Source organism: Mycobacterium sp. NGS16 (genome assembly GCF_059813225.1).
Window position 1 is genome coordinate 113,989 of the sequence record NZ_JCALEE010000003.1, and the last position, 53,641, is coordinate 167,629.

General features: G+C 69.0%; 59 protein-coding genes and 1 tRNA gene (2 of these 60 running past the window's edge). 27 read left to right on the forward strand and 33 right to left on the reverse strand.

The window, feature by feature from the left end:
* A protein-coding gene (locus tag AC5Y4Q_RS10235) for a DUF7937 domain-containing protein (protein WP_125226017.1) crosses the window boundary here: on the reverse strand, positions 1-1,277 show its 5' portion. The gene continues 196 nt to the left of window position 1, outside the view; 1,277 of the gene's 1,473 nt are visible here — the first part of the coding sequence; it begins with the start codon at positions 1,275-1,277; the stop codon falls past the left edge of the window.
* 120 nt (positions 1,278-1,397) lie between these two features.
* On the opposite strand from AC5Y4Q_RS10235, the gene AC5Y4Q_RS10240 reads away from it, so the two are divergent.
* Positions 1,398-3,140: a DUF7159 family protein gene (locus tag AC5Y4Q_RS10240; RefSeq protein ID WP_499958858.1), complete on the forward strand. Its 1,743-nt coding sequence runs from the start codon at positions 1,398-1,400 to the stop codon at positions 3,138-3,140.
* Here the strand turns inward: AC5Y4Q_RS10240 and menE are convergent.
* The 10 genes from menE to AC5Y4Q_RS10290 form a co-directional block, all read right to left on the reverse strand.
* Complete coding sequence (gene menE, locus AC5Y4Q_RS10245; protein WP_221740348.1) at positions 3,134-4,213, reverse strand: o-succinylbenzoate--CoA ligase; 1,080 nt, start codon at positions 4,211-4,213, stop codon at positions 3,134-3,136. The two genes, AC5Y4Q_RS10240 and menE, sit on opposite strands and share 7 nt — an antisense overlap.
* Before the next feature lie 59 nt (positions 4,214-4,272).
* Positions 4,273-4,575, reverse strand: a complete 303-nt coding sequence (locus tag AC5Y4Q_RS10250; RefSeq protein ID WP_064921675.1) for a DUF3349 domain-containing protein — start codon at positions 4,573-4,575, stop codon at positions 4,273-4,275.
* A gap of 46 nt (positions 4,576-4,621) precedes the next feature.
* Entirely contained in the window at positions 4,622-4,921 is a 300-nt protein-coding gene (locus tag AC5Y4Q_RS10255; RefSeq protein ID WP_125225410.1) for a hypothetical protein, read from the reverse strand.
* The gene (locus tag AC5Y4Q_RS10260) at positions 4,918-6,126 is read right to left on the reverse strand and encodes an inorganic phosphate transporter (RefSeq protein WP_125225411.1); all 1,209 of its coding nucleotides are present in this window, start codon (positions 6,124-6,126) and stop codon (positions 4,918-4,920) included. Before AC5Y4Q_RS10260 ends, AC5Y4Q_RS10255 begins: the two co-directional genes overlap by 4 nt.
* Positions 6,127-6,169: 43 nt before the next feature.
* Entirely contained in the window at positions 6,170-6,463 is a 294-nt protein-coding gene (locus AC5Y4Q_RS10265) for a hypothetical protein (protein ID WP_499958860.1), read from the reverse strand.
* Positions 6,460-7,743, reverse strand: a complete 1,284-nt coding sequence (locus AC5Y4Q_RS10270; RefSeq protein ID WP_499958862.1) for an inorganic phosphate transporter — start codon at positions 7,741-7,743, stop codon at positions 6,460-6,462. The genes AC5Y4Q_RS10265 and AC5Y4Q_RS10270 overlap by 4 nt, the downstream gene beginning before the upstream one ends.
* Positions 7,744-7,849: 106 nt before the next feature.
* The gene (locus AC5Y4Q_RS10275) at positions 7,850-8,254 is read right to left on the reverse strand and encodes a VOC family protein (RefSeq protein ID WP_125225413.1); all 405 of its coding nucleotides are present in this window, start codon (positions 8,252-8,254) and stop codon (positions 7,850-7,852) included.
* Complete coding sequence (locus tag AC5Y4Q_RS10280; protein ID WP_125225414.1) at positions 8,254-9,138, reverse strand: SDR family oxidoreductase; 885 nt, start codon at positions 9,136-9,138, stop codon at positions 8,254-8,256. The genes AC5Y4Q_RS10275 and AC5Y4Q_RS10280 overlap by 1 nt, the downstream gene beginning before the upstream one ends.
* Positions 9,139-9,181: 43 nt before the next feature.
* The gene (locus AC5Y4Q_RS10285; protein WP_064921682.1) at positions 9,182-10,084 is read right to left on the reverse strand and encodes a 1,4-dihydroxy-2-naphthoyl-CoA synthase; all 903 of its coding nucleotides are present in this window, start codon (positions 10,082-10,084) and stop codon (positions 9,182-9,184) included.
* A 27-nt stretch (positions 10,085-10,111) separates the two neighbouring features.
* Entirely contained in the window at positions 10,112-11,050 is a 939-nt protein-coding gene (locus AC5Y4Q_RS10290) for an aldo/keto reductase (RefSeq protein WP_064921683.1), read from the reverse strand.
* 91 nt (positions 11,051-11,141) lie between these two features.
* Here AC5Y4Q_RS10290 and AC5Y4Q_RS10295 point away from each other — a divergent pair, with 91 nt between their 5' ends.
* From AC5Y4Q_RS10295 to AC5Y4Q_RS10320, 6 genes are all read left to right on the forward strand, one after another.
* Positions 11,142-11,696, forward strand: a complete 555-nt coding sequence (locus AC5Y4Q_RS10295) for a TetR/AcrR family transcriptional regulator (RefSeq protein ID WP_064921684.1) — start codon at positions 11,142-11,144, stop codon at positions 11,694-11,696.
* A gap of 23 nt (positions 11,697-11,719) precedes the next feature.
* Complete coding sequence (locus tag AC5Y4Q_RS10300) at positions 11,720-12,556, forward strand: amidohydrolase family protein (RefSeq protein ID WP_064921685.1); 837 nt, start codon at positions 11,720-11,722, stop codon at positions 12,554-12,556.
* A gap of 275 nt (positions 12,557-12,831) precedes the next feature.
* Positions 12,832-12,990 carry a hypothetical protein gene (locus AC5Y4Q_RS10305; RefSeq protein ID WP_165604376.1) on the forward strand — a complete coding sequence of 53 codons (159 nt, stop codon included), beginning with the start codon at positions 12,832-12,834 and terminating at the stop codon, positions 12,988-12,990.
* Between the two features lie 3 nt (positions 12,991-12,993).
* Entirely contained in the window at positions 12,994-14,394 is a 1,401-nt protein-coding gene (locus AC5Y4Q_RS10310) for a hypothetical protein (protein WP_064921687.1), read from the forward strand.
* The gene (locus tag AC5Y4Q_RS10315) at positions 14,307-14,537 is read left to right on the forward strand and encodes a TNT domain-containing protein (protein WP_419179739.1); all 231 of its coding nucleotides are present in this window, start codon (positions 14,307-14,309) and stop codon (positions 14,535-14,537) included. The genes AC5Y4Q_RS10310 and AC5Y4Q_RS10315 overlap by 88 nt, the downstream gene beginning before the upstream one ends.
* A gap of 39 nt (positions 14,538-14,576) precedes the next feature.
* Positions 14,577-14,996, forward strand: a complete 420-nt coding sequence (locus AC5Y4Q_RS10320; protein ID WP_234786549.1) for an Imm63 family immunity protein — start codon at positions 14,577-14,579, stop codon at positions 14,994-14,996.
* A gap of 26 nt (positions 14,997-15,022) precedes the next feature.
* On the opposite strand, the gene AC5Y4Q_RS10325 is transcribed toward AC5Y4Q_RS10320, so the two are convergent.
* Positions 15,023-15,352, reverse strand: coding sequence for an SseB family protein (locus AC5Y4Q_RS10325; protein WP_064921688.1), 330 nt, complete (start codon positions 15,350-15,352; stop codon positions 15,023-15,025).
* A 109-nt stretch (positions 15,353-15,461) separates the two neighbouring features.
* Here AC5Y4Q_RS10325 and AC5Y4Q_RS10330 point away from each other — a divergent pair, with 109 nt between their 5' ends.
* Entirely contained in the window at positions 15,462-16,415 is a 954-nt protein-coding gene (locus AC5Y4Q_RS10330; RefSeq protein ID WP_064921689.1) for an o-succinylbenzoate synthase, read from the forward strand.
* A 90-nt stretch (positions 16,416-16,505) separates the two neighbouring features.
* Here AC5Y4Q_RS10330 and AC5Y4Q_RS10335 read toward each other — a convergent pair whose 3' ends face one another.
* Positions 16,506-17,195, reverse strand: a complete 690-nt coding sequence (locus tag AC5Y4Q_RS10335) for a sensor domain-containing protein (RefSeq protein ID WP_234786548.1) — start codon at positions 17,193-17,195, stop codon at positions 16,506-16,508.
* A gap of 70 nt (positions 17,196-17,265) precedes the next feature.
* On the opposite strand from AC5Y4Q_RS10335, the gene AC5Y4Q_RS10340 reads away from it, so the two are divergent.
* Genes AC5Y4Q_RS10340 through AC5Y4Q_RS10350 form a run of 3 tightly spaced genes read left to right on the forward strand, consistent with a single transcriptional unit; the run spans position 17,266 to position 20,262 of the window.
* Positions 17,266-18,096, forward strand: coding sequence for an alpha/beta fold hydrolase (locus AC5Y4Q_RS10340; RefSeq protein ID WP_064921690.1), 831 nt, complete (start codon positions 17,266-17,268; stop codon positions 18,094-18,096).
* A gap of 10 nt (positions 18,097-18,106) precedes the next feature.
* On the forward strand, positions 18,107-19,759 hold the full coding sequence (gene menD, locus AC5Y4Q_RS10345; RefSeq protein WP_064921691.1) for a 2-succinyl-5-enolpyruvyl-6-hydroxy-3-cyclohexene-1-carboxylic-acid synthase: 1,653 nt from the start codon (positions 18,107-18,109) through the stop codon (positions 19,757-19,759).
* Entirely contained in the window at positions 19,756-20,262 is a 507-nt protein-coding gene (locus AC5Y4Q_RS10350; RefSeq protein ID WP_065019436.1) for a DUF3592 domain-containing protein, read from the forward strand. The genes menD and AC5Y4Q_RS10350 overlap by 4 nt, the downstream gene beginning before the upstream one ends.
* Here AC5Y4Q_RS10350 and AC5Y4Q_RS10355 read toward each other — a convergent pair.
* The gene (locus AC5Y4Q_RS10355) at positions 20,259-20,900 is read right to left on the reverse strand and encodes a DsbA family protein (RefSeq protein WP_064921693.1); all 642 of its coding nucleotides are present in this window, start codon (positions 20,898-20,900) and stop codon (positions 20,259-20,261) included. The genes AC5Y4Q_RS10350 and AC5Y4Q_RS10355 overlap by 4 nt on opposite strands.
* A gap of 37 nt (positions 20,901-20,937) precedes the next feature.
* On the opposite strand from AC5Y4Q_RS10355, the gene AC5Y4Q_RS10360 reads away from it, so the two are divergent.
* Entirely contained in the window at positions 20,938-21,630 is a 693-nt protein-coding gene (locus tag AC5Y4Q_RS10360; RefSeq protein WP_064921694.1) for a demethylmenaquinone methyltransferase, read from the forward strand.
* Here AC5Y4Q_RS10360 and AC5Y4Q_RS10365 read toward each other — a convergent pair.
* From AC5Y4Q_RS10365 to menJ, 4 genes are all read right to left on the reverse strand, one after another.
* Positions 21,601-21,969: a DoxX family protein gene (locus tag AC5Y4Q_RS10365; protein WP_064921695.1), complete on the reverse strand. Its 369-nt coding sequence runs from the start codon at positions 21,967-21,969 to the stop codon at positions 21,601-21,603. The genes AC5Y4Q_RS10360 and AC5Y4Q_RS10365 overlap by 30 nt on opposite strands.
* Before the next feature lie 7 nt (positions 21,970-21,976).
* Positions 21,977-22,423, reverse strand: coding sequence for a nitroreductase family deazaflavin-dependent oxidoreductase (locus tag AC5Y4Q_RS10370; RefSeq protein ID WP_064921696.1), 447 nt, complete (start codon positions 22,421-22,423; stop codon positions 21,977-21,979).
* 5 nt (positions 22,424-22,428) lie between these two features.
* On the reverse strand, positions 22,429-23,103 hold the full coding sequence (locus AC5Y4Q_RS10375) for a class I SAM-dependent methyltransferase (RefSeq protein ID WP_064921697.1): 675 nt from the start codon (positions 23,101-23,103) through the stop codon (positions 22,429-22,431).
* A gap of 121 nt (positions 23,104-23,224) precedes the next feature.
* Complete coding sequence (menJ, locus tag AC5Y4Q_RS10380; protein ID WP_125225434.1) at positions 23,225-24,439, reverse strand: menaquinone reductase MenJ; 1,215 nt, start codon at positions 24,437-24,439, stop codon at positions 23,225-23,227.
* A gap of 39 nt (positions 24,440-24,478) precedes the next feature.
* On the opposite strand from menJ, the gene grcC1 reads away from it, so the two are divergent.
* The 3 genes from grcC1 (at position 24,479) to AC5Y4Q_RS10395 (ending at position 26,887) form a co-directional block, all read left to right on the forward strand.
* Positions 24,479-25,495, forward strand: coding sequence for a nonaprenyl/(2E,6E)-farnesyl/geranylgeranyl diphosphat synthase (gene grcC1, locus AC5Y4Q_RS10385; RefSeq protein WP_185746664.1), 1,017 nt, complete (start codon positions 24,479-24,481; stop codon positions 25,493-25,495).
* A gap of 81 nt (positions 25,496-25,576) precedes the next feature.
* Positions 25,577-26,425 (forward strand): zinc metalloprotease HtpX, encoded by an 849-nt coding sequence (gene htpX / locus AC5Y4Q_RS10390; RefSeq protein WP_064921698.1) that lies wholly within the window; start codon positions 25,577-25,579, stop codon positions 26,423-26,425.
* Positions 26,426-26,548: 123 nt separating this feature from the next.
* Complete coding sequence (locus tag AC5Y4Q_RS10395; protein WP_125225416.1) at positions 26,549-26,887, forward strand: type II toxin-antitoxin system HicB family antitoxin; 339 nt, start codon at positions 26,549-26,551, stop codon at positions 26,885-26,887.
* A 99-nt stretch (positions 26,888-26,986) separates the two neighbouring features.
* Here AC5Y4Q_RS10395 and AC5Y4Q_RS10400 read toward each other — a convergent pair whose 3' ends face one another.
* The 3 genes from AC5Y4Q_RS10400 to AC5Y4Q_RS10410 are packed head-to-tail and all read right to left on the reverse strand — an operon-like array spanning position 26,987 to position 30,045.
* Positions 26,987-28,012, reverse strand: coding sequence for an NAD(P)H-dependent glycerol-3-phosphate dehydrogenase (locus tag AC5Y4Q_RS10400; RefSeq protein WP_064921700.1), 1,026 nt, complete (start codon positions 28,010-28,012; stop codon positions 26,987-26,989).
* Positions 28,013-28,031: 19 nt separating this feature from the next.
* On the reverse strand, positions 28,032-29,516 hold the full coding sequence (locus AC5Y4Q_RS10405; RefSeq protein WP_125225436.1) for a flavin-containing monooxygenase: 1,485 nt from the start codon (positions 29,514-29,516) through the stop codon (positions 28,032-28,034).
* Between the two features lie 37 nt (positions 29,517-29,553).
* On the reverse strand, positions 29,554-30,045 hold the full coding sequence (locus AC5Y4Q_RS10410; RefSeq protein ID WP_064921701.1) for a YajQ family cyclic di-GMP-binding protein: 492 nt from the start codon (positions 30,043-30,045) through the stop codon (positions 29,554-29,556).
* Between the two features lie 87 nt (positions 30,046-30,132).
* Here AC5Y4Q_RS10410 and AC5Y4Q_RS10415 point away from each other — a divergent pair.
* A tRNA-Tyr gene (locus AC5Y4Q_RS10415) sits at positions 30,133-30,215 on the forward strand.
* Positions 30,216-30,253: 38 nt separating this feature from the next.
* On the opposite strand, the gene AC5Y4Q_RS10420 is transcribed toward AC5Y4Q_RS10415, so the two are convergent.
* A complete protein-coding gene (locus tag AC5Y4Q_RS10420) occupies positions 30,254-30,685 on the reverse strand; it encodes a pyridoxamine 5'-phosphate oxidase family protein (protein WP_064921702.1) in 432 nt (143 codons plus the stop codon).
* 144 nt (positions 30,686-30,829) lie between these two features.
* Between AC5Y4Q_RS10420 and AC5Y4Q_RS10425 the strand changes: the two genes are divergently transcribed.
* The 4 genes from AC5Y4Q_RS10425 to AC5Y4Q_RS10440 are packed head-to-tail and all read left to right on the forward strand — an operon-like array spanning position 30,830 to position 34,283.
* Positions 30,830-31,618 carry a class I SAM-dependent methyltransferase gene (locus tag AC5Y4Q_RS10425; protein ID WP_125225417.1) on the forward strand — a complete coding sequence of 263 codons (789 nt, stop codon included), beginning with the start codon at positions 30,830-30,832 and terminating at the stop codon, positions 31,616-31,618.
* 21 nt (positions 31,619-31,639) lie between these two features.
* Complete coding sequence (locus AC5Y4Q_RS10430; protein WP_499958873.1) at positions 31,640-32,116, forward strand: DUF309 domain-containing protein; 477 nt, start codon at positions 31,640-31,642, stop codon at positions 32,114-32,116.
* Entirely contained in the window at positions 32,113-33,207 is a 1,095-nt protein-coding gene (gene galT / locus AC5Y4Q_RS10435; RefSeq protein ID WP_499958875.1) for a galactose-1-phosphate uridylyltransferase, read from the forward strand. Before AC5Y4Q_RS10430 ends, galT begins: the two co-directional genes overlap by 4 nt.
* The gene (locus AC5Y4Q_RS10440; RefSeq protein WP_499958877.1) at positions 33,204-34,283 is read left to right on the forward strand and encodes a galactokinase; all 1,080 of its coding nucleotides are present in this window, start codon (positions 33,204-33,206) and stop codon (positions 34,281-34,283) included. The genes galT and AC5Y4Q_RS10440 overlap by 4 nt, the downstream gene beginning before the upstream one ends.
* Here the strand turns inward: AC5Y4Q_RS10440 and AC5Y4Q_RS10445 are convergent.
* From AC5Y4Q_RS10445 to AC5Y4Q_RS10455, 3 genes are all read right to left on the reverse strand, one after another.
* Positions 34,280-36,646: a lysylphosphatidylglycerol synthase transmembrane domain-containing protein gene (locus AC5Y4Q_RS10445; protein WP_125225420.1), complete on the reverse strand. Its 2,367-nt coding sequence runs from the start codon at positions 36,644-36,646 to the stop codon at positions 34,280-34,282. The two genes, AC5Y4Q_RS10440 and AC5Y4Q_RS10445, sit on opposite strands and share 4 nt — an antisense overlap.
* Positions 36,647-36,928: 282 nt before the next feature.
* The gene (locus AC5Y4Q_RS10450) at positions 36,929-37,804 is read right to left on the reverse strand and encodes an oxidoreductase (RefSeq protein WP_499958879.1); all 876 of its coding nucleotides are present in this window, start codon (positions 37,802-37,804) and stop codon (positions 36,929-36,931) included.
* Positions 37,805-37,825: 21 nt separating this feature from the next.
* Positions 37,826-38,503 carry an ankyrin repeat domain-containing protein gene (locus AC5Y4Q_RS10455; protein WP_499958881.1) on the reverse strand — a complete coding sequence of 226 codons (678 nt, stop codon included), beginning with the start codon at positions 38,501-38,503 and terminating at the stop codon, positions 37,826-37,828.
* 106 nt (positions 38,504-38,609) lie between these two features.
* Here AC5Y4Q_RS10455 and AC5Y4Q_RS10460 point away from each other — a divergent pair, with 106 nt between their 5' ends.
* The 3 genes from AC5Y4Q_RS10460 to AC5Y4Q_RS10470 all read left to right on the forward strand — a co-directional run bounded on the left by AC5Y4Q_RS10460 (position 38,610) and on the right by AC5Y4Q_RS10470 (position 41,285).
* Positions 38,610-39,632: an ADP-ribosylglycohydrolase family protein gene (locus AC5Y4Q_RS10460; protein ID WP_499958883.1), complete on the forward strand. Its 1,023-nt coding sequence runs from the start codon at positions 38,610-38,612 to the stop codon at positions 39,630-39,632.
* Positions 39,633-40,113: 481 nt separating this feature from the next.
* The gene (locus AC5Y4Q_RS10465) at positions 40,114-40,407 is read left to right on the forward strand and encodes a hypothetical protein (RefSeq protein WP_499958885.1); all 294 of its coding nucleotides are present in this window, start codon (positions 40,114-40,116) and stop codon (positions 40,405-40,407) included.
* 104 nt (positions 40,408-40,511) lie between these two features.
* A complete protein-coding gene (locus AC5Y4Q_RS10470; RefSeq protein ID WP_125225425.1) occupies positions 40,512-41,285 on the forward strand; it encodes a hypothetical protein in 774 nt (257 codons plus the stop codon).
* Here AC5Y4Q_RS10470 and AC5Y4Q_RS10475 read toward each other — a convergent pair.
* The 3 genes from AC5Y4Q_RS10475 to AC5Y4Q_RS10485 are packed head-to-tail and all read right to left on the reverse strand — an operon-like array spanning position 41,260 to position 43,153.
* Positions 41,260-41,568, reverse strand: coding sequence for a hypothetical protein (locus AC5Y4Q_RS10475; protein ID WP_064921711.1), 309 nt, complete (start codon positions 41,566-41,568; stop codon positions 41,260-41,262). The genes AC5Y4Q_RS10470 and AC5Y4Q_RS10475 overlap by 26 nt on opposite strands.
* Complete coding sequence (locus AC5Y4Q_RS10480) at positions 41,565-41,906, reverse strand: hypothetical protein (protein ID WP_064921712.1); 342 nt, start codon at positions 41,904-41,906, stop codon at positions 41,565-41,567. Before AC5Y4Q_RS10480 ends, AC5Y4Q_RS10475 begins: the two co-directional genes overlap by 4 nt.
* Positions 41,903-43,153: a DUF4226 domain-containing protein gene (locus AC5Y4Q_RS10485; protein ID WP_125225426.1), complete on the reverse strand. Its 1,251-nt coding sequence runs from the start codon at positions 43,151-43,153 to the stop codon at positions 41,903-41,905. The genes AC5Y4Q_RS10480 and AC5Y4Q_RS10485 overlap by 4 nt, the downstream gene beginning before the upstream one ends.
* Before the next feature lie 189 nt (positions 43,154-43,342).
* On the opposite strand from AC5Y4Q_RS10485, the gene AC5Y4Q_RS10490 reads away from it, so the two are divergent.
* A complete protein-coding gene (locus AC5Y4Q_RS10490) occupies positions 43,343-44,776 on the forward strand; it encodes a protein adenylyltransferase SelO (protein ID WP_125225427.1) in 1,434 nt (477 codons plus the stop codon).
* Between the two features lie 6 nt (positions 44,777-44,782).
* On the opposite strand, the gene AC5Y4Q_RS10495 is transcribed toward AC5Y4Q_RS10490, so the two are convergent.
* Positions 44,783-45,631, reverse strand: a complete 849-nt coding sequence (locus tag AC5Y4Q_RS10495; RefSeq protein WP_125225428.1) for a class I SAM-dependent methyltransferase — start codon at positions 45,629-45,631, stop codon at positions 44,783-44,785.
* A 35-nt stretch (positions 45,632-45,666) separates the two neighbouring features.
* The gene (locus AC5Y4Q_RS10500) at positions 45,667-47,940 is read right to left on the reverse strand and encodes an MMPL family transporter (RefSeq protein WP_125225429.1); all 2,274 of its coding nucleotides are present in this window, start codon (positions 47,938-47,940) and stop codon (positions 45,667-45,669) included.
* 240 nt (positions 47,941-48,180) lie between these two features.
* On the opposite strand from AC5Y4Q_RS10500, the gene AC5Y4Q_RS10505 reads away from it, so the two are divergent.
* From AC5Y4Q_RS10505 to AC5Y4Q_RS10515, 3 genes are read left to right on the forward strand one after another with little or no spacing between them, the layout of a single operon-like run.
* The gene (locus AC5Y4Q_RS10505) at positions 48,181-49,221 is read left to right on the forward strand and encodes a type III polyketide synthase (RefSeq protein ID WP_125225437.1); all 1,041 of its coding nucleotides are present in this window, start codon (positions 48,181-48,183) and stop codon (positions 49,219-49,221) included.
* Positions 49,222-49,223: 2 nt separating this feature from the next.
* Positions 49,224-49,724 (forward strand): isoprenylcysteine carboxyl methyltransferase family protein, encoded by a 501-nt coding sequence (locus AC5Y4Q_RS10510; RefSeq protein ID WP_125225430.1) that lies wholly within the window; start codon positions 49,224-49,226, stop codon positions 49,722-49,724.
* Positions 49,721-50,737, forward strand: a complete 1,017-nt coding sequence (locus AC5Y4Q_RS10515) for an NAD(P)/FAD-dependent oxidoreductase (protein ID WP_125225431.1) — start codon at positions 49,721-49,723, stop codon at positions 50,735-50,737. Before AC5Y4Q_RS10510 ends, AC5Y4Q_RS10515 begins: the two co-directional genes overlap by 4 nt.
* Before the next feature lie 236 nt (positions 50,738-50,973).
* On the opposite strand, the gene AC5Y4Q_RS10520 is transcribed toward AC5Y4Q_RS10515, so the two are convergent.
* The 3 genes from AC5Y4Q_RS10520 to AC5Y4Q_RS10530 form a co-directional block, all read right to left on the reverse strand.
* The gene (locus AC5Y4Q_RS10520; RefSeq protein ID WP_125225432.1) at positions 50,974-51,663 is read right to left on the reverse strand and encodes an anti-sigma factor family protein; all 690 of its coding nucleotides are present in this window, start codon (positions 51,661-51,663) and stop codon (positions 50,974-50,976) included.
* Positions 51,660-52,151, reverse strand: a complete 492-nt coding sequence (locus AC5Y4Q_RS10525) for a sigma-70 family RNA polymerase sigma factor (RefSeq protein ID WP_064921720.1) — start codon at positions 52,149-52,151, stop codon at positions 51,660-51,662. The genes AC5Y4Q_RS10520 and AC5Y4Q_RS10525 overlap by 4 nt, the downstream gene beginning before the upstream one ends.
* A 115-nt stretch (positions 52,152-52,266) precedes the next feature.
* Positions 52,267-53,641 carry the 3' portion of a carotenoid oxygenase family protein gene (locus AC5Y4Q_RS10530; RefSeq protein WP_185746665.1) on the reverse strand. 233 nt of this gene lie beyond the right edge of the window, so only the last 1,375 of its 1,608 coding nucleotides appear in the window; the start codon falls outside the window, past its right edge; it ends in the stop codon at positions 52,267-52,269.

Below are 53,641 nucleotides of genomic sequence, written 5' to 3' on the forward strand. Positions count from 1 at the left end.
ACCAGGGCGCACAGCGCCAGCCCGCACAGCACCACGTCGAAGGTGCTGGTGATCTGCTGCGCGAGCCCGTTGCCATAGACGGGGTTCGCCAGCGCCTCGGCTCGCTGTGCCTCCGCCAGCCGCGGTGCCAGCCCGATGCCCACCACCAGGCGTGCGATCGTGAACCCGAACAAGACCGCAGCCACCGACCACAGGGCGGCCGCCGGAAGCGTCCGATTGCCCAGATTGATCCGCAGCCAGATCGCGACCACCGCGGTCACCACGTCGAAGGACGCCATCGCCGCACTGTCATACGGCGAACGCGGTAGATCCAGACCGGCGGCTACCGCGAGGTCGGTGATCCGCATCAATACCGAACCCAGGCACCAGACGATGATGAGCAGCAACGTATTACGCGTGGCGCCCAGCCAGGTCGTGGCCGATACGTCGCGCACCGCAGCCACCGCGAAGATCGCCGCCGCGGCCACCCACACGAGGTAGCCCTCGAATCCGACGCCGGCGGTGGAGGTGTTCTGCGCGATACCGTGAAATCCGTCGATGACCCGGCCCACCGGCAGCGCCCACACCAGTACCCCGGCCAGCAGGGTGGCGCCGCCGAGCAAGACCACACCGAGCTGGGAGGCTTTGTCGCGCCGCAGAATCCAGCGCGACGCGGTGAACACGGCGACCCAGGCCACCAGCCCGTACACCAGCGCGGTCACGATGATCGCGACATGCTGCGTACCGAAGTCGCCGGCCGAGTGCGCATCGGGCAGGGCGTAGCGCACCCGCCAATACAGATTGAACAACACGCTCAAGGCAGCGCCGACGATCGCGGCGTAGCCAAGGACCCGGGCCCCGCGCTGCCAGAACCGGACCGGTCCGGCGAGCACTGGCTGCCCGGCGAGTAAGGCACCGGTGGCCCCTAGCCAGGCCCCCGGTCCCACACCGCCCGGCGGACGGGAGCTGCCGCCGAAGCGGATGGTTTGCACGACGTCGGCGACCGCTACGGCCAGCACCAGCAAGAGGTACGGCGCGCTGAGCAACCGGCGCAGCCGCCCGGCGAGCGCGGGGTTGGCATGCCGGCCCAGCATCGCCCAGGGGCCGACATAGGTCACGACGACTGACCCCAGTGCGAGCACCGTTACCGCGGCCAGCACCGCCAGCAACCTGGTGTCGCTGCCGGGAATTGCGGCCCCGAAATACAGGCTCCAGGGCAACGCCGGGGCAGCGCACAGCAGTATCGCGGCGGTCACGTCCCGGCCGATGTTCCAGCGCCTGGTCGACTCCGCGATCACCTGCTCACCATAACCGCGGGGCGAGGGTGCGCCGCTGATCAGCGACGTTCGCGCCGCCGGGATATTGGTTCGCGCGGCTAAACTGGCGAATCGGAGCCGGCGGCGGAAGGAGGCGCGCAGATGGATGTCGCGCTGGGCGTCTCGGTTACCGGCGCGCTGGCCCGCCTGGCGCTGGTCGAATCGGATGCCTACGGCGATGCCGTGCTCGACGAGTCGATGCTTGACCTGACGCAGGATCCGGTCGGAACGCTGGCCGAGACGGTGACCGGGACGCACCGGATGCTCGCCGACGAAGGCCATCGGCTGGCCGCCACCCGGCTGTGCTGGCCGGATCCGGAATTGCTGGCCGAACTTCGTCGGGCGCTCGCCGACGCGGGCGTCGAGAACGTCTCCGAGCAGTCTCATGCGCGCTCGGCGGTGGCCTTGGCGCGCGATGTTTCGGGTGAGGACGGTGAAACGGCCATGCTGTCGCCGGCGGCGACGATGGCCGCACCCGCGGTGACGGCCGCTGAGTCGACGATGGCGGCGGCCGCGTTGCCCGATACTGAGACCGCGGACGCGACAGCCACCGCGGTGACGCCGGGGGTCGGCGGTGCTGAGCCCGAGCAACAGCTGGCGTACTCGCTGACCGACGACGACTCCGAGTTGCTGCCGGTGGAGTACGCCGACGATGACTACGACTACGACGACGACCAAGCCGAGGCCGCCACCGGCGAGGTCGAGGCGTTGCCGCCGCCGGTGGGCCGCGCACTCCTGGTGGGCAGCACGGTCGGCGGCATCCTGGTCGCCGGCTGCGCCGCGTTGGCCGTGGCGGTGACGGTGGGCATCCGCCCGACAGCCGCGGCTACCCAGGTGGAGCCTCCGGTGGTCGCGCAACCGCTGCAGCCGCAGCCGGTGCCGGGCAACTTCCTGCCCGCATTGCCCGCCCCTAAGCCGGTATCCGCGCCCCCGCCGCAGGCACCGTTGCCCAAACCCGCTGTGGCCCCGGTGCTTCCGGAACCACCGGCTGCGGTCGCCCCTCCTCCGGTGGTGGCCCCGGTTGTGCCGCCTGCCGTGCCGTCAGCGCCGGCGGTGATCCCGTTCCCGATTCCGATTCCGATCATCACCGGACCCATTGGCGGCGGCGGCGGTGGGCGGGGCGGCTCGGGTAGCGGCGGGGGAGACGTCGGCGCCGGTGGCGGACACACCGGTAGCAGCCATCCCGGCGGTGAATCCGGGGCCGGTGGCGATGCCGGCTCTGGTGGTAGTGGTTCGGGTGGTACCGGTTCTGGTGGAACCGACTCGGGCGGGAGCGGTTCGGGTGGCACCGGTTCTGATGGAACCGACTCGGGCGGGAACGGTTCGGGCAGCAACGATTCCGGCGGAAGCCATTCCGGCGGTAGCGGTACCGGTGGGGATGAGGGCAGTGCGGGCGGTTCCGGCACCAGCCCCGGCGGGTCAGGTAGCGGCAGCGGCTCGGGCGGTTCCGACGACAGCGGGGCCAGTGGTCATCCCGGCGGTTCCGGTGGCACATCCGGCGGCTCGGGCAGCACGGGGTCGGGCAGTGACGCGGGCGGGTCCGAGGGCAGTGGATCTGGCAGTGGTGGCTCCGGTGGCGATTCGAGTAGCTCGGGGAGTGGCGGATCCGGCAGTAGTGGGTCGGGTACGGAGTCGGGAGGTACCGGCGGCAGTGGATCCGGCAGCAGCTCCGGAGGTTCGGACAGCAGCGGTTCCGGCGGTGGGCTGGGCGGGAGCTCCAGCGGCGGCGGCTCCAGCTCGTCGGACCCCGGTGGCGGCTCCAGCGGTGGCTCGAGCGGCGGATCCAGCAGCGGCTCCAGCGGTGACTCGGGCGGCGGATCCAGCGGCGGCTCGGGCGGTCACTGACCGAACCGACGCGCCAACGCTTTTCGGTCCAGCTTCCCGATCCCCAAGCGCGGCAGCGCATCCACGATGTGCAACTCACGGGGCGCTGCCGTGGCGTCCAGCGATTCTGCGACGTGGGCGCGCAACGCCTCCAGGGTCGGCGGCTTAGCACCCGCCACCACCACCGCGGCCGCGACCCGCTGCCCCAGCCGATCGTCGGCGACCGGAAACACCGCGCAGTCGCCGACCGCCGGATGGGTTGCCAATACGGCTTCCACCGGGCCGGGTAGCACGGTCAGCCCGCCGGTGCTGATCGCGTCGTCGGCGCGCCCCAGCACGCTCAAGCGTCCCGAATCATCCAGGGCGCCAACGTCGTTGGTGTGAAACCACCCTGGTTCGGCGAACGGGTCGGGGTCGACGCGATTGCGGTAACCCCGGGCCAGCGTCGGCCCTCCGATCGCGATCCGCCCATCGGCACCGATCCGTACCCGAACCCCCGACAGTGGCACGCCATCGTAGACGCAGCCCCCGGCGGTCTCGCTCATGCCGTAGGTGCGCACCACTCGCACCCCCGCACCAGCCGCAGCGTCCAGGATCGGTTGCGGCGCCGGCCCGCCGCCCAGCAGCACCGCGTCCAGTTCGGCCAGCGCCGCCGTTGCGGCCGGAGCCGTCAGCGCTTTGGCGAGCTGAGTGGCCACCAGGGAGGTGTAGCGCCGCCCGGACCCGAGTTCGGCGACCGCCGCCGGCAGCCGGCAAACGTCGAAACCCGCTGCCACGTCGAGCTGCACCGGGGTGGTGCCGGCCATCAGGCTGCGCACCACCACCTGGATTCCGGCGATGTGGTGCGGCGGCAACGCCAGCAGCCAGCGGCCCGGGCCACCCAGCCGATCCTGGGTGGCGGCCGCGCTGGCCTGCAGCGCCGCGGCGGTCAGCAGCGCCCCCTTGGGCACCCCGGTGGTTCCCGACGTCGTCACCACCAGCGCGACGTCGTTCTCGACCGGCTCTCCCACCCGCAGCGCGGTCAGGACCGACGGATCAGCGTCGGGAGCAACCGGGGTCAATGCGGCGTCGTGGCCGTCCAGGACGGCCGCCACGGCGGGTAACAGCGTGGACACCGCACCGTCGGGTGGCACGACCAGCGCACGCAGGCCGGCTATGGGGTCCCTCCGCTGGTGGGGGCGTCGTCCAGCAGCCAGCCCTTGGCGGCCAACCGCTCCCGCACCCGCTCGACGTCCTCCGGGGCGGGCAGTTCGTTGGTCAGGCGCGCGATGAGCACCCCGATGTCGATGCGGTCGAATTCACCGCGACCGATCAGTTCCCCGGCGACCGCTTTGACCTCGTCGTTGGTCAGCCGCCGGGACAGCAGCGCCAGCAGCGGCACGTAGTCGGTCTGCGGGACGCCGTCGGGATATCCGGCGCGCAGCCAGGCCACGATCGAGGTGAGAAATTTGTTCATACTCAACTTCCCCGCGCCGAGGCTTATGTCGGGATCGATATTACGTCTATTCGAGGCCGAAGACGTCGTCCCAGCCGCCCCAGTCGTCCCACTGCCAGCCGATGCGGTGCTCGATGAAGTCACGCGCGATGAACAACACCCCGGCCAGCACCGCCACCGACAACAGCGTGAAGACCGCCCACCGCAGCACGTTCAGTGCCCGCTGGTGCCCGGTGGGGCCGTCCGCGGCGGCGCCCAGGCGTACCCCGATTGCGAAGAGTGCGGGCAGCGCGGTGCCGATCAGCAGACCGAAGATCAGGATCTTGGCGGTGGCCACATAGTTGAACCAGGTGCTGAGCGTGTTCATGCGCCGATCTCCTCCGCGCCGACATCACCTGACGAGCCGGCCGCTGGGTGCGGTTGCGGCGCAACGACATCCAGACCGTCGGTCATGTGGTTGCCCCAGTCGGCGGTGACGTTGGTGTGATCGACCGGGACTTTGCGGGACTGCTGCCAGATCAGCGCCGACACGCCCACCAGCAGGACCAGCCCGACGATGGTGCCCGGGTAGCCGCCGATGGTGTGGATCACCCGGTAGGTGAGCGCCCCGATGGCGCCGGCCATCGGAAGGGTGACCAGCCACGCCGTCGCCATCCGGCGGGCCACCGTCCAGCGCACTTCGCCGCCGGGTTTGCCCAGCCCCGAGCCCAGCACCGAGCCGGTCACCACCTGGGTGGTCGACAGCGAGTAGCCGAAGTGACTGGAGAGCAAAATAATGGCCGCCGATGACGATTCGGCGGCCATGCCCTGCGGGGATTCGATCTCCACGAGCCCCTTGCTCAGGGTTCGAATCACCCGCCAGCCACCGAAGTAGGTGCCGGCCGCCATCGCCAGCGCACAGCTCACGATCACCCACAACGGCGGCATCACGTCGGTCTTGCGGGCGGCGCCATAGGAGATCAGCGCCAAAAAGATGACGCCCATCGTCTTCTGGGCGTCGTTGGTGCCGTGCGCCAGCGACATCAGGGCGGCCGAGAAGACCTGGCCGCGGCGGAACTCCCGCCGGGTGCGCCGGGGGGAGACGTTGCGAATCAGCCGGTAGACCAGCCAGGTCCCGACGGTGGCGACCAGGGTGGCGGCCAGCACGGCCACCACGGTGGGGACCAGCACTTTCGACACCACGCCGTCCCAGCGCACGCCGGACCCGCCGGCCGCGGCGAGCATCGCGCCGACCACCCCGCCGATCAGCGCGTGCGACGAGCTGGACGGGATGCCGAACAGCCAGGTCAGCAGGTTCCAGACGATGCCGCCGACCAGACCACCGAACATGATCTCCAGCGTCACCAGATGGGTGACCACCAGATCTTTGGCGATGGTCGCCGCGACCTGCGTCGACAGGAACGCACCGATCAGATTCAGGGTGGCGCAAAGCGTCACGGCGGTCTTCGGCTTGAGGGCGCCGCTGGCGATCCCGGTGGCGACGGCGTTGCCGGTGTCGTGGAAGCCGTTGGTGAAGTCGAAAGCCAGGGCGGTGATCACGACCGTGATCAACAAGAACAGCTCCAAGGTCACCGGGCGAATTTTTGCAGCTGCCCGCCCGCCTTGTCGAACCGGGTTACTTCGCTTTCGCCCCGAGTAGGTACCAGCCGAAGTGATGGCCCAGGAAGTCGCGAGCGATGAACAACACCCCGATGACCACCACGGCCAGCACTACCAGGAAGATCGCCCAGCTGAGCGCGAGCAGCGCCGACCGCTTCGCGCTCACGGTGCCATCAGCGGTGGCGGAGACGCTGCTGCCGATCGCACTGACCCGCACCCCGACCGCGAACAGCGCCGGCAGCGCCCCGCCGACCAGTAGCCCGAATACCAGGATTCTGAGGGTTGCGGCGTAGTTGAACCACTCGCTCATGACCGGACGACTTCGCGGGCGGAGGGGTCGTCGCCGGTGACGACGGTCAGCTGCGGCACTTCCGGGTCGGCGTCGAACGCTGTCCGCAGGGCCTGCTCCACCAGCGGGCTCTGCGCCGGTGCCGGGACGTGACCGTCCAAATTGGCCAGGCCGCCGGTCAGGGTGCCGTCCCATTCGGCGTTGACGTTGTTGTGGTCGATGCGCGCCCGGCGGGAGCGCAGCCAGATGGCCAAGGTGGCGGTGATCAGCAGCGCCACGCCGACGATGATCCCGGGGTAGCCGCCGATCCCGTGCACCAGCCCGTAGGCGCCGGAGCCGACCGCGCCGGCCATCGGCAGCGTCACCAGCCAGGCCGAGACCATCCGGCCGGCGACGCCCCAGCGGACCTGTGCGCCCGGCTTGCCGACACCGCTGCCCAGCACCGACCCGGTGGCGACCTGCGTGGTCGACAGCGAATAGCCGAAGTGGCTGGACAGCAGGATGACCGCGGCGGCGGCCGATTCGGCGGCCATGCCCTGCGGGGGTTTGATCTCGACCAGGCCCTTGCCCAGGGTGCGGATGATGCGCCAGCCGCCGGTGTAGGTGCCGGCCGCCATCGCGAGCGCGCAGCTGACGATCACCCACAGCGGCGGCAGGGTCTCGGACTTGCTCACCGCGCCGTAGGACATCAGCGCGAGGAAGATCACGCCCATGGTCTTCTGCGCGTCGTTGGTACCGTGCGCCAGCGAAACCAGCGCGGCCGAGCCGATCTGGCCGCGCCGGAACATCTTCTCGGAATGCCTTTCGTCGACCCCGCGGGTCAGCCGGTAGACCAGCCAGGTGCCGACCGAGGCGATCAGCGTGGCGATCACGGTGGCCACCACCGCCGGAACCAGCACCTTGGAGACCACACCGCTCCAGATCACCCCGTGCCCGCCGACGGCGGCGATCATCGCCCCCACGATGCCGCCGATCAGGGCGTGCGAGGAGCTGGACGGGATACCGAGCAGCCAGGTCAGCAGGTTCCAGACGATGCCGCCGACCAGGCCGGCGAAGACCAGCTCCAGGCTCACCAGGTGGGCGTCCACCAGACCCTTGGCGATCGTCGCCGCCACCGCGGTCGACAGGAACGCGCCGAGCAGGTTCAGGCACGCCGACAGCGTGACTGCCGCCTTGGGCTTGAGCGCACCGCTGGCGATCGACGTTGCCATCGCGTTGCCGGTGTCATGGAAGCCGTTGGTGAAGTCGAAGGCGAGCGCCGTGACCACCACGATGATCAAAAGGAACAGATCAAGGCTCACGAGAGCATCACAGCGCCAATTCTGGCGGGCGGCGATGCTGTTGTCTAACGATCATGGGCGCGAAACGCCGCTGTACTTCGAGACGTTCCGAACTGTTCGCCTGCCGTTAACCTTCGGCGCGTTTGTCCTGGCGGGTGTCCCGGCGCAGCGGGTGCTCGGGCGGAACCTCCACGAAAATCAGGGTGGTGCCGTCCGGATCGGTGACATGCATCTCATGCAGCCCCCACGGTTCCCGCCGGGCGGCCCGGGCGATCGGAACGCCGCGGCTCTCCAGTTCGCACTGGGTGGCGGCGACGTCGCGCACCTGCAGCCACAGCGCCCCCGGAAACGGCGCTTGCGGACGCTCCGGGTTGCCGTGGCCGGCCAGCTCGATCAGCGACTGGCCGGCGTAGAACACCATGCCGGCGCCGTAGTCGCGGGCGATCGCCAGCCCCAGCTCGTCGCGGTAGAACCGCAGCGAACGCTGGTAATCGGTAGGCCGGAGCAGCACCCGGCTGGCCAGGATCTCCATCAGTTCTCGACGGGCTCGATCCGGTTCCGCTTGACCAGGGCGGTGGCCCAGCCCGCGTTGAGGTTGTCCAAGGCGCGGAACGCCAGCGCCAGCCGCGGCGCGATGCGGATCGGGCGGTAGCGAGCCGCGTCGATCATCCACTCGCCGGCCTCGTCGGCGGTGAGCGCCGGCTTGCCTTGGAACGCCTCGGTCGGCGCGATCATCGGGGTGGCCACCAGCGGGTAGTACAGCGTGGTGGACTGCACGCCGTCGCGGGCCCACTCGCTGTCGATGACCCGGCTCACCGCACTCAGCGCCGACTTGGAGGCGTTGTACACGCTGAATAGGGGGGACGAGTCGGTGAACACGCCCCAAGTGGCGACGTTGATGATGTGGCCGTCGCCGCGCTGGCGCATCCCCGGGGCGAACCCGCGGATCAGCCGCAGCGGCGAGTAGTAGTTGAGCTGCATGGTCCGCTCCACGTCGTGCCAGCGGTCCAGGGATTCGGCCAGCGGCCGACGGATGGACCGGCCGGCGTTGTTGACCAGGATGTCCACCCCGCCGAACCGCTCGTCGACGTCCTTGACCAGCGCGTCGACGGCGTCCAGGTCCGACAGGTCGCAGGCGATGGCGTGGGCGGTGCCGCCGGCGTCGGTGATCCGCTCGACGAGCGCCTCGAGGTTCTCCTGGCGCCGGGCCACCGCGATCACCGTGGCCCCCGCTTTCCCGAAGCGTTCGGCGCCGGCCTCCCCGATGCCCGACGACGCGCCGGTCACCAGCACCCGCTTGCCGGTCAGGTCGATCGGCTTGGCACCGGGCCGGTGCATCAGTTGCGCGGCGACCGGGGGGCGCATGGTCGCGAGCGTGAGCTGATCGGTCAGGCGGCGTAACGGGCTCTTGCTCATAAATAGCCACTCTATGCGGGTCTGTGCGGGGCGAAGCGCCCGCTCAGAAGTAGCGCGGGAAGGCGCTCCAATCCGGGTCGCGCTTCTGCAGGAACGCATCACGGCCCTCGACGGCCTCATCGGTCATGTAGGCCAGCCGGGTAGCCTCGCCGGCGAACAGCTGCTGGCCCACCAGCCCGTCGTCGAGCAGGTTGAAGGCGAACTTCAACATGCGTTGCGCCTGAGGGGATTTGCCGTTGATCTCCTTGGCCCACTGCACGCCGGTGGCCTCCAGCTCGGCGTGGTCGACGACCTCGTTGACCGCACCCATCTGATGCATCTGTTCCGCGGTGTAGGGCCGGCCCAAAAAGAAGACCTCGCGGGCGAACTTCTGGCCCACCTGCCGGGCCAGATACGCCGAGCCGTAGCCGCCGTCGAAGCTGCCGACGTCGGCGTCGGTCTGCTTGAACTTGGCGTGCTCGCGGCTGGCCAGGGTCAGGTCGCACACCACGTGCAGGCTGTGCCCGCCGCCGGCCGCCCAGCCGTTGACCAGGGCGATCACCGGTTTGGGCATGAATCGGATCAGCCGCTGCACCTCCAGGATGTGCAGCCGCCCGGCCCGAGCGGCGTCCACCGTGTCGGCGGTCTCGCCGCTCGCGTACTGGTAACCGCTGCGCCCGCGGATGCGCTGGTCCCCGCCGGAGCAGAACGCCCAGCCGCCGTCCTTGGGTGAGGGCCCGTTGCCGGTCAGCAGCACCACGCCGACGTCCGGGGACATCCGGGCATGATCGAGCGCCTGATACAGCTCATCGACGGTGTGCGGGCGAAATGCGTTGCGCACCTCGGGGCGGTTGAACGCCACCCGCACCGTGGCGTCGGTGACGTGGCGGTGGTAGGTGATGTCGGTCAGGTCGGCGAAGCCGTCCACCGGCCGCCAGATGCTCTCATCGAACGGGTTGCTGCTCACGCCTGCGACCGTACCGGGGCGTCGCCGTTAGGTCGCTGGAGCTTCCCGGAACGTGTCGTGCAGGCTCGCCGCGTAGTCCGGTCCCTGTCCCGGTGCGGTGATCGCATCCAAGCGGGCGATGGCGTCGTCGCTCAAGACGATGTCGGCCACGGCCATGTTCTCCTCCAGGTGCGGGATGGATCCGGTACCGGGAATCAGCAAAGTGTTCGCCGAGGTGGTCAGCAGCCAGGCCAGCCCGATCTGGGCCGGTGTGGCGCCGAGCTCGCCGGCGATCTCACGGACGACGGCATTGTCGGTGACTTTCGGGAGGCCGGGGAACGCCGAGCCCAGCGGGAAGTAGGGCACCCAGGCGATGCCTTCGTCGGCGCAGAAGTCGAGCGTCTCCTCCTGGGTGCGGTCGAGCAGGCTGTAGGCGTTCTGCACGCAGACGATCCCGGCCGGCAGGGCCCGCTGCACCACGTCCAGGCCCACGCTGCTGATGCCGATCGCGGCGATCTTGCCCTCGTCGCGCAGCGCGATCATCTCGGCCAGCTGATCGTCCAGGCCGACGTTCTGGTCGCCCTCCGGGATGGGGGCGGGGCCGAGATCGTAGCGCCGCAGGTTGACCACCGGCACGGTGTCCAAACCCAGTTGGCGCAGGTCGTTTTCGACGGCGGCGCGCAGCTCGGCCGGCTTCTGCGCGGCGGTCAGCGGAACGGGGCCGACGCCGGTGTAGGCGGCGCCGACCTTGCTAACGATGACGAGGTCGTCGCGATAGGGCGCCAAGGCTTTTCGGATCCGGTGATTGACCTCGCCGCCGGCGTAGAAAGAGGCGGTGTCGATGTGGTTGACGCCGAGTTCCAGGGCGCGCCGCAGCACCGCCACGGCGTCGTCGGTGGAGATCCTCTCGTCGAGCTGCATGGCGCCGTAGCCGATGCGGGCCACGTGCTGCGTGCCGATGCGGCCGGGTTGGGGCTGGTCTGTCATGGTGGCTCCTATTGGCGGGAAGTGAGACACTGGACGATATGCGGAGGGTCCTCCGCTTCGGCAGCGTAGCAGAAACGGAGGTTCCTCCGCTTTGGTTGGGAAATGTCGTGCCGATGCGCGCCGCAACCGGGAGCGGCTGTTGGCGGCCGCCGCCGCGGCGTTCGGCGGCTCGGACGGGAGCCCGGTGCCGCTGGAAGCGATCGCCCGCGAGGCCGGGGTGGGGATCGGCACCCTCTACCGCCACTTTCCCAACCGCGAGGCGCTCGTCGAGGCCGTCTACCGCGCCGAGTTGGGCGACGTCGCAGCGGTGGCCGAACAGTTGCTCACCCGCCACCCGCCGAAGGTTGCGCTGCGACGCTGGATGGATCGCTACGCCGGCTTCGTGGCGGCCAAGCGCGGCATGGCGGAATCGTTGCGCGCCATGGTCGAATCCGGTGCCGTGACGACCAACGAGACCCGCGAAAGCATCACCGGCGCAGTCGATCTCCTGTTGCGCGCCGGCGCCGCCGACGGCAGCCTGCGCGCCGACGTGCAGGCCGACGATGTGGTCTCCAGTCTGGTGGGCATCTTCTTGACCAGCGCTTCACCCGAGCAGACCGGCCGCCTGCTGGACTTGCTGGTCGCCGGAGTTGCCGCCACCGCTTGAGTCAGGTGGCTACGGTGGGGACGATGACCATCGACGTCTGGATGCAGCACCCGACCCGTCGCTTCCTGGCCGACGACATGCTGGCGTCCCTGCGTCGCTGGACCGGCGGGTCCATGCCCGAGGATGAGATCCCGATCGAGGCCACCGTGTCGGCGATGGACTCGGCCGGCGTGGATTTCGGGTTGCTCAGCGCGTGGCGTGGCCCCAACGGCATGGACCTGGTGTCCAACGACGAGGTCGCCGGCTGGGTGCGGGCGCACCCGAACCGGTTGGCGGGCCTGGCCACCGTCGACCTGGATCACCCGATGGAGGCCGTCCGCGAACTGCGGCGCCGGGTGCGCGACGACGGGTTTGTCGGCCTGCGGGTGGTGCCCTGGCTGTGGAACGCGCCGCCCACCGACCGGCGCTATTACCCGCTGTTCGCCGAATGCGTCGAGCTCGGTGTGCCGTTCTGCACCCAGGTCGGCCACACCGGCCCGCTGCGGCCCTCGGAGACCGGTCGCCCGATTCCCTACATCGACCAAGTGGCACTGGACTTTCCGGAACTGGTCATCGCGTGCGGGCACGTCGGCTATCCCTGGACCGAGGAGATGGTCGCCGTGGCGCGTAAGCATGAGAACGTCTACATCGACACCTCGGCCTACACCACTAAGCGGCTGCCGGACGAGCTGATCAGGTTCATGAAAACCCGGACCGGGCAACGAAAAGTGTTGTTCGGCACCAACTATCCGATGATCATGCCCGATCATGCGCTCGACGGGCTGGACGATGTCGGCCTCGATGACGAGGCGCGGGCGGATTATTTGCACGGCAATGCCGAGCGGGTGTTCAAGTTGGAGATCGGACACTCGGGCGAATAGCCGCCTTCAACTGGTCAGTCGCATATACGGGTGACTGGCGGAACGGCCATTAACCTTGCTAGCTTTCTGCTCACAGCTCCAACGGAAGTGTGAGCATGGCTTCGGTACCGAGTGATCCCACGAAGCTATCGGTTGATCCGGCGCAGTTGCACGCCCACGCCTCGCGGGTGGCCGACGCGACCGAGGTGTCACGCACATTCGCGGCCAGACACGCCGGCTAGTTGGGCGAATGTGCCGCGGCCTGGGCCGGGTCCTCCGCGGAAGCCCTGGTTGAGTTGAGCGCGCACTGGGAGGCCGCCGACGCGAGGTTGCACGGGCGGGTGCACGCCTTCTCCGAGGCGATGCGTGACGGCGGCCGCCACTACACGGCGATGGAGGAAGAGCACGCCGGCAGGTTCACCGTGCTCGTTCCCCGAGGTACCGGCGCCTCGTAGCGGATGACGATCACCACCGACGGCATTGAGAAGTGGAACCTCGAAACTCTGGACACCGTATTCGAGATCGCCACGGAGCGCTCCGCGCGCAAAGCCGACTTCGGTGCGGCGTTAGGTGACGCCGGCAGCGGACTCAAGGACTGGGAAGGCCACGGCGGCGACGCATTTCGACAGGAGCTGGGCAAGCACCGCGCTGACATTGCCGATCACCAGGGTGAGGCAACCTCGATCGCCAACGCTTTCTACACTGCCCGGGCAGAGGTCGCGGCGTGCAAGACGGAGTGGTCCTCTATCAAATCGGCTGCGGCGAGCAACGATTGGGCGATCAGTCCGGATGGGCGGTTGAGCGGGAAAGTCACGTCCCAGAACCGCCATGACTTCGATGCGCTGCAACGTCGGCTGACCAAGCTGATGGCCGACGCCAGCAGGACCGATCAGGATCTGGCCACCGCCATCCGGGCAGTGGTCGGCGACACCAAGGTCACCGTGGACGGTCGCGCGATATTCGGCCCGCCGATGCCCGACAACGGCACGACGACCGCTCAGCAGGTGCCGCCGACCGGCGCGTCGCGTACCCCGGGCGACGCCGCTGGTGATGCAGCGGCCGGAAGTCTGCCGTGGCTGTTGAATCAGGCGCGGCAGGGTGGTGGCTCCGTCCCCCCGGTGCCGCTGAACCCCAAGGACGTCGAGAGCTTCAAAGTAGCGGCTAGGCAGGTACTGGCCAACGACGGTGTTCCGCCGGATCAGATCGAGGCGCGGATCAACGCGGCCGTGGTCGCCGCCCAACAACCGCTGCCGCGCTATATCCCGCCGGCGCCGCAGCGGGGGCCGGCGCCCGGGTTCGGCGACGGCTTCGGTGACCGGTGGAGAGCCGCCGAACAAGGTGTGAAGAATCTGCTAGGCCAGGGCGGACCGGGCGCCCCCGGTGTGCTGGAATCCTGGGGCGGAATGGCCAAGGGCGTCGGCAGTGCGATGATCAACCCCGTCGGCGCCGGCGTCGCGGAAGTCAAAGAGGCGCTGAGGCGCCCAGTCTCCCGTACTACCTCGGAGAGAAGACCTTCGATGCCGGCTCCGCTGCGGCCACCCTTCCGTTCGCTGGGGAAGGTGCCATGGTCCGGGCGGGGCTTCCGGCCGAGGTCCTTACTCCGGGCGGCGAGCCCGCCGCAGTTCTGCGGGACTGGCACCCCACCGGCGGAATGCCGTCGGCGGAGTTTGAAGCCCGGTTTGGCACCCCAGAACACCGGATCTGGCCGGGCAACGACGGGTTTCCGCCGGGGTACGTACCGCAGCCTGCGCAGCTGCCGGAAGGTTCGATTATCGACCGATTTGGTCCCAACCGTGGCCGCTATCTCGCGCCAGACGGCACGCCATTTTCGGATCGTTCATTGGCTCCCGAATCCGTAGGAGGGAACTACAATAGATACATCGTTACCGGGAAGCCTCTGCCCTCTGGGTGGCAAATTGTAGAAGGGCCGGTTGAGCCGTTCTACGGGCAGACGCCATCACCCGGATCGATTCAATACATGATCGTGGGTCCGATGGCGTAAAAGCGACCGTTAAGGAACTAGTCGATAGGGGGATACTGAATGAATACGGACCGCCCCTCGGACGATAAATCTCGAGAGCTTCAAAGTGAAATAGATCGACTGTCGGAGGAGTTGGGAGTTCGCTCGATTCCCGTCGGGATGCGGACTAATGACGGGCTGAACATATTTGTTGCCGATGATGGCTCCTACCACTTTGCTTGCTACGAACGCGGGAAACTTGGCTTTGACCAAGCAGGTGATCTTGATGACCTTCTTTACTGGTATTGTGAGGACATTGTCACAAGTCAGGCTTCCAAAGCGGTGGGTGACCGCGCGGAACGCTTTGTTTACGAGTACGAGGTGCTAAGCGATTTCAGCGTCGCTTGGTCCAAAAGACGAGTCCGCGAGCTCGCTGAGATGTTCAGAAATGGGCAGCCGGAGGATATTGCGCTACTTCCCGCCATGGGCGAACCATTATGACGACTCGCCGGAAGAGCATGCGTACGTCAAACCTCGGGCATGATCTCAACCGGACGTTCGCTCAAAGGGTCGATTACAATTCCCGTGTCTTTCAGCAGCTCGATTGAGCGGATCGTCTTCATTACGCTCGGGATGTCACCCTCTATCATCAGATAACCGGCGCGATTCTTTAGCGCATAGAATTCTTTTATCGATTCGACGCTACGGAAGACGGGGAAAAATCGCATGCCGTCGCGTTCGAGCAAAAAGAGCTTTTGTTCGCCGTCATTTGTCTCTCCGAAGGGGGTGGAGTAGTAGACACTGGCCTCAGTGGGAGGCGTTCCGGTCTGCTGCTTTTTCCTTTTGAACAGGCCCATGGGCTCCCCTCATCGCGGCAGCGTTGACTCTGACGACCTGCTGATCATAATTACCCGACCACGCGCGCCCACCTGGCGCAACTCACCGCCGCACCGGCACCATAGACCCATGCCGCCGCCCCTGGACGACATCCTCGACCGCCTGCACGTGGTGGCGTTGCCGATGCGCGTTAAGTTCCGCGGTATCACCGTTCGCGAACTGACACTGATCGATGGCCCGGCCGGCTGGGGAGAGTTCGGCGCATTCCCCGAATACGAACCCCCCGAGGCGGCGCACTGGCTGGCCGCCGCTCTGGAAAGCGCCTACCAAAATCCGCCACCAGCCCGTCGTAACCGTATCCCGATCAACGCGACCGTCCCCGCCGTCGACGCCGCCGAAGTCCCCGAGGTGCTGGCACGATTCCCCGGCGCAACAACCGCCAAGGTCAAGGTCGCCGAGCCCGGCCAGACCCTTGCCGATGACGTCGGGCGCGTCGAGGCCGTCCGCGCCGTGATCCCCACCGTCCGCGCGGACGCCAACGGAGGCTGGAGCGTCGAGCAGGCGGTGCAAGCGGCAAAGGCGTTGGGGCCGTTGGAGTATCTGGAACAACCCTGTGCCACCGTCGCCGAACTCGCCGAGCTGCGCCGCCGCATCGAGACCCCGGTCGCCGCCGACGAGAGCATCCGCAAGGCCGGCGACCCGCTGGCTGTCGCCAGAGCCGGCGCCGCCGACATCGCCGTGCTGAAAGTCGCACCACTGGGCGGTATTTCACAACTCCTAACCATCGCCGGCCAGATCGGCATCCCGGTGGTGATCTCCAGCGCTATCGACTCCGCGGTCGGTATCAGCGTCGGCCTGCACGCCGCGGCAGCGCTACCCGCCCTGCAACACGCCTGCGGGCTCGGCACCGGATCACTGTTCGTCGAGGACGTCGCGGAAACGCCGCCACAAATCGACGGCTACCTGCCGGTGCAGTCGATCACCCCGGACCTAGAAAGGTTGCACGCCTTGGCCGCCTCGCCGCAGCGGCGGCAGTGGTGGATCGACCGGATCAAGGCCTGCCATCGGCTGCTGGCCGCCTGAGTTCGCGACGCGCCGCAAGTTGTCGCGCAGAGCCGGGCACAACACCACATGGTCGAACCCGCGACACGCCCGTCACCGGCCGCCCACAACTCACACGCTGGGCAGGCGCGCGTCGATCCCGTTCGCGATCGTGACCGCCTCGTCGCTGACGTAGAGCTTGCACGCCAACACGTCGATGGCGACATTGTTGGCCACCCGCAGCGCCCGCTGACATGACCAGCCCGCGCTGTCGTCCTGGTGCTGGGTCATCCACACCGTGGAGTCGACGCCGGCGACCGTGTCGAACGTCCACGGCGTATCGCCGTAGCCGTCCTTGGTGGTGGTGAAAGACCGCTCGCCGCACGGCGCCCACCGCCGGGCGGTCGCGTCGAAGAAGCCCTGCGCATCGGCCCGGTTGACGAACACCGTCGCCGCCTGGATGACGAAGTGGTCCAGGTCGGGTTCGGAGAGGGTCTGGACGATCGTGGCGGTCCAATTGGTGCCGGTGTAGACCGACTGCTCGACGGGCATCCAGGCGGCCATGCAGTCGTGGTCGGGGAATTGCCCGCCCGAGTCGAACATCCGCGACCTCGAGTCTTTGACCCGCATACCGGAGGACCCCATGATGTCGCTGACGGTGGAGGCGTCCAACAGCAGATCCGGCAGCATCGACGCCGCCACCGGCCGGGGCCCGTCGTGGTCGGCCGGCACCGCCCGACCGCCGGTCACCCGCGAACAGCCCGGCAGCATGGCGCAGGCCAGCACCAGCGTGCAAGCCACCCCCGCGGTCCGTCTCCGCATCACCGTCCCCAGCTGCGCAGTTGCGATCCTGACACCATAAGGCGTCGGCGGGTCGCGTACCTTCACACCCGTGACCAACCTCGCTTACGACGACCGTAATCAGGATGGCGATCCGGTTCTGTTCATCGCCGGGCGTGGCGGTGCGGGCCGCGGCTGGCATCTGCATCAGGTCCGCGACTTCCAGCTCGCCCGCTACCGCCCGATCACCTTCGACAACCGTGGTATCGGCGCCACTGAGAACGCCTCGGGGTTCACCACCGCGACCATGGTGGCCGACACCGCGCAGCTGATCGAATCGCTGGGCCTGGCCCCAGTGCGCATTGTCGCAGTGTCGATGGGGGCCTTCATCGCCCAGGAACTGATGCTGGCGCGGCCCGAACTGGTGAAATCTGCCGTGCTGATGGCCACCCGCGGCCGCCACGACCGCGCCCGGGAGTTCTTCTACCAGGCCGAGGTCAGACTCGCCGAGGCCGGGGTGTCGTTGCCCGCCGAGTACGAGGCGAAAGTGCGGATGCTGGAAAGCTTTTCGCCGAAGACGCTCAGCGACGACGCCGCGATCAAAGACTGGATCGCGATGTTCACCATGTGGCCGGTCAAGAACACCCCGGGGCTGCGCTGTCAGCTCGACGTGGCGCCGCTGACCAACCGGCTGCCCGTCTACGCCAACATCACCCAGCCGGTGCTGGTGATCGGGTTCGGCGACGACGTCGTCACTCCGGCGCACCTGAGCCGCGAGGTCGCCGACGCCATTCCGGGCGCGCGCTACCTGGAGATTCCCGACGCCGGCCACCTGGGGTTCATCGAGAAACCCGACCAGGTCAACAAGGCGGCGCTGGAGTTCCTCGCCGAGGTCGACGGCAGGCCGTTGCGCTGGGCACCTCCGCCGTCGGCACACGACTAACCTGGTACCAATGACCAACCCCTCGACGGCACAGGCCCGCATCGTCGTCGACGAGCTGATCCGCGGCGGCGTCCGCGACGTAGTGCTGTGCCCGGGTTCGCGCAATGCGCCGCTGGCGTTCGCGCTGCACGATGCCGACCGCGCCGGTCGGCTGCGCCTGCACGTGCGCATCGACGAGCGCACCGCCGGCTACCTGGCGATCGGGTTGGCCGTGGGTGCCGGCGCGCCGGTGTGCGTGGCGATGACCTCGGGCACCGCGGTGGCCAACCTGGGGCCCGCGGTGGTCGAGGCCAACTACGCGCGGGTCCCGCTGATCGTGCTGTCCGCCAACCGGCCGTACGAGCTGCTGGGTACCGGCGCCAACCAGACCATGGAGCAGCTCGGCTACTTCGGCACCCAGGTGCGCGCGACGATCAGCCTGGGCCTCGCCGAGGACGCTCCCGAGCGGATGGACGCCCTCAACGCCACCTGGCGTTCGGCGGTATGCCGAGTATTAGTGGCCGCCAACGGATCTCGTACCGCCAATGCCGGTCCGGTGCAGTTCGACATTCCGCTGCGTGAGCCGCTGGTTCCCGACCCGGATGACTCCGGTTCGTTGCCGCCGGGCCGCCCGGACGGCCGGCCCTGGACCTACACCCCGCCGGTCAGCTTCGATCAGCCGTTGGAGATCGATCTGACGCCGAACACCGTGGTGATCGCCGGGCACGGTGCCGGCGTGCACCCGAACCTGGCAGCGCTGCCCACGGTCGCCGAACCCACGGCCCCGGTGCCGGAGAACCCGTTGCACCCGCTGGCGTTGCCGCTGCTGCGCCCGCAGCAGGTCATCATGGCCGGCCGGCCGACCCTGCACCGGCCGGTGTCGGCGCTGCTGGCTGACCCGACGGTGCCGGTCTACGCGCTGACCACCGGGCCGCGCTGGCCCGACGTGTCGGGCAACTCGCAGGCCACCGGCACCCGGGCGGTCACCTCCGGGGCGCCGGATACGGCCTGGCTGCGCCGCTGCGCCGAGCTGAACGCCCAGGCCAACGCCACCGTGCGTGAGCAGTTGGTGGCGCACCCGCTGACCACGGGCCTGCACGTGGCCGCGGCCGTCGCCGACGCACTGCGGCCCGGCGATCAGCTCGTGCTGGGTGCCTCCAACCCGGTGCGGGACGCCGCACTGGTGGGGCTGGGCAACGTCGAGGCGGCCCGAGCCATCACCGTGCGGTCCAACCGCGGGGTCGCCGGTATCGACGGCACGGTGTCCACCGCGATCGGTGCGGCGCTGGCGCACGAGCGTGAGCATGCCGATGGCCGCACCATCGCGTTGATCGGGGATCTGACGTTCGTGCACGACAGCTCTGGGCTGCTGATCGGGCCCACCGAACCGACACCACGGCGGCTGACCATCGTGGTGTCCAACGACAACGGCGGCGGCATCTTCGAGCTGCTGGAACAAGGCGACCCGCGGTTCGCCGACGTGTCGTCGCGCATCTTCGGGACCCCGCACGACGTCGACGTCGGCGCCCTGTGCCGCGCCTATCACATCGAGTCGCAACAGATCGAGGTCGACGCACTGCCCGCCGCGCTGGCCGAACCCGCCGGGGGCATGCGGGTAATCGAGGTCAAAGCCGACCGGTCTTCGCTGCGCGCGCTGCACGCCGCGATCAAGGCCGCGCTGTGAGACTACCGCGTTTCACGTCGTTGAAGCCGGTGCTGCACAGCCTGATTCACGGCGCCGGAGCCATCGCCCCCAACACCACGGCCGGGCGTGTGCTGCGCTGGTCCCGCATGGGAGTGCTGATCATGGTGGCCGTGGTGACGCTGCAGTCGGTGCTGTTGGTGGCCGGGGCCTGGCGCAACGACATCGCCATCGAACGCGACATGGGGGTGGCCGAGGCCGAAGTCCTCAACGCGGGCTTTCGGCGCTCGACCATCGAGTTCGTCACCCCGGAGCGGATCACCTACCGCCCCGAGCTCGGGGTGCTCTATCCGTCCGAATTGGCAACCGGGATGCGCATTTACGTCGAATACGACAAGGCCGACCCGGACCTGGTGCGGGTCCAGCACCGCACCGCCGTACTGGCGATCATCCCGGCCGGCTCGATCGTGGTGATCGCCTTGCTGGTCGGCACCGCGGCGCTGGCCGGGCTGGCCTTCGTCGAGCGACGCCGGGCCCGCGACTAGCGCTCTTGCACCAGCCGGTCCAGCCAGCCGGCGTCGTCGGTGTCGACGACAGTTCTCGTGGCGACATCGAAAACCGTTGGGGTGCCGGGGCTGTCCGGGTTCGCCGCCAGCAGCTGAACCCGGTTGAAGGCGTTCATCGAAGTCGGGTCGACGGCCTGCTGACCCGCGGCGATCCGGTCCACCACGTGGGCGGGCAGACCGCTCTCGCGGGCGGTGACCGCGATGTCCTCGAGGCTCGGTGCCCCGCCCTTGCGGTACAGCTCGTTCACGAACGCCTGATAGGTCGCCGCCGCGGTGGCCGGGTCGGCGGCCGCCATCAACGCGTTGCCGACCCGGGCGGAGGTGTCGTTGCCGCGCCGGGCGTCCAGAAACGTCATCCACCGGTAGGTCACCGCGACGTCCCCGGCGGCCAGGTGCCGGCCCAGGTCGTCACCGGAGGCCGCCTCGAACTTCGCGCACTCCGAGCACTGCGGGTCGCAGAAGATCTCCAGCTGCACAGCGGCGTCCGGCGAGCCCGCCAACACCCCGAAGTGGTCGGGAGCCAGCACGGTGCCCGGCGCTACGTCGGCGGCTGCCGGAGCCGCCAACCCGACGCCGAACATCACCAGTACTGCCAATGTGCCTAGCCAAGACCGCATTCCAAGCACCCTATCGGAGGCGGGTAGCGTCGACACCGTGAGCCGCGCGAGCCTGGACAAAGACCCCCACGCGGTGGCATCGATGTTCGACGGTGTCGCGCGCCGCTATGACCTCACCAACACCGTGATGTCGCTGGGCCGCGATCGTGCGTGGCGGCGGGCCACCCGCAAAGCGCTCGGGCTGCAGCCGGGGGAGAAGGTGCTGGATCTGGCCGCCGGCACCGCGGTGTCCACCGTCGAACTCGCGAAATCCGGCGCGTGGTGCGTGGCCGCGGACTTCTCGGTCGGCATGCTGGCCGCCGGCCGCAAACGCTATGTGCCCAAGGTGGCCGGGGATGCCACCAAGCTGCCCTTCGGCGACGGGGTATTCGACGCGGTCACGATCAGCTTCGGGCTGCGCAACGTCGTCGACCACGCGGCGGGCCTGCGGGAGATGGCCCGGGTGACCAAACCCGGCGGCCGGCTGGTGGTCTGCGAGTTCTCCACTCCCAACGTTCCGGTGTTCGCCACCGTCTACAAGGAGTACCTGATGCGGGCGCTGCCGGCGGTGGCGCGCGCCGTGTCGTCGAACCCGGAGGCCTACGTCTACCTGGCCGAGTCGATCCGCGCCTGGCCCGACCAGGCGGCGCTGGCCGAGCAGATCGCCGCGTCGGGCTGGTCGCAGGTGAGCTGGCGCAACCTCACCGGCGGCATCGTCGCACTACACACCGGCCACAAGCCGCTGGACTGACAGCGCGAACACCACGCAGTTCAGGGCCAGAAAGCCTGTGGCGAGCCCGAATTGAGCCGAGATGTCGTGAGCGAGCACGTGGGTGTACATCGCGCAGACGAAGAACAGGACCAGCCCGGCCGACGCGGCGACCCCGATGACCGGGAACCATAGCCCAGCGAGCAGCCCGAGCGCCCCGACGGTTTTACACGTGCCGATCGGAAACCTCAGCCACGCCTCCGGCACGCCGGCGGCCTGCATGCCGGGAATGATCGGTGCAAACCGCAGCAGGGCGGCCACCCCGGAAAACCCGTTGAGTGCTATCGCCGCCACGGTGGCGGTCAGATAGACCGGGGACACGGCCGACTCAGCCGGGTAGCGCGTCGAACCGGAAGACCGAGATGCGCCCGGCGAGCGCCTCGACCTCGTCGGGCGTGCCGTTGGCGACCAAGCCGGCCTGTTTGAGGAAGCGGACGCCGACCGGCACCTGCGCCGGAAACGCCCGCAGCACCGGGCGGGCCGCCTCTGGTGACAGCTCCACGATGCGCACCGGCCGCGTCTTACGGCCGTGGCGCAGCGTGCCCGAGCCGGCCGCGCGCGCGTTGAGCGCCCAGTCGGCGTTCGGGAACCCCGCCACGGTGTAGAGCTGCCCGTCGACGGTGAACGGTGTCATCGGGGTGCTGCGCGGCTGCCCGGACTTGCGGCCGGGCACCGTCAGCACCATCGGCGGCCCGGTCGGAACGCCCAGCTTCTGCAGACCGATCATCACCTTGTTGACCGGCTTGAGCCAGCGCGGTGGCTTCAGGTTGGCCATGGCCGTCAGCCCAGGTGCGCCGAGAGCAGCCATCCCGCGGCCGACTTGCGGCCGTTCGGCTCGTCGCGCAGCGGCACGCCGCCGAAGCCGGGGAAGTCGTCGGGGAACACCGCGTACAGCCGGGCCGGCTTGATCTCGTCGATCACCCAGTACTTCGACACCACGTCCCGCAGCTCGTCGGCGGTCACCGCGAACGGCGGGCCCTCCGGGATCGCGGCCTTGTCGAAGACCAGCACGAAGTACGACGCCCCCGGCGCGGCGGCCCGCACGATCGACTGCTGGTAGCCCTCGCGCGCCTCCACCGGGATGGAGTGGAACAGCGTGCTGTCGACGATGGTGCCGAACCGGCCGTCATAGCCGGTGAAGTTGCTGATGTCGGCGACCTCGAAGGTGGCGTTGGTCAGGCCGCGCTTGGCCGCTTCGCTGCGGGCCAGGTCGATGGCGGTCGGCGACAGGTCCAGGCCGACGGTGGTGTGGCCCCGCTCGGCCATGTGCAGCGAGATGGCGGCCTCGCCGCAGCCGACGTCGAGGATGTCGCCATGGAACTTGCCCTGCTCGATCAGGGCCGCCAGCTCGGGCTGGGGCTCGCCGATGCTCCACGGTGGTTTGGCGCCCAGACCCATTTGCTCGGATTCACCGCGGTAGGCGGCGTCGAACTGAAAATCCAATGATTCACTCATGCATCCGGTATATCAACCGAGCTGATATATGTCAATCGTCCTGATACCACCGGTGGAGCACAGGTCTAAGCCCCCTGACACGCGCTGTCAGGGGGCTTATGTGTCTTCAGTGTCAGGCGTGTCAGCCGAACGGCCGGCGGCGGTCGACCAGCCGGGACAGCCGGCCCCCGCCGCGCCAGGCCCGCGCCACCACGTCGGCGTCGTCGTCGGTGACCAGGTTGGCCATCACCCGCACCGCCACTCGCATCAACGTGCTCGAGCGCATCGCCAGCGGGCCGGTGGCCGGCAGGAACTTCGGGAACGTCAACAACAGCGCCAGCCGCCGGGCCACCGAGAACCCGCGGCCGTAGCGGGCGGCCAGCAGCTCCGGCCAGGCGTGGGTGAGGTCGCCGCCGTCCAACAGCTCGGCGGCCAGCCGCCCGGTCTCCAGCCCGTAGTCGATGCCCTCGCCGTTGAGCGGGTTGACGCAGGCCGCGGCGTCGCCGATCAGCATCCAGTTGGGCCCGGCCACCCCCGAAACCGCCCCGCCCATCGGCAACAGCGCACTGGCTGGCGCGCGCACCGGGCCCTCGAAGCCCCATTCGTCGCGGCGCAGGTCGGCGTAGTAGGACATCAGCGGGCGCAGCGCCACATCGGCGGGCCGCTTGGCGGTGGCCAGTGCGCCGACGCCGATGTTCACCTCGCCGTTGCCCAGCGGGAAGATCCAGCCGTAGCCCGGCAACACCGTGCCATCGGGGGAGCGCAGTTCCAGATGCGACGTCAGCCACGGCTCGTCGCTGCGCGGGGAGGCCAGATATCCGCGGGCGGCCACCCCGTACACCGTCTCCTGATGCCATTGACGGCCCAGCACCCGGCCCAGCGTGGAGCGGGCGCCGTCGGCGACGATCAGCTGCCGGCAGGTCACCTCGGTGCCGTCGGCCAGCACCACCGTACGCACCCGCCCGGCCGAGTCATGGTGGACGCCGACGGCCTTGACCCCCAACAACATCCGAGCGCCGGACTCCTCGGCGACCTTACGGATCCGCTCGTCGACTTCGGTGCGCGGTGCGGCACTGCCGGTCGACGGGAAAGACGGCCCGGGCCAGTCCACCTCGACCTCGCCGCCGAACCCGGACATCCGCAGTCCCCGGTGCCGGATGTGGCTGTCCAGCCACTCGCCGAGCCCCAACAACTCGAGCTGCTCGACGGCGCGCGGGGTCAGCCCATCGCCGCAGGGTTTGTCGCGTGGGAAGCTGGCCGTGTCGACCACGAGCACGTCGCGGCCCGCCCGGGCGGCCCAGGCGGCCGCTGCCGATCCGGCCGGTCCGGCGCCGACTACCACCACCTCGGCCACCATCTCAGCGCTGGACTTCACACTGACCAGTATGTTGGAGCCGTGAGGACACCGGCGAGTGTGGTGGCGGGGCTGGATTTCGGGGGCTTGGGCGACCCGGCGTTCGCGGGCAACGTCCGCGACGGGGTGGCGCGCATCGAAGAGCTGATGGACACCGAGTTGCGCGGCGGCGACGCGCTGATGACCGAAGCCGTCACCCACCTGTTCGACGCCGGGGGCAAGCGTTTCCGTCCGCTGTTCACCGTGCTCTCGGCCCAGCTCGGACCGGAGCCGGACGCCTGGCAGGTGACCGTGGCCGGCGCGGTGATCGAGCTGGTGCACCTGGCCACGCTGTATCACGACGACGTGATGGACGAGGCGCAGATCCGCCGCGGGGCGCCCAGCGCCAACGCGCGGTGGGGCAACAACATCGCGATCCTGGCCGGTGACTATCTGTTCGCGACGGCGTCGCGGCTGGTGTCACGGCTGGGTCCGGAGGCGGTGCGGATCATCGCCGAGACCTTCGCCCAGCTGGTGACCGGCCAGATGCGCGAGACCCGCGGCGCCGCCGAGGGGGCGGACGCGATCGAGCACTACCTCAAGGTGGTCTACGAGAAGACGGCCTGTCTGATCTCGGCATCGGGCCGGTTCGGGGCGACGTTCTCCGGCGCCGACGACGATCAGATCGAGCGGCTGGCCCGTCTCGGCGGCATCGTGGGCACCGCGTTCCAGATCTCCGACGACATCATCGACATCGATTCCGACCCCGACGAGTCCGGCAAGCTGCCCGGCACCGATCTGCGCGAAGGGGTGCACACCCTGCCGGTGCTCTACGCGCTGCAGGACAACGGCCCGGACGCCGAGCGGCTGCGTACGCTGCTGGCCGGCCCGGTCACCGAGGACGCGGTGCTGGCCGAGGCGTTGGCGCTGCTGCGCGCATCGCCGGGCATGGCGAGGGCCAAGGAGACGGTGGCCGACTACGCCGCGCAGGCGCGCGCCGAGCTGGCCGCGCTGCCCGACTGCGTCGGCCGTGCGGCGCTGGCCGGCCTGGTCGACTACACCGTCAACCGCCACGGCTGAGCACAGTGCGGAACCCGCGTTGTGCCCGCGGCGTTTAATGAGCAAGACCGAGGTTCTTCAAGGTCCTTTAAGGAGGAGTCGATGACCTGGCACCCGCATCAGAACACGGCGAAGACGTTCTTGCTGCTGCTCCTCATGTCGGGGCTGATCGTCCTGGTCGGTCGGGCCTTCGGACCCGGGATGATGTGGGTGGCGGTGTTGTTCGCCGTGGCGATGAACGCCTACACCTACTTCAACAGCGACAAGCTGGCGCTGAGGGCGATGCGCGCCCAGCCGGTCACCGAGGTCCAGGCGCCGGAGATCTACCGGATCGTGCGCGAGCTGGCCACCGCGGCGCATCAGCCGATGCCCCGGTTGTACGTCAGCGACACCAACGCCCCCAACGCATTTGCCACCGGCCGCAACCCGCGCCACGCCGCGGTGTGTTGCACCAGCGGAATCCTGCGGCTGCTCAACGAGCGCGAGCTGCGCGCGGTTTTGGGCCACGAGCTGTCCCACGTCTACAACCGCGACATCCTGATCTCCTGCGTGGCCGGTGCCCTGGCGTCGGTGATCACCGGGCTGGCCAACATGGCGATGTTCATGGGCAACCGCCGCGACGGCAACCCGTTGGCGATGCTGCTGGTCGCGTTGGTGGGGCCGCTGGCGGCCTCGGTGGTGCGGCTGGCCGTGTCGCGGTCGCGGGAGTATCAGGCCGACCAGTCCGGCGCTGTGCTCACCGGTGACCCGCTGGCGCTGGCGTCGGCGCTGCGCAAGATCTCCGACGGGGTGCAGGCCGCCCCGCTGCCGCCCGAGCCGGAATTGGCGAGCCAGTCGCACCTGATGATCGCCAACCCGTTCCGGGCGGGCGAGAAGGTCGGGCAGCTGTTCTCCACCCACCCGCCGATGGCCGACCGGATCCGCCGGCTGGAGGAGATGGCCCGGGGGTAGTTCTCCCCAGCCGCTGCCTTCGGGCCGTCCCTGCCGTCCCTGGCGTCCCACCGGTCACTTCCGCACCTTCGCCTGGGGATAGACGTCTTGTCGAATCGGATAGCGCATGCGCTACTGCCGGCCATGAACCACTACACGTACCGGGCCGAATGGTCGCGCGAGTACGACGAGTACGTCGGCCGCTGCATCGAAATGCCCTGGCTGACGCACTGGGCGCCGTCCATGCGGGAAGCCGTCGCCGGTGTCGAGGCGGCCGTCGACGAGGTGTTGGCCGAGCGGGAGGGGGAAGGTGTGCCCGAGCCGATCACCGAACGGAAGTTCAGTGGCACGTTCCTGGTCCGGACCTCACCGTCGCTGCACGCCCGGCTTGCCGTCGAGGCCGTCGACCAGAACGTGTCGATGAACCACTGGATCGTCCAGAAGCTCGCTGACCGCCCGCCGAGCGGTCTGCTGGACTGGTGATATCACCCGCGCTATCCGATTCGAACTCATCACACCCCTTCTCCGGAGGTGCGCAAGTGACTCCTGTGACGGGGACGGCAGTGGCTCTCGGCCAGAACCTCAGAACCCGGTGCCCTCCACCTCGTGCCCGGGCGCCTCGGCGATCAGCCCGCGGTAGGCCTGCTCGACGGTCGAGCCGTGGTTGATCACGCCGTCGACCTCGCGGGCGATCGGCATGTTCAGCCCGTACTGCGCAGCGAACTTCATGATCACGCTGGCGGCCCGCACCCCCTCGGCGACCTGGTTCATCGACGCGATGATCTCGTCGATCGGCTTGCCGGTGCCCAGCTGTTCGCCGACATACCGGTTGCGGCTGCGCTGGCTGGTGCAGGTGACGATCAGATCGCCCATGCCGGCCAAGCCGGCGAAGGTGTCGCGGGCCCCGCCCATCGCTTCGCCGAGCTTGGACATCTCCCGCACCGACCGTGCCATCACCATGGCCCGGGTGTTCTCGCCGATCCCCAGCGAGTAGCCCATCCCCACCGCGATCGCATAGACGTTCTTCAACGCCCCGGCCATCTCGACCCCGGTCACGTCGTCGCTGGTGTAGACCCGGAACCGCTTGGTGCGGAAGAGCAATGCCAGCTGGGCCGCCAGATGCTGATCGGGCATCGCCAGCACCGCCGCGGCCGCGTAGCCCTCGGCGATCTCGCGGGCGATGTTCGGCCCGGCCAGAATGCCCGCCGGATGCCCGGGCAGCACCTCGTCGACGATCTGCGACATCCGCATGTTGGTGCCCTGCTCCAAGCCCTTGACCAACGAGACCACCGGCACCCACGGTCGCAGCTCGCCCGCGAGCTCGGTCAGCACGCCGCGGAACCCGTGCGACGGCACCGCCATGACGACGACGTCGGCGCTGTGGGCGGCCTCGGCGAAATCGGTGGTGGCGCGTAAGGTCTCGGACAGCACGACCTCATTGCCGAGATAGCGGCTGTTGCGGTGGTTGTCGTTGATGTCGGCAGCGGTGGATTCCGAGCGCACCCACTGCAGCGTCGGCGCGCGCCGCGAACAGATGGACGCCACCGTGGTCCCGAACGATCCGCCGCCGAGCACGACGACCCTGGGTGTGCGAGTAGCAGCTGGCATGCAGCGAAGTTACCCCGGCCTAGCCGGCCAGCGGCACGCTTTCGCCGGCTCGCCCGAACACCATCGCCTCCTCGATCCGGTCGAAGCGGTAGTCCAGCGCGTCGGCGAAGTAGTTCTGCCGCACGTTCCAGGGCCGCTTGGTGCCCGATTTCGGCAGTGCGTGCAGCGCCCGCAGCACATAGCCGGCCTGAATATCCCAGGCCGGTTTCTCGGTGAGCGGCTCGTCTCCGCGATGCGGGTAAGCGTGGGTGTACCCGCGAGCCGCCATGTGCGCCATCAGTTTTGCGGTGGCCCGGGCCGTCATGTCGGCGCGCAGTGTCCAGGAGGCGTTGGTGTAGCCGACGCACCAGAACAGGTTGGGCACGCCTTCGAGCATGTGCGCCTTGTAGACGAAGCGGTCGGTCGGCTTGATCTCGTTGCCGTCCAGGCTGATCCGCGCCCCGCCGAGTGCTTGCAGCTGCAGGCCGGTGGCGGTCACGATGATGTCGGCATCCAGGTGCGCGCCGGACTGCAGCGTGATCCCGTCGGCGTCGAAATGGTCGATCCGGTCGGTGACCATCTCAACGCGCCCGGCGCTGATCTCGGCATACAGGTCGGCGTCGGGGATCAGGCACAGCCGCTGGTCCCACGGCTGATACGGCGGCTTGAAGTGGGTGTCGACGTCGTAACCCGGCGGCAGGTTCTGCACGGCCGTCCGGCGCAGCATCCACTTCAACACCGGCGGCGTCTTGCGGGCCAGGAACCACACCAGGCCCTCGAACAGGGCCATGGTGAACCGGATGATCGGGTGAGCCGCCTTGCGCGGCAACAGTTTCGCGACGGCGTCGACGAAACGACTGTATTTGGACGCCGAGATCAAATACGTGGGGGTGCGTTGCAGCAGGGTCACGTGGCCGGCGCGCTCGGCCAGCGCCGGGACCAGTGACATCGCCGTGGCGCCGCTACCGATCACCACCATCTTCTTGCCCGTGTAGTCCAGGTCCTCGGGCCAGTGCTGGGGGTGCACCACCGTGCCGGTGAACGACTGCACGCCCGGGAAGTCCGGCGTGTAGCCGTCGTCGTAGTTGTAGTAACCGGACCCGAAGAACACGAACCGGCCGCGGTACACCCGTTGCGTCCCGCCCTGGTCGGCCGTCACCGTCCAGGTGTCGGTCGACGAATCCCAGTCGGCGGCGACGACGTGGCTGTTGAACCGGATGTGGGAGTCGATGCCGTACTTGCGCGCGGCGTCGGTCAAGTACCCGCGGATCTCGTCACCGTCGGCCACCCGTGCGCGCCCCGTCCACGGCTCATACGGCAGGCACAGCGTGAAGATGCTGCTGTCCGAGCGCACACCCGGGTAGCGGAACAGGTCCCAGGTGCCGCCGATGCGCTCACGCCGCTCCAGGATGACGTAGCGGGTGCCGGGGTTGCGTTCGCTGATGCGGTAGGCCGCGCCGATACCGGAGATGCCCGCTCCGATGATCACGACGTCGACGACATCTTCGGTGGTCACGCCCCCCAGCCTAGGCACCGCCCGGCTCGGCGGGCCAGGGTTTGCGCTACCGGTAGTTGACGAACTGCAGCGCCACGTCGAGGTCGGCGCCCTTGAGCAGCGAGATGACGGCCTGCAGGTCGTCGCGCTTCTTCGACGACACCCGGATCTCGTCACCTTGGACCTGGGTCTTGACGCCCTTGGGTCCCTCGTCGCGGATCAGCTTGTTGATCTTCTTGGCGTGCTCGCCGTCGATGCCCTGCTTGAGGCTGCCGCTGACCTTGTAGGTCTTGCCGGAGGCCTGCGGCTCACCGGCGTCGAACGCCTTCATCGAGATGTCCCGGCGGATCAGCTTCTCCTTGAACACGTCGACGGCGGCCTTGACGCGCTCCTCGGTGGAGCTGACCAGCTCGATGGTCTCCTCGCCCTTCCAGGCGATGGTGGTGTCGGTGCCGCGGAAGTCGAACCGGGTGGCCAGCTCCTTGGCGGCCTGGTTCAAGGCGTTGTCGACCTCCTGGCGGTCGACCTTGCTGACGATGTCGAACGATGAGTCGGCCACGAGACGTCCTTTCTCCATGCCATTCGGCAGGTGCTGGCCCGTTTGTGTTCGGGGTACATCTTCGTTGTAGTCTGCTAGGCGCGATACGGCAGGTTGCCCGAGCGGCCAATGGGAGCGGACTGTAAATCCGTCGGCGCAAGCCTACGCAGGTTCGAATCCTGCACCTGCCACCCCGGTCAGGCCCCTTTTCGGAGGGGCCTGATTGCGTTTAGAGCTCGTCGGAGAAGTCGGCGCTCAACCAGCGGTCGGGCCGGATGGTGAACAGCACGCTGGAGGCGCCGTCCATCTTCGCGGCGAATGCCCGACCGCCCTCCTCGCCGAGATAGCGGATGGCGATGGCTTCCCGGGGTTCCAGCGGCGCCGGGTTGGCCGTCTCCACGACGGTGCCCTCAACGACCACGTACTGATAGGGCAGATCTTCGCGCTGCACCACCAGGGTTACCGCCCCGGCCTGCTCGATGAGCTTGGCCTTGCGGCTGCCGGCGCCGGTGTTGACCAGGATGTCGCCGCCGGGGGTGTAGTCGTACCAGATCGGGACGCTGGCCGGGGGCCGGCCGTTGGTGGCGTCGACGGACAGCACCGCGACATGCTTGTCGGCCAGGAATTGCTGACGTTCGGTTTCGGTCAAGGGTCTCGGCATGCCGACACCAACAGCGGCGGTCTCGGGGCTATTCCGCCAGGAGTCAGTCCCAGCTCGCCGCACCACACCGGGCACCGATTTAACGGAAATCTAGGGTCTAAAGTCCTCTAGCGGTTCAACCCTGGTAAGGCTAACCTTCGTCGCATGACGCTTCCGATGCCCGACCGCAAAACCGCTGATCTCCCCGGCCACTGGTTGTTCGCGCGGCTCGGCAAACGGGTGCTGCGGCCCGGCGGTCTCGGGTTGACCCACCGGATGCTCGCCGATGCGCAACTGTCCGGTGCCGACGTCGTCGAACTGGCGCCCGGTATGGGGCGCACCGCAAAAGAGATCCTGGCGCGCACGCCCGGCACCTACACCGGCGTCGAGGCCGACCCGAACGCCGCCAGCGTGGTCCGGTCGGTGGTCGGCGACAAGGGCAAGGTCGTCACCGGTGAGGCGTCGGAGACCGGCCTGGACGCCGCCAGCGCCGACGTCGTCATCGGTGAGGCGATGCTGACCATGCAGACCAACGCGCACAAGTCCGAGATCATGCGCGAAGCCTTCCGGGTGCTGCGCCCGGGTGGTCGCTACGCCATCCACGAAATGGTGCTGCAGCCCGTCGACGTGCCGGAGGCCGTCAAGGACGAGGTCCGCACCGCGCTGGCCCGCTCCATCAAGGTCAACGCCCGCCCGCTGACCGCCGCGGAATGGGCGGAGCTGCTCACCGAGGCCGGCTTTGAGGTGGAGAAGATCTCCTATGCGCCGATGGCGCTGCTCGAACCGCACCGGCTGATCGCCGACGAGGGCCTGTTCGGGGCGGCGCGCTTCGTGTTCAACGTGCTGCGCGACGCCGACGCGCGGACCCGGGTGCTCAACATGCGCGCGACGTTCCGCCGGCACCGCAACAACATGGCCGCCATCGAGGTGATCGCCGCCAAACCGGCCGCCTGACCCACTTGCGATGATGGACGGGTGACAACCCGCGACCGTGACGACGCCGGCCGCCCCCGCAACGCCCGCCCGCGGGATCGGCTGGGCCGGCCGCTGCCGCGCGGCAGCAAGGGTGGGGTCGAAGGCGTTCCCGACGATCTCGACCTGCCGCCGGCGCAGACGCTGGCCTACGCGCAGCTGTTGCTCGACGACGGTCTGGCGTTCAACGCCCACGAGGTGCTCGAAGCCGCCTGGAAGCACCGGCCCGACGCCGAACGTGATCTGTGGCAGGGCCTGGCGCAGCTGGCCGTCGGGGTCACCCACGTGCAGCGCGGCAACGTCGTCGGCGCGGTCAGCCTGCTGCGCCGCGGCGCCGAGCACCTGGCGGCGGTGCCCACCCCGGCGCCCTACGGGATCGATCTCGCCGGCCTGTTGGGGTTCGCCACCACCCTCGCCGATGATCTGGCGGCCGGCGTCGAGATCGCCCCGCAGCGGCTGCATCCGCGGCTGGTCGCGTGAGCCACCCGACGCGCTGGACGCTCGCCGACGGCCGCGACCTGTTGTTCTTCTCGCTGCCCGGCCACACCCCGGCGCCGGTGCCGGACCGCCGGCCGCTGCCACCACGCGACTCCCAACCTTCTGATCTGCGGTTCGACCGCACCACCGGCCAGTGGGTGATCATCGCCGCGCAGCGCCAGGACCGCACCTATCACCCGCCCGCCGAGGCGTGTCCGCTGTGTCCCGGACCGACCGGGCTGACCAGCGAGGTGCCCGCGCCCGACTACGACGTGGTGGTCTTTGAGAACCGCTTCCCCAGCCTGGCCGGGACGGGGCCGAGTCTTGCGACGCCGGCGCACAGTGCCGGAATCGGCGCCGACTTTGTGTCCAAGCCCGGCATCGGCCGCTGCGAGGTGATCTGCTTCTCGGCCGATCACACCGGTTCGTTCGCCGACCTGCCGGCCGCACACGCCCGGCTGGTGGTGCAGGCCTGGCGGCACCGCACCGCCGACCTGTTGGCGCAGCCCGGCGTTGAGCAGGTGTTCTGCTTCGAGAACCGCGGCGAAGAGATCGGGGTGACGCTGGCCCACCCGCACGGCCAGATCTACGGCTATCCGTATCTGACCCCGCGCACCGCCACGATGCTGGATCAGGCCCGCGGTCATCGAAACAACCACGGCAGCAATCTGTTCGCCGATCTGCTGGCCGCCGAATTGGCTGACGGTGCCCGGGTGGTGGCGCGCACCGAGCTGTTCACCGCGTTCGTGCCGTTCGCGGCGCGCTGGCCGGTGGAGGTGCATCTGTATCCGAATCGGCGGGTGCACAACCTGACCGAGCTGACCGAGGCGGAGCTGGACGACTTCGCGGTGCTCTACCGAAATCTGTTGGGCCGCTTCGACCGCATTTATGACGCGCCGCTGCCCTATATGGCCGCCCTGCACCAATACCGCATCGATGGGGCGCAGAGCGAGGGGTATTTCCACGTCGAGTTGATGTCGATTCGGCGCAGTGCCACCAAGCTGAAATATCTGGCGGCCTCGGAGTCGGCGATGGACGCGTTCATCGCCGACGTCACCCCCGAGTCCGTCGCGGCCAGGCTGCGTGAGCTGTGATCACCTACTCCGCGCCGGGCCGGGTCAACCTGATCGGCGAGCACACCGACTACAACGGGGGTTTCGCGCTGCCGATCGCGCTGCCGCAGCGCACTACGGTCACCTTCACCCCAGCCGAGGTCGACATCCTCACCGTGCGGTCCGATCGCGCCGACGCCGCCGTGCGTATCCCGCTGGACACCGCGCCCGGCGGGGTCACCGGCTGGGCCGCCTATGTCGCCGGGGTGGTCTGGGCATTGCGCGGCAACGGTTTCCCGGTGCCGGGAGGCACCATGTCGATCAGCAGCGACGTACCGATCGGCTCGGGTCTGTCGTCGTCGGCGGCCCTGGAATGCGCGGTACTCGGTGCGCTGGCGTCCGGGGCACAGCTCAACCGGTTTGAGCAGGCCCGTCTCGGGCAGCGCGCCGAGAACGACTACGTCGGCGCCCCAACGGGTTTGCTCGACCAGCTCTCGTCGCTGTTCGGGGAGGTTGGCACCGCGCTGCTGATCGACTTCCGTGATGTGGCGGTGCACCCGGTGCCGTTTGACCCCGATGCCTGCGGGGTGGCGCTGCTGTTGTTCGACTCCGGTCAGCGCCACGGCCACGTCGACGGGGAGTACGCCGCGCGGCGAGCATCTTGCGAGCGGGCCGCCGCCGCACTGGGCGTGGCATCGTTGCGCGAGGTGCAGCACCGCGGCGTCGAGGTGCTCGACGCCATCGGCGACCCGGTCGATGTGCGCCGGGCCCGCCACGTGCTGACCGAGAACGACCGGGTGCTGGATTTCGTTGCGGCGCTCTCGGATTCAGATTTCGTCGCCGCCGGGCGGCTGCTCACCGCGTCGCACGCCTCGATGCGCGACGACTTCGAGATCACCACCGCGCATCTCGATCTGATCGTCGATGCTGCACTGGCCGCCGGGGCGTTGGGTGCCCGGATGACCGGCGGCGGCTTCGGCGGGTGCGTGATCGCGCTGGTGCCGGCCGAGCTGACGCTGAAAGTCGGCGACGCGGTGCGCGCTGCGGTGATCGGGGCAGGCTACGCCGAGCCGGAGGTCAGCCGGGTGTATGCGGCCGCGGGTGCGGGCGGCGCCTAGATCATCTCGTTCTCGGTGAGCCAACGCATCACCGGCCAGCCGACGAACACCGGCAGCCAGCAGGTCAACACCCGATACAGCAGCACCGACGGGACCGCCAGCGCGGCGGGGACACCGAACGCGGCCAAGCCACCGATCAGGGCGGCCTCCACCGCGCCGACCCCGCCGGGCGTCGGGGCGGCCGAGGCCAGTGTGCCGCCGACCATCGTCACCACCGTCACGGTGACGAACGAGGTGTTGCCGCCGAAGGCCTCCACGCTGGCCCACAGGGCCAGTGCCGCACCGAGAGTGGTGCCGGCCGCGCCCAGCACGATCAATGCCAGCCGTTTGGGTTCGCGGGCCAGCTCCACCAGGTCGCCGGTGACCTCGGTGAGCCGGGGGCGCAGCGCCGTCGTCAACCACCGGCGCAGGTTGGGTACCAGCAAGAAGATGCCCGCCACGCCCAGCGCCACACCGGCGATCAGATACAGCATGGTGGCACTGGGCACGAAATGCGACAGATCCGCTCGGGCGCCCGCGGCGGTGGTGAAGACGATCAGCAGGATCACGTGCACGATCACCTGCACCGACTGCTGCAACGCGACCGCCGCGGTGGCCCGCAGTGTGCTCAGCCCGCCCTTGACCAAAAACCGGGTGCTCAACGCCAATCCGCCCACACCGGCCGGGGTGGTGGTGGCGGCGAACGTGTTGGCCACCTGCATGATCGCCAGATTGCGGAAGCTCACCAAGCCGTTGACGCAGGCCCACAAGGCACCGGCGGCACCGACATAGGTCAGCGACGACACGATCAGCCCCAGCAACGCCCACGACCAGTTCGCGTGCCGCAGTTGGGAAAAGAACGTCGGCACTTGGCTGATGAACGGATAGGCGACGTAGACCAGTCCGACCAGCAGCACCAACTGGATGAGCTGGCTGCGGGTGAACCGGGTGATGGTCTTGGTGTGGATCTCGTCGGTGTTGGTCTGCCGCTTGACCTCTTCGCGGGCGGCCGCGATCACTGCGCCGACGTCGGGCACCGCCTTGCGGAGCCGCGACGGCACCGCCGATTTGGTGAGGCGGCGGGAGGCGGCCAACACCGCGGTGCGGCCGAAATGCTCGATGGCCGCGGCCACCGCCGCCGACGCGTCGTACAACGAGGACGTCGTCACCAGCAACTGGGCGATATCGGACTGCAGCTGGGTGTCGGTGGCGCCGTACTCGGCGTTGCCGAACCCGCCGAACAGCACCCGGTCGCCGTCGACCGTCATCTCCTTGGCGCGCAGATCGCCGTGGGAGATCTGCTGGTCATGCAGCCGCCGCAACGCCTCCCACGGTTTGCCCACCGGCGTGCTGGCGGCGCATTCGGCGATCGGCACGCCGCGCGGCGGGGTGTGCGCGTACAGCGTCCAGCCCCGGTCCAGTGAGGCCACCGCGACGGTGTCGGTGTTGGCGACGCCGGACTCGGCGATGGCGATCGCCATCAGCGCGCGATGCTCGACGGCGCGGTGCAGCGAGGCGTGCAGCGGCGCCGTCTCGGTGGTGCGCAGCCGCAGTTTGCGCCAGAGCTGACGCAGTGCGCCGCCGCTGCGCTGGTTCGGTCCGTACAGCTCGATGATCGCCGGGTGTCTGCCGACGGTGGACAGCACCAGCGGGCCGCGGCCGGCTGGGCGGACCACGGTGAGCTCGGTGATGGTGCAGCCGCGGCGGGCCAGGGTGCGCACGGTGCCGTCCAGCGGCACCTCCAGGGCGGGGGTGCCGACGATCAGGATCACCAGGGCGCCGACGAACCAGCCGACGGCCAGGCCGAGCAGCGAGCGAGCCGGCACAATGGCGCTGACCACCAGATGGATCGGCACGAACGCCAACAGCAGCGCCCACCACCAACGGCGCCAGCGGGCCGGTAGCCACGGCCCGGAGACGGTGAGCATCGCGGCCAGCATGGCGATCCACCGCGGGTCGTCGAGGAACTGGGCCAGCGTGGTGGCCAGCCGTTCGGACAGGTCGAAGTGCCAGCGCGGCGCGGCCAATCCGTTACTGCGGATCGACAGCGACGCCACCGCGAGCAGCCCGGCGACCGCGTAGGCGCCGAGCAGTTTCCATTGCCGGGAGACCACCAGGCCGATCAGGATTGCAAACGGCAGCACCACGATCGCGATGCCGTAGGCCAGGTAGACCTGGTTGGCGTGGGTGGGGGAGAGCACCCCGACGATCTGGGAGACCGAGCGTTCCAGCGATACCCACTCGTAGCGGGTGACCAGGGAGCTGGTGATGACGGTCGCGAGGAACAGGGTCGCCAGCGCCAGACGCAGGATGTCGTTGGTGCGTCGGGTCAGCGGCTGCAGCAGGTTGCCGGTGACGGCGACCTCGCGTCCCTCAACTCGCATGATCACTTTCGGTTCATCTGGTGCCGTCGATTGCGGCTCGCCACAACTTAACCGGTGAGCTGGGGTGCGGGGCTAATTTGCTGCGCGCCCGGTCGCCGCGTCACCGGGTCTGAGTCCCGTCTGCCACAGCTGTCACCGGTGGACGGGGGTGTGGTGTGTGCCCGGCTTGTAGCGACAAATCGGGTCGCGTTGACCCGCCTGATGCCATGCCGCCGGGCGGTACCCGACATAACGTCAGTTGTCGCGCAAAGGCGGGCGCAACCCCGTATCCCCGAGGCCGGGTCAGAGCGGGTAGTGGACCCCGGTCATCTGCTCCGATTCCTCCCACAGCCGACGCCACAGCCGCTGGTCGCGCGACAGCTTGCTCGACGGGCACGCCCCGACCGGGCCGCGGGCCTGGTTGAGCTTGGTCGGCCCCCAGTAGGTGTCCGGGTCGGCGTCGGGGACGGTGGCGGCCAGCACGATCGATTCGGCGGCCCGCTCGGGGGCCTGGCCGATCAGCGCCAGGCTGTACTTGGTGACCAGACCGGGCAGCGTCTTGTCGTTGTCGAACAGCTCGGTGTCCGACACACCCGGGTGCACGGCGTAGGAGCGCAGCGGCGAGCCGGCGGCGATCAGCCGGCGCTGCAGTTCGCGGGCGAACATCAGGTTGGCCAGCTTGGACTGGGCGTAGGCCAGGTTGCGCTGATAGAAGCGGTGGGAGTAGTTGAGGTCGTCGATCCAGAATTTCGGGGTCTGCTTGTGCGCGATGCTCGACACCGTCACCACCCGGTCGCCGATCCGGTCCAGCAGCAGGCCGGTCAGCGCGAAGTGGCCGAGGTGGTTGACGCCGAACTGCATCTCGAAGCCGTCGACGGTGCGGCGCATCGGGATGTTCATGATCCCGGCGTTGTTGACCAGCACATCGAAGCTGCCCTGCTGGGCGGCGAAGTCGCGCACCGAGGCCAGGCTGCCCAGGTCCAGCGCCGCCACCGTGACGTCGCCGGTGATGCCGTCGGCGATCTGCTGGGCCTTGGCGGTGTTGCGGCAGGCCATCACCACGGTGGCGCCCTTGGCGGCCAGGGTGCGGGTGACGACCTCGCCCAGTCCGCCGTTGGCGCCGGTCACCACGAAGGTGCGGCCGTGCTGGTCGGGTGTGTCGGCGAGTCGGAAAGCCATGGCAGTCACGTTACGCGACCCTCAGGTGCGGCCTTCGGTGGTCAGCACCACGCCCCGATGGGTGATCACCTGCGTCTGGTCGTTGGGCCGGACTCCGCTCACGGCCTCCAGGTAGCCGCACCGCAGCGTGACCCGGATTCCGCCGGGTAGCCCCGGGATCACAAAGCGCACCGACCGGCCGGGCGCCTCGTGCAGCACCGCCACCGGGGGATAGCGCAGCATGGTGCGCAGGTCGTGGTCGCTGCAGCCCTCGAAGAGTTGTGCGGTGCGGAGGAGACCGTCGATTGCCCACTCCAGGTTGGCATCGAGGCGACGGATCCGCTCGGCCGACAGCGGCGACTGCGGCGGGGCCAGTTGGGAACTCAGCGCCGGCGGGTGCCCGGCGTCGTCGGCGATGTCGCTTGCCGTGAATCCCCGGGCGTCGCGCAGAGAGCGCAGTGCGCCGCGATCAAGCAGCGCCGCAATGGTTTTCGCCGGTGCACCGTGGCGGGCAGCCTGGTGTAACGGGGTAAGCCACTCCGGACCACCTGGCCGCCCCTGGTTGACGCTGAGCGCCGGTGTGGCATCTAACAGATCGAACAGCGCCGGCCAGTCGCCGGCTTCGGCCGCATCGGCCAGTCGATGCCCGGCCGTGATGGCATCCTTCGGCAAAAGCGAAGGTTCCAGCACGCCGGGCCAATCTAGGGGTGGTTCGTCCATATCGGTGAACTTAGCGACGGCTGCCGACAAAGCCCGTCGGCGACGTCGAGCGGCCCGACGCTGTCGGTGGTCGCCGATACCCTGACGCAGGCGAAAGGGGATTGCCATGGACTTTACTGCTGCACAGCGTGATCGAGCCTGCGGGGCACTGCTGGGCACCGCCGCCGGGGATGCCCTGGGCGCTGGCTACGAATTCGATCCCCCGCGCGGTCCGGGCGAGCCGGTCGGCATGATCGGCGGCGGGCTCGGCCCGTTTCGGCCCGGTGAGTGGACCGATGACACCGCCATGGCCATTGCGATCGCCGAGGTCGCCGCCACCGGCGCCGACCTGCGCGACGAGGCGGCGCTGGATGTCGTGGTCCGGCGCTGGCATGAGTGGTCGACGACCGCCAAAGACGTCGGCGTGCAGACCCGCTCGGTGCTCTCGGCGGCGGCGCGGCGCGGCATCGGTGCACGAAGCGCGTGGCAGGAGTCCGTGGCGCTGCACGAGCACACCGGCCGCAGCGCCGGCAACGGCTCGCTGATGCGTACCGCGCCGGTGGCGTTGGCCTACCTCGATGACGAGGCCGGGCTGGTCGCCGCCGCCCGCGCAGTCAGCGAGCTCACCCACTACGACCCCGATGCCGGGGATGCGTGCGTGCTGTGGTGCACCGCGATCCGCCACGGCGTGCTGACCGGGCAGCTCGATGTGCGGATCGGGTTGGGGCACCTCGGCGCCGAGCCTCGATCGCTGTGGAGCGAGCGTCTCGACGAGGCGGAAAACACTGACCCGAGCACTTTTTCATCCAACAACGGGTGGGTGGTCGCCGCCTTGCAGGGCGCGTGGTCGGCGATCACCGGGACCGCGGTTCCCGAGGAGGATCCCGCCGCCGGAGTGTGTCGCGCCGATCAGCTGCGGCTGGCGTTGGAGGCCGCGGTGCGCGGCGGCGGCGACACCGACACGGTCGCCGCGATCGCCGGCGGGCTACTCGGCGCGGTTTACGGGGCGTCGGCGGTGCCGGCGCAGTGGCGGCTGCTGCTCGGCGGCTGGCCGGGCCTGCGGGCGCGCGGCCTGATCCAGCTGGTGGACCGGATCCTGGCCAAGGGCGCACCCGATGGGTTCGACGACAGCCATCGCGGCTTTCCGTAGACCCGAAGGCAGGGCGCCGGCGGCGATGAAGCATTGGCGGATCTGTCTGCGGCGCTGCGGGATTCGTCACCAGTTGGCTACTTCCGGCAGGTGCTGCGGCGGTTGGCGCCGGGGCAGCGATGAGCGCCGAAAAGGGATGGATCGAGGAGCCGCAACCTCCGCGAGAGTATTACCCGGGCGAAGAGTACAAGCATTACGGAATGGCTGGATGCCCACTGCCATCGTCCTACTACCGGGCGCACAACACTCGTGACCGTCGTGCTGTCGAAGAACGCCGCCGCCGGTCGGAGCGGACTCCCGAATTCCCCGAGGAGGCTTCGTGACTTGGGCTGCCTCCCGACAATGGGGCACTCCCCTCCTCGTACGATCCCTTCTCATGCACGCGCTGTTCCCGGCCGGCGGTCTGCCGCTCATGCCGTAGCCCCCGCCCCGCGGACCAACCGTGGGCTCGGCGGGGGCTACCCTGCCCGAGGAGACCGTTGTGTCCCGCACCGATGCCCACAGCCCCTACCGCGTCCGCCTCGCCCGCCGTGAAGTCCGCGTTTGCGCTGTACATGCCTGCGGTGGTTTCGACTGCGATCTGCCTGCGCCCGATCCCGGCTGGTCGATCGGCCGTATCGGGCGCTGCTACCGGGAATTCGTCTACACCGGAACGAACGTGTGCAGCTGCTGGATGTGCCACTGCCATCACCGCCCGGAGCGCCGCCGCTCCGCGGTGCGCACCGAGTTGCGTGCCGTCGCCCGCGAGTGGAACGCCGGGGAACGGGAGGAGTGAGCGGCTACCCCCGGGTAGCCGGCCGGCAGAACTTGTCGGTGGCCGCCGATACATTCCTTTCACCAGCACTTCCCCACGGGGGCTTGACAAATCGGGAGGTATCGATGCCGCACTCCACACCCGTCATTCTGCTCGGAGACCGTGACACCGCGGCCCACCGCGGCGACCTGGCCACCGACGCCGGCGAGCGGGGCTACACCATCGTCGACACCTTCGGATTCGACGACGGGGCGGCCGCCCGCGCACACGACCTGACCCAGGTCGAGGCCGTCGTCGACGCACTGAGCCGCGCCATCGCCGGCCGGATCGACATCTGGGTGCCATTTCCGGGCCCGGACTTCCTGCGCGAGCAGCACTTGCGACGGCTCAGCCTGGTGCTGCAGCGCCACGGCCTGAACCTGCTGGTTTACCGGGAGCTTTTCCGGGTGCCCACCGACGGCGGAATCAGCGAGATCGACCAGGCGCTGCGGCTGGAGGTCCAGGCCGTCGACGAGCTCGACCGTGCGGCGCTGGCGGCGGCCGGGGTCACGAGTCTGAGCCGTGAGATCGAGCTGGCGCTGGCCAAGACCGCTGCCACACCGGCGGTGCGGAGACTGCCGGATCGCGGTACTACAGCGGCACACTCGCTGCCCCCGGTGCTGCCGCCACCGTCGGTGCCGTGGCCGCAGCGCAAGCGGCTGCTCAAGTCCTACGCGAGCTGGCTGGTGTACGGCTGCGGTGTCACCCAGGCGGCCACCGCGCGGGTGCTGAACTCGGCGGGGCAGCGCACTCCGACCGGCCGGCACTGGAAGCCGGCTACCGTGTCGAAGCTGCTCACCGGCAAGTACGACGATCCGGGCCGCGCCGGTGACTTCAGGCCAGATGCAGTAGCTGGGTGACCACGAACGTCGGGATGACGGTCAGGGCGACCGTCAGGGGAGTGGCGAGAAGGCCGATGAGGATTCCTCGGCCAACTTCGCCTTGTTCCCCTGGCATTTCGCGCAGGAACAGTCCCGCCGACCCCAATATGACTGTTGCCACGCCGAAGAAGAACAGCTCGATGATCCAATAGGGAAACCACGCCCACGTCGCAGTCTCGACGACCGCGATGGTCACCACCGCGGCGACGAAGCCGTACGGGCCATAGCGGGCCGAGCGCTGCGAGCTCTGCGGAGTTGTCATCGCACCGCGGCATCCGACGGCAACATCAGGAACAGTGCGTAGGTGGTCGCGCCGATCAAGACCGCCAACCCCGACCCCACAAGACTGAACCCGAAAGCCCGGCGGCGCACCGACGCCGACGGCGTCAGCGCTACGCCGATCGCCGCCGACACTGCGGTCGTGATAGCCGTGGCGATCAAGACGACCGCTCGGAAACCCAGATCCGGGCCCAGCAGCCGGTCCGTCAGCAGCGAGGTGACGACGGCCAGCAGCGCCAAGGTCGGCTGGATGGCGACCGGTATCAGCCAGGTGGCGCGGCGCCACACGTCGAGGTCGCTCTCGCTCCTCTTGGTGGTCATGGCAGCGCTCCGTTGCTCTTGTTGAACGGTGACGATGTCGGTACCGACGGCGGCGAATACCTCGGCCCGAAATCGGTTGCTGCTTCGGTGTCGAACTGGTCGAAGACGAAACTACCCAGCCCGACCTCGTGATGGAAGGGCAGATTGAACAGCGGCCCGGTGCTCCCTCCCGACCGCGCGGGGTCGATCAATACCGTCCGAGCGCCGCCGTTGGGCAGGTCTTGGTAGACCTCCAACGAGGGGTAATCGGTGCGCGTGCCGTCGACGTGCACGCCGCCCGAGCCCGGGGCGAAGACCAAGTCGCCGTTGACGCTCAACCGGTGGTCGTTGAGAGGTCCGGTTCGGTCGGTGGTGAAGCTGGGGACGAGTGGGTTGCCGGCATCGTATTTGATCCGTACCGACCCGTCGGGAGCTTGCATGACGCTGCCTTGTGGCGCACCGCATTTCACCCGCACCGAGGAGCCATCGGGGCGGAGTTCGACCGACGGGTTCTGGCGCATCACGACGATGCCGTTGTCGAAGTCGATATAGGTGGTGACCTTGGTGTCCTCGGGATCGAAGCGCGCGTCGGGGCGTCTGCCGTTACCGGCGTCGCGTGAGCTCCGGCCACCTCTGACCCAGGGTTGCTCAATCCACTGCGACGCCCGCACCACTCCCTGCCCGGGCACCGGCTCGATCCGGGCCACGCGGACCTCGGACTCCACACCCTGGAACTTCGGGTCGTAGGTGTGCGAGTCCAGTGCCGCGGCTGTCGTCCAGTCGGAGGTCGACACCGGATCGCGGCCAAAGACCTCGCGGAAGGCGTCGATCTGATTCTGCCGACGCTCGTCGCCGGAGGCGGGGGACCGTTTGACGGTGTGGTCGACGGCCTGGATCTCCGGTCGGTGCGGTTTGTCGACTGCATACCCACCGCCGAGTGATCGCAGCAGGGCTGCCTTCTGCGCGCTGTCGGCGGCGGCGTCGGTGATTACGGTGAGAATGTCGCGGGTCTTGGCGGTCAGGAACCGCTGGAACTGGCGGGCGCCCGCCGGGGTGTCCAACGCCAGCGCACGCTGGTCGGCCAGGACACCGCGGATCTCGGCCTCGATGGCGTCCAACCGCTTTCGGCCGGCCAGCGCCATCCGGTAGGCGTCGTGCAGCGTCGCCGCAAAGGCCCGGTCGGTGGCCACGGAGGTATGCAGGCGCCGCACCAGCACGGCCTCTCGGGCGCGCGCCGCGTCGGCGTGGGCGCCGGTCTCCGCTGGCATATTCGGGAGGTTAACGCAGCGGCGCCCGCGCGGGTATTCACCCCGTGGCGCTCAGTCCTTGACGATTTCCGACATCACACATACCAACTCACCGGGTACAGATGTGGCGCATGGGACGGTGAAGGCCGTCGTCGGACCGCCAATTGCGGCCACGACAGCACCAGCCGCGAAACCCGTAGGCTGGCGGATATGCCGCTCCCGGACCTGACCGCCGACTTCGCCCGCGACTTTCCGGAGCTCTCGGTGCGCTGGCAGGCCGAGACCCCACCGCAGCCGCAGCTGCTGGTGCTCAACGAGGCGCTCGCCAGCGACCTGGGCCTGGACCCGCAGTGGCTACGCGGCCCGGACGGTCTCGGTCTGCTGACCGGGACGACGGTTCCCGACGGCGCGACTCCGGTGGCGCAGGCCTACGCCGGACACCAGTTCGGCAACTATGTCCCCCTGCTCGGCGACGGCCGGGCCCTGTTGCTCGGCGAACTCACCGACCGCAACGGCCACCAGCGCGACCTGACCCTCAAGGGTTCCGGGCGCACGTCGTTCGCCCGGGGTGGTGACGGGCTGGCGGTGGTCGGCCCGATGCTGCGCGAGTACCTGATCAGCGAGGCCATGCACGCCCTGGGCATCCCCACCACCCGCTCGCTGGCGGTGGTGGCCACCGGCCGGCAGGTGCAGCGCGAGGGACTGCTGCCCGGCGCGGTGCTGGCCCGGGTCGCGGCCAGCCACCTGCGGGTGGGCACGTTTCAGCTCGTCGCCCAGCAGGCCCGCGCCACCGGCGATCTCACCCTGCTGCGCCGGCTGGCCGATCACGCCATCGCACGGCATCACCCGGCCGCCGCGCAGGCCGAAAACCCTTACATCGCATTGTTTGCCGCAGTGGCCGAGGCCCAGGCGTCGCTGGTGGCGCAGTGGATGCTGGTCGGCTTCGTGCACGGCGTGATGAACACCGACAACACCACGATCTCCGGGGAGACGATCGACTACGGGCCGTGTGCGTTCATGGAGGCCTACGACCCGGCCACCGTGTTCAGCTCCATCGACCATGCCGGGCGCTACGCCTACGGCAACCAACCCCTGGTCATGCAATGGAATCTGGCCCGGTTCGCCGAGACCCTGTTGCCGCTGTTCGACGACGACGAAGACCAGGCCCTCAACGTAGCGGTGGAGATCCTGGAAGGGTTCATGCCGCGCTATCACGGATTCTGGTCGGCTGGGATGCTGGCCAAGTTCGGGCTGTCCAAGAGTATGGAGGCCGCCGGCGTGATCGATCAGGCGCTGGCGCTGATGAGCGAGCACGCCGTCGACTACACCTCGTTCTTCCGGGCGCTGAGCGCCGCGGGTCGCGGTGAAGAGTCGTTGCCGGGCAACGTCTTTGGTGACTGGCTGACCCGCTGGCGGGCGTTGGGCCCCAACGTCGAGGCGATGGACCGGGTCAATCCGATCTACATTCCGCGCAACCACCTGGTGGAGCAGGCGCTGACCGTGGCGATGCGCGGGGATCTTGCCCCGGTGCAGCAGCTGTTGGAGGTGCTCGCCGAGCCGTGCCGGGAGCGCGACGGCCTTCAGGACTATGCCGCGCCGGCGCCACCGGAGTTCGGTGGGTATCGGACGTTCTGCGGGACGTGACGGCGCTCAGCCTGGATTGACCGCGGTGACCACCCAGGTGCGGCCCGGGAACCTCACCACACCGTCGACACGGTGACGGCGCAGCTCGTCACGCAGCTCCTCGATGACCGCGGCCCAGCCGTCCGTGCCGAGTCGGTCCGGCAGCTCGGCGCGGGCCTGGCGGCCGGTGGAATTGGACAGGATCAGGCTCAGGCGCTCCTCGACGCCGTCGCTGCCGTCGATGCCGAAGTCGCAGATCCCGTCGAAGGCCGTCACCGTGACGTCGCTCCAGCCGGCGCCGGCCAGAATGGCGCGCACCCGCTCGGCGTTGCCGAAGGCCAGCGGACCAGGCGCGTCGGGATCGGGTTTGGCGGGTGGTGTTTCAAGCCGATCGGCCAGGATGTCGACGCCCGCGGTGAACATCGGGTTGTCGCCTTCCCGCCAGCACACGAACGCCAGCCGGGCGCCCGGCGCCGCTGCGTCGCGGATGTTGGCGAACGCAGCCACCGGGTCGTCGAAGAACATCACCCCGAACCGCGAGACGACCCGGTCGAAGGCCTCGCCGGTGGCCGGCCGCAGGGCGAGGGTCTGGGCGTCACCGAGCGACACCGTGGCCGTCGGCACCCGACGGCGTGCGGCCTGCACCATCGGCTCGGAGATGTCGACGCCGAACGGGATCGCTCCGAGCGCCGCCGCACGCTGCAGCAGCGTCCCTGAGCCACAACCGATGTCGAGCACCCGCGCACCGGCGCCGATATCGGCGGCCTGCAGCACCGCGTCAGCGAACGGCGCCAGTACCGCATCGAAGATCGCCGCGTTGTCCACCCAGTCGATGCCCTGCGCAGCCCACGCCTGCTGCTGTTCCTCGTTCGCCATGACGGTCAGCGTAGGCGCCGCCGGTGGCGGCGATCTCACCCCGGTGGAAACGCTGGTGCGGGTGCCTGGCGGGGCCAACGATGCCGCCCCGTCGAACTGCTTTCCCGGATCTCGAACCGGCGGGCCAGCCACGCCAGCGGCGCGGGTGCCCACCAGTTCCACCGGCCCATCACATGCATGAACGCCGGGACCAACACCATCCGAACCAGGGTGGCATCCACCAACACCGCCAGCGTCAGGCCCAGGCCGAGCATCCGCATGAACGACACCTGCGCAGCGATCAACGCGGCGAACGAGATCGACATCACCAGTGCCGCGGCGGTGATCACCCGCGCGGTCCGGGCCACGCCCAGCGACACGCTCTCGTCGTTGTCGGCGCGAGTACGCCCCGACGCCAGCCAGTACTCCCGGATGCGGGACACCAGGAACACCTCGTAGTCCATCGACAGCCCGAACGCGATGCAGAACAGCAACACCGGCATGTTGGCCACCAACGTCCCGGTGGGCGTTGTCCCCAATGCCCACAGATGCCCGTCCTGAAATATCCAGACCAGCGCACCGAACGCGGCAACCAGCGACAACACATTGAGGATCAGGGCCTTGACCGGCAGCACCACGCTGCCGGTGAGCAGGAACAGCAGCGTGAACATGATCGCCGCGATCAGGCCCAGCACCACCGGCAGCCGGTCGGTGATCGCGCGCACGCTGTCGCGGTTGATCTGCGCCAACCCGGCCAGCTGCACCGGCCGGTCGCCCGGCGCGGGCACCCGGTGCAGGTTGTCGAGCTGGGTGTCAGAGCGCTGCGAGAACAGCGGCGCGGTGCTGGCGACCGTCAAAAACGCGGTGTCCGGGTCGATTCCGGTGGCCGCAGCGGGTTCACCGACCCGGACACCACCGACAAAGGTGCCGGTCGGAGCCGACACCGACGAGACGTCGGGCACCCGGGACAGCGCCGCGGCGTAGCGGCTGAGCTCGTCGGCCGGCACGCCGTGCAGGTCGGGAACGACGATCGGCACCGCCCGGTCGGAGTCGTCGGCGAACTCATGGCGTAGCGCGTCACCGACCTGATGCGCCGACGCCGACCGCGGCAGCACCCGGTCATCGGGGTAACCCCATTTCACCGCGAGGAACGGCAACCCGACCGCCACCAGGACCGTCACCACCGTTAGGCCGATCGGCACCGCGCGTCGTGTCACGAATTTCGTTGACCGGTACCAGAACCCCAGCTTGACCGGGTGCACGGGCGGCGCAGGCCGGCGCAACAGCCGGCGGGCGGGCCGGCGCACGTCGAGTGCGTCCAGGCGCGGGCCCAGCATCGCGATCGCCGCCGGGGTCACCACGATCGCCGCGAGCGCCACGAAGGTCACCGTCGCCACCCCGGCGTAGGCGAACGACTTCAGAAAGTACATCGGAAACAGCACCATGACCGCCATCGACAGCGCGACCGTGCATGCCGAGAACAGCACGGTGCGACCGGCGGTGGTCATGGTCGCGATCAGAGCCCGATCCGGGCTAACACCGTCGGCCAGCTCATCGCGGTAGCGACTGATGATCAGCAGTGTGTAGTCGATCGCCAGCGCCAGGCCCATCGCGGTGCTGAGGTTCAGGGCGAAGATCGAGACGTCGGTGACCAGCGTGGTCAACCGCATCACTGCCATCGCCCCGACGATCGCCAGCCCACCCAGCGCTATCGGCAGCGCCGCGGCCAGCAGGCCGCCGAACACCCACACCAGCACTGCGAAACTCAGCGGGATCGCGATCGACTCCATCAGCAGCAGGTCGTGTTCGTTTTGGTGGTTGATCTGCGCGTACACCATCGCGCCGCCGCCGGCGCGCACCGTGACCCCGTCGCGGTCGTGGGCGAGCTGATCGGCCAGGATGCGGGCATATTTCTGGGCGTCGTTCTCGCCGCCTTTGAGGTTGGCCACGATCAGCCCGGAAGCACCGTCGGTGCTGAGCAGCCGGGAGGTGGCCGACGCCGGCCCGGCCCACGGCGAGGTGACGTTGTAGACGAACGGCGAGCGTTGCAGCTGCTCGGCGATTTCGGTGCCGACCGTGCGGGCGGGTTCGGTGGTGGCGCCACCGGGTGCACTGACCTGGAGCAGCAGCTGCTGGTCGCTTTGGCCGAACCGGTCGGTCAAGGTCCGGGTGGCCTGGGCCGACTCGGAGGTGGGGTCTTGGAAGCCGCCCGCGGACAGCTTGTCGGCCACCGGGATGCCGAAGACCGCGGCGGCGATCAGCACCACGGCGGCCCCGGCGAGGACGCGTCGCGGAACGGCGAGGGCCAGCAGTGCGATCCGGTGCAGCACGTCAGCAACCTTCCGCCGAAATGGTCGACGAGAGGTGCCGCTGGCACCCCCACCGAACAGTGACACGAATCGGGGGCCGGTACGGTTCACCGCTCAAACCCGGCACCGGACGCGCGCAGCCGCCGGATGGCCGGGTCTGCGCTCGCCTTTCAGCGACAAGTTCCGCCAAGTCGCTGTCGCCGCAACAGGTGTCGCGCGGCACCGTTGAACCGCAGCACCGCCGGCACCGTGACTCTCGACATGAACAACACCCCGACCGTGGCCGCTGTGGCCGTCGAATTCCCGCCCCACCAAAGCAGCCAAGCCCAGGTGATGGCGGCCCTGTCCGATTTCGCCGGACCGGAGTTTGCGCGGTTCACCGCGAGCAGCGGCGTCTCGACACGTCAGCTGGCGCTGCCGCTGTCGCGCTACCCCAAGCTCAGTGGCTTCACCGAAGCCAACGGCGCCTACCTCGACATCGCGCTCGACCTGAGCGAACGCGCGTTGCAGTCGGCCCTGGATCGGGCCGGTCTGGTCGCCTCCGACGTCGACGTGGTGTTCTCGACCACGGTCACCGGGCTGGCCGTTCCCTCCCTGGAGGGGCGGCTGGTGACGCGGATGGGACTCCGGGCCGACGTCAAACGCATCCCGATGTTCGGTCTGGGCTGTGTCGCCGGCGCGGCGGGCCTGGCACGAGTGCACGACTACCTGCGCGCCTTCCCCGAAGATGTGGCGGTGCTGCTGGCGGTCGAGCTGTGTTCGTTGACGGTGCAGCGCACCGATCATTCGATCGGAAACCTGGTGGCCTCCAGCCTGTTCGGCGACGGTGCCGCGGCCGTCGTCGCGACGGGCAGCGGCCGGGCACCGGCCGGGCCGAAGATGCTGGCGACGCGGAGCCGGACCTATCCCGACACCGAGGAGATCTTGGGCTGGAACATCGGCAGCGACGGTTTTCGTATCGTGTTGTCCGTCGAGATCGCCACCGTCGTCGAGAAATACCTCGGTGACGACGTCCGCGACTTCCTGGCCGACTACGGCTTGGTGACCGAGGACATCTCCACCTGGATTGTGCACGCTGCCGGCCCGAAGGTGATCGACGCGGTCGAACAGGTGCTGGATCTTCCCCCGGATGCGCTCGACCGCACCCGAAACTCGTTGCGCGACCACGGCAACCTGTCTTCGGTCTCGGTGCTGGACATCTTGCACGACACCGAAACCGACCCGCCGGCGCCGGGCTCGATCGGCCTGATGATCGCGATGGGGCCGGGGTTCTCCGCCGAACTCGTGCTGCTGAGCTGGTAGCCATGTACTACCTGCTGATCCTGGCGGTCGGCGCCGAGCGTCTGGCCGAGCTGGTGGTGGCCGACCGCAACGCGCGCTGGGCATTCGCCCACGGCGGCATGGAGTTCGGTCACCGCCACTATCCGGTGATGGTCAGCATCCACGCGGCCCTGCTGTTCAATTGTGTGGTCGAGGTGGGGTTGCTGCACCGGCCCTTCATCCCAGCGCTGGGCTGGCCCATGCTCGCCGCCGTGCTGGCCAGCCAGGGGCTGCGGTGGTGGTGCATCGCGACCCTGGGCCGGCGTTGGAACACGCTGGTGATCGTGATGCCGCAGGCTCCGCTGGTCCGCCGTGGACCGTATCGGTGGTTGCACCATCCCAACTATGTGGCAGTGGTGGTCGAGGGGTTCGCGCTGCCGCTGGTGCACACCGCTTGGCTGACGGCGATCGGGTTCACCCTCGCCAACGCGGCGGTGTTGCGGGTGCGTATCCGGGTGGAGAACGCCGCCCTGGGGTACCGGTGAGCGCCACCGATGCTGACCTTCTGGTCGTCGGCGGCGGACCAGCGGGCCTGGCCACTGCGTTATATGCACGCCAGCACGGGCTTTCGGTGATCGTCGTCGAGCCGCGCGAGAACCCGATCGACAAGGCCTGCGGTGAGGGTCTGATGCCGGGCGGGGTGGCCGCCCTGACGTCGCTGGCGGTCGATCCGGCCGGTACGCCGTTGCGGGGTATCGCCTACCTGGACGAGCAGCGCCGGGTCGAAGCACCGTTTCGCGACGGGCCGGGCCGCGGCGTGCGCCGCACCACCCTGCACGCCGCACTAGCCGATCAGGCCAAGCAGCACGACGTCGAATGGGTCCGCAAGCGAGTCGGCGTCATCGACCAGGACGCCCGAGGCGTGACGGCGGGCGGGGTGCGCGGCAACTGGCTGGTAGCCGCCGATGGGCTGCACTCCACGGTGCGCCGGACCGTCGGGATCGCGTGTGTGGCCGGCACGCCGCGGCGCTACGGGGTGCGGTGGCACTACCGGATCCCGGCCTGGTCGGAGTTCGTCGAGGTGCACTGGTCCCGGTGGGGTGAGGCGTATGTGACCCCGGTGGAACCGGATCTGGTGGGGGTGGCGATCCTCTCGCCGCATCGCCCACAACTCGAATGGTTCCCGCAGCTGGCGGCCCGCCTCGACGGTGCCGACCACGGACCGGCCCGCGGGTGCGGCCCGATGCGGCAACGGGTTTCCCGGCGGGTCGCCGGCCGGATACTGCTGGTCGGGGACGCCGCCGGCTACGAAGACGCGCTGACCGGGGAGGGCATCAGCCTGGCCGTCAAGCAGGCGGCCGCCGCCGTGGCCGCGATCGTCGACGACGATCCGGCGGCCTACGAGCGGGCCTGGCCGGCGATCACCCGCCGCTATCGGCTGCTCACCCGGGCACTGGTGCGGGCCGGCGCGATCCCGCCGAGCCGACGGGCGCTGGTGCCGGCCTGTGCGCTGCTGCCCGGGGTGTTCGAACGCGCGGTACACCTGCTGGCGCACTGAGTGTCCGATCGAGGATGGACGCCACGGTCCGGGACACGCCGGCGCCGATCGGGAGGCGCACCGCGGCATCGGGATAGTGGCGGACCTGCAGCCGGTGCCGGCGATGTCGATCCGGACATAGGCCGCGCCGTAGCAGGTTTGCGCCGTCGACGCCGAAGATATGTCGCACTGGCGCCGCCGGCAGTTGGATGACGATGTGGTCGACGACGGCGTAGTTCGGCGCGACCGGTATTGGTTCACATGATGCGCTCTAGGAGCACCTTGCCGTTGTCGGCGGAAACCACTTGTACCGAGGCGATTTGGTCGCTTGGTGTCGAGATGCTGCCGGCCGGTGTGGCGGTGTGCCCAGGCTCGGCCACCCACGTCGCCAGACGGGTCTGGGTGCCGTCACGGTCGACGACGACCAGCGCCAAGGTGTCGTGGTGGGCGGTCACCGGGGCCAGGCAGACGCAGCTCAAGTCGATGACGCTGCCCCAGGGCATGCGGTTGACCGCGACCGTCGAGGCCAACGCGGTGGTGCCCACCTGCGTCATCGGCAACGACGCGTGCTGGGACGACGGCGAAGGATGACCGTCGATGCCGACCAGCACACCGATCCCCAACACAGCGGCCGCGGCACTGGTTGCTGCCCAGGACATCAGGCGGGCCCGGCGGCGTCGTCGCCGCACCGTGCTCAGCAGTGACGGCAGCAGCTCCTCCGGCGGGTGCGCTACTACGGTGCCGTCGGCGATATCGGCCATCGTGGCGCGCTCAAGCTGGGAGAGCAGGGCTGGCACGCCGCTGATCTCGGCGACCGCGTCCCGGCATGCCGGGCAGCCGGTCAAGTGGTCCTCGAACTCGCGACGGTCGGCGGCGGACAGCGAACCCAGCACGTAGGCGGCGTCCCACATCGCGTACGGGTGGTCAGGCCTCGAATACGCGGTCATCGTGTCACCCCCATCTCCTGCAAAGCCAGTCGCAGCGCGCGCACCGCGTAGTGCAGGCGTGATTTCACCGTGCCCTCGGCGATCCCAAGGTCTTCGGCGACTTGTCCGGTGGTCCAGCCCCGGTAGTAGGCCCGCTCGATCACGGCCTGGTGGTCCGTCGATAAGTGGGTCATGGCGTCGGCGATCAACATCCGGTCCAGGGCGGTGTCCACCTCGTCGCGGGTGGGTTGCTCGGGTGTGTCCGATTCGTCGAACACCCCGACGACGTTGCGGAACGCGGCGCTGCGTCGTTCATCGATGATCAGGTTGCGCGCGACGGTGCACAGCCAGGCCCGCGGTGACCGCTCGGCATCGCCGATGACCTCCGGGTGTTGCCAGGCCCGCAGCAGCGTCTCCTGCACGACGTCTTCGGCGCGGCTCCGGTCGCCGGTCAGGCGCAGCGCGTAGCGCCACAACACCGCGGCGTGCTCGTCGTAGAGCGTCTTCATCAGCGCGGCTTCAGGGTCCGGCGGGATACCGACTCGAGGCACGGGTGATCACCTCCTGCCTAGTGACACGGGGTGCGCGCCCGCCGAGTTCATGCGGCACCGCGTGCTAGGAACATCAGTCGGGGATCCAGTTCCCGTGGAATCCGTGCGGCACCCGGCGGGGCAGCCGCACCCGGGCGGCCGGTTTGGCGTCGAAGTCGGCAGCGTCGATGATCACCAGGTCGCTGCCGTTGCGCACCGGGTCGTAGACGTAGCTCAGATACCAGCCGGCCGATTCGTCGGCCTGTCCCGGCGCCGGCGCGAACACCGCTTCGCCGGGCGCACCCGAGAGGCCGTTGACGCCGAACCGGTGGACCTGCGCGCCGCCGTGCGCCAGGTCGTAGCGGACCAGGCTGTCCTGGGAGATCGTGACGGCGTAGCGCGCGTCGGCACCGACCAACCGATCGTCGATGCGGGGGAACTCGATGTCGCGGTCATCGAGCTGGTCCTCGTCGACGACACCGGAGTCCAGGTGGATGGTCCAGCGCCACAGCGTGGCGTCGGTTTCGAAATCGCTGTTGTGTCGCCACATCTCCGGGTAACGGACCGCCTGCAGCACAATCGCATCACCCGAGGGCGTGTCGAACGCGTTGGCCAGATGGAAGACGTAACACGGGTTGATGTCGAACCAGCGCACCGGACCATAGGGGTCGTCGCGGCGCAGCACGCCCAGCCGGGCGCCGTAGTCGTCGTCCCAGCGGTAGGGCAGGTCGCGTTCGTAGCGGCCGGTGAGCGCGATCGCCAGGTTGAACACCAGCGGCAGGTCGAGGAACACGACATGCTCGGCGGTCAGGGCGAAGTCGTGCATCAGCGTCATCCCGGGCACATCGATCGGACGGCGGATGATCAGCTCACCGTCGGCGTTGGCGCGGTAGTAGTTGACGTGCGGGTCGAGGATGTCGCCGTGGCCGAAGAAATGCAGCTCGCCGGTGGCGGGACAGATCTTGGGGTGCGCGGCCATGGAATCGGCCAGCTTCCCGGCAAAGTCGTAGACGCCCAGCGTGTGCAGGTCGTTGGTGATCTCATACGGCAGGGAGGATTCCATCAGCGCCAAGGTCTTGCCCGCGTGGCGGATCACGTGGGTGTTGGCCACGCTGGAGTGCAGGTTGCGGGTGCCGTCGGGGTTGTAGAGCGCCAGCGGCTGCTCGAAGCTTTCGGTGCGCACCCACCGGTTGCGGTACCAAGCCGCCCGGCCGTTCTCCAGCCGGACCCCGTGCACCATGCCGTCGCCGGTGCACCAGTGCCCGCCCGCCGCGCGCGGGTTGGGTCCGTTGCGCAGATACCAGCCGTTCAACTCGGCGGGGATGTGGCCCTCGACGGGGAGGTCGAACGCGGTGAGCTCGTCGGGGACCGGCGCGTAGTTGCCGGTGCGGAAGATCGGGAAGACGGTCTCCGGCGGTTGCAGCACCGCGACCGGGGCGCTGGATTCCGCGCGGTCTGAGCCGCCGTGC

Excerpts from the sequence above, each read along its gene's own strand:
- AC5Y4Q_RS10240 (WP_499958858.1), top strand. The coding sequence starts at position 1,398 with ATGGATGTCGCGCTGGGCGTCTCGGTTACCGGCGCGCTGGCCCGCCTG.
- AC5Y4Q_RS10250 (WP_064921675.1), bottom strand. The coding sequence starts at position 4,575 with ATGAACAAATTTCTCACCTCGATCGTGGCCTGGCTGCGCGCCGGATAT.
- AC5Y4Q_RS10255 (WP_125225410.1), bottom strand. The coding sequence starts at position 4,921 with ATGAACACGCTCAGCACCTGGTTCAACTATGTGGCCACCGCCAAGATC.
- AC5Y4Q_RS10265 (WP_499958860.1), bottom strand. The coding sequence starts at position 6,463 with ATGAGCGAGTGGTTCAACTACGCCGCAACCCTCAGAATCCTGGTATTC.
- AC5Y4Q_RS10275 (WP_125225413.1), bottom strand. The coding sequence starts at position 8,254 with ATGGAGATCCTGGCCAGCCGGGTGCTGCTCCGGCCTACCGATTACCAG.
- AC5Y4Q_RS10280 (WP_125225414.1), bottom strand. The coding sequence starts at position 9,138 with ATGAGCAAGAGCCCGTTACGCCGCCTGACCGATCAGCTCACGCTCGCG.
- AC5Y4Q_RS10290 (WP_064921683.1), bottom strand. The coding sequence starts at position 11,050 with ATGACAGACCAGCCCCAACCCGGCCGCATCGGCACGCAGCACGTGGCC.
- AC5Y4Q_RS10300 (WP_064921685.1), top strand. The coding sequence starts at position 11,720 with ATGACCATCGACGTCTGGATGCAGCACCCGACCCGTCGCTTCCTGGCC.
- AC5Y4Q_RS10310 (WP_064921687.1), top strand. The coding sequence starts at position 12,994 with ATGACGATCACCACCGACGGCATTGAGAAGTGGAACCTCGAAACTCTG.
- AC5Y4Q_RS10320 (WP_234786549.1), top strand. The coding sequence starts at position 14,577 with ATGAATACGGACCGCCCCTCGGACGATAAATCTCGAGAGCTTCAAAGT.
- AC5Y4Q_RS10325 (WP_064921688.1), bottom strand. The coding sequence starts at position 15,352 with ATGGGCCTGTTCAAAAGGAAAAAGCAGCAGACCGGAACGCCTCCCACT.
- AC5Y4Q_RS10330 (WP_064921689.1), top strand. The coding sequence starts at position 15,462 with ATGCCGCCGCCCCTGGACGACATCCTCGACCGCCTGCACGTGGTGGCG.
- AC5Y4Q_RS10335 (WP_234786548.1), bottom strand. The coding sequence starts at position 17,195 with ATGCGGAGACGGACCGCGGGGGTGGCTTGCACGCTGGTGCTGGCCTGC.
- menD (WP_064921691.1), top strand. The coding sequence starts at position 18,107 with ATGACCAACCCCTCGACGGCACAGGCCCGCATCGTCGTCGACGAGCTG.
- AC5Y4Q_RS10355 (WP_064921693.1), bottom strand. The coding sequence starts at position 20,900 with ATGCGGTCTTGGCTAGGCACATTGGCAGTACTGGTGATGTTCGGCGTC.
- AC5Y4Q_RS10370 (WP_064921696.1), bottom strand. The coding sequence starts at position 22,423 with ATGGCCAACCTGAAGCCACCGCGCTGGCTCAAGCCGGTCAACAAGGTG.
- AC5Y4Q_RS10375 (WP_064921697.1), bottom strand. The coding sequence starts at position 23,103 with ATGAGTGAATCATTGGATTTTCAGTTCGACGCCGCCTACCGCGGTGAA.
- menJ (WP_125225434.1), bottom strand. The coding sequence starts at position 24,439 with ATGGTGGCCGAGGTGGTGGTAGTCGGCGCCGGACCGGCCGGATCGGCA.
- htpX (WP_064921698.1), top strand. The coding sequence starts at position 25,577 with ATGACCTGGCACCCGCATCAGAACACGGCGAAGACGTTCTTGCTGCTG.
- AC5Y4Q_RS10395 (WP_125225416.1), top strand. The coding sequence starts at position 26,549 with ATGAACCACTACACGTACCGGGCCGAATGGTCGCGCGAGTACGACGAG.
- AC5Y4Q_RS10400 (WP_064921700.1), bottom strand. The coding sequence starts at position 28,012 with ATGCCAGCTGCTACTCGCACACCCAGGGTCGTCGTGCTCGGCGGCGGA.
- AC5Y4Q_RS10420 (WP_064921702.1), bottom strand. The coding sequence starts at position 30,685 with ATGCCGAGACCCTTGACCGAAACCGAACGTCAGCAATTCCTGGCCGAC.
- AC5Y4Q_RS10425 (WP_125225417.1), top strand. The coding sequence starts at position 30,830 with ATGACGCTTCCGATGCCCGACCGCAAAACCGCTGATCTCCCCGGCCAC.
- AC5Y4Q_RS10445 (WP_125225420.1), bottom strand. The coding sequence starts at position 36,646 with ATGCGAGTTGAGGGACGCGAGGTCGCCGTCACCGGCAACCTGCTGCAG.
- AC5Y4Q_RS10450 (WP_499958879.1), bottom strand. The coding sequence starts at position 37,804 with ATGGCTTTCCGACTCGCCGACACACCCGACCAGCACGGCCGCACCTTC.
- AC5Y4Q_RS10455 (WP_499958881.1), bottom strand. The coding sequence starts at position 38,503 with ATGGACGAACCACCCCTAGATTGGCCCGGCGTGCTGGAACCTTCGCTT.
- AC5Y4Q_RS10460 (WP_499958883.1), top strand. The coding sequence starts at position 38,610 with ATGGACTTTACTGCTGCACAGCGTGATCGAGCCTGCGGGGCACTGCTG.
- AC5Y4Q_RS10470 (WP_125225425.1), top strand. The coding sequence starts at position 40,512 with ATGCCGCACTCCACACCCGTCATTCTGCTCGGAGACCGTGACACCGCG.
- AC5Y4Q_RS10475 (WP_064921711.1), bottom strand. The coding sequence starts at position 41,568 with ATGACAACTCCGCAGAGCTCGCAGCGCTCGGCCCGCTATGGCCCGTAC.
- AC5Y4Q_RS10480 (WP_064921712.1), bottom strand. The coding sequence starts at position 41,906 with ATGACCACCAAGAGGAGCGAGAGCGACCTCGACGTGTGGCGCCGCGCC.
- AC5Y4Q_RS10485 (WP_125225426.1), bottom strand. The coding sequence starts at position 43,153 with ATGCCAGCGGAGACCGGCGCCCACGCCGACGCGGCGCGCGCCCGAGAG.
- AC5Y4Q_RS10490 (WP_125225427.1), top strand. The coding sequence starts at position 43,343 with ATGCCGCTCCCGGACCTGACCGCCGACTTCGCCCGCGACTTTCCGGAG.
- AC5Y4Q_RS10495 (WP_125225428.1), bottom strand. The coding sequence starts at position 45,631 with ATGGCGAACGAGGAACAGCAGCAGGCGTGGGCTGCGCAGGGCATCGAC.
- AC5Y4Q_RS10505 (WP_125225437.1), top strand. The coding sequence starts at position 48,181 with ATGAACAACACCCCGACCGTGGCCGCTGTGGCCGTCGAATTCCCGCCC.
- AC5Y4Q_RS10510 (WP_125225430.1), top strand. The coding sequence starts at position 49,224 with ATGTACTACCTGCTGATCCTGGCGGTCGGCGCCGAGCGTCTGGCCGAG.
- AC5Y4Q_RS10520 (WP_125225432.1), bottom strand. The coding sequence starts at position 51,663 with ATGACCGCGTATTCGAGGCCTGACCACCCGTACGCGATGTGGGACGCC.
- AC5Y4Q_RS10525 (WP_064921720.1), bottom strand. The coding sequence starts at position 52,151 with ATGAAGACGCTCTACGACGAGCACGCCGCGGTGTTGTGGCGCTACGCG.